This window comes from Escherichia sp. MOD1-EC5495 (genome assembly GCF_002965965.1).
GTDB classification, from domain to species: Bacteria; Pseudomonadota; Gammaproteobacteria; order Enterobacterales; family Enterobacteriaceae; genus Escherichia; species Escherichia ruysiae.
Map to the genome: position 1 here is coordinate 1 of NZ_PTRI01000018.1, position 56946 is coordinate 56946.

The 56946-nt window shown below is 53.1% G+C and carries 57 protein-coding genes and 4 tRNA genes (1 of these 61 only partly in view); 20 read left to right on the top strand and 41 right to left on the bottom strand.

The genetic code is table 11. The annotated features are described in order from the left end of the window. Nucleotides 1–161 precede the first annotated feature (161 nt). The 13 genes from luxS to pncC form a co-directional block, all read right to left on the bottom strand. Nucleotides 162–677: an S-ribosylhomocysteine lyase gene (luxS, locus tag BEG40_RS15185; protein ID WP_001130203.1), complete on the bottom strand. Its 516-nt coding sequence runs from the start codon at nucleotides 675–677 to the stop codon at nucleotides 162–164. A 149-nt stretch (nucleotides 678–826) separates the two neighbouring features. Then, the gene (gene gshA / locus BEG40_RS15190) at nucleotides 827–2383 is read right to left on the bottom strand and encodes a glutamate--cysteine ligase (protein ID WP_105285682.1); all 1557 of its coding nucleotides are present in this window, start codon (nucleotides 2381–2383) and stop codon (nucleotides 827–829) included. A 72-nt stretch (nucleotides 2384–2455) separates the two neighbouring features. Beyond that, nucleotides 2456–2884, bottom strand: coding sequence for a YqaA family protein (locus tag BEG40_RS15195; RefSeq protein WP_000004482.1), 429 nt, complete (start codon nucleotides 2882–2884; stop codon nucleotides 2456–2458). Beyond that, entirely contained in the window at nucleotides 2881–3447 is a 567-nt protein-coding gene (yqaB, locus tag BEG40_RS15200; RefSeq protein ID WP_000273322.1) for a fructose-1-phosphate/6-phosphogluconate phosphatase, read from the bottom strand. The genes BEG40_RS15195 and yqaB overlap by 4 nt, the downstream gene beginning before the upstream one ends. 278 nt (nucleotides 3448–3725) lie before the next feature. Further along, nucleotides 3726–3802, bottom strand: a tRNA-Arg gene (locus BEG40_RS15205). 64 nt (nucleotides 3803–3866) lie between these two features. Beyond that, nucleotides 3867–3943, bottom strand: a tRNA-Arg gene (locus tag BEG40_RS15210). Nucleotides 3944–4007: 64 nt separating this feature from the next. After that, nucleotides 4008–4084: transfer RNA gene (locus tag BEG40_RS15215), tRNA-Arg, on the bottom strand. 3 nt (nucleotides 4085–4087) lie between these two features. Then, nucleotides 4088–4180: transfer RNA gene (locus tag BEG40_RS15220), tRNA-Ser, on the bottom strand. A gap of 315 nt (nucleotides 4181–4495) precedes the next feature. Then, on the bottom strand, nucleotides 4496–4681 hold the full coding sequence (csrA, locus tag BEG40_RS15225) for a carbon storage regulator CsrA (protein WP_000906486.1): 186 nt from the start codon (nucleotides 4679–4681) through the stop codon (nucleotides 4496–4498). 234 nt (nucleotides 4682–4915) lie between these two features. Continuing rightward, on the bottom strand, nucleotides 4916–7546 hold the full coding sequence (gene alaS / locus BEG40_RS15230) for an alanine--tRNA ligase (protein WP_105285683.1): 2631 nt from the start codon (nucleotides 7544–7546) through the stop codon (nucleotides 4916–4918). A gap of 128 nt (nucleotides 7547–7674) precedes the next feature. After that, on the bottom strand, nucleotides 7675–8175 hold the full coding sequence (recX, locus tag BEG40_RS15235) for a recombination regulator RecX (protein ID WP_000140363.1): 501 nt from the start codon (nucleotides 8173–8175) through the stop codon (nucleotides 7675–7677). A 240-nt stretch (nucleotides 8176–8415) separates the two neighbouring features. Beyond that, a complete protein-coding gene (gene recA / locus BEG40_RS15240) occupies nucleotides 8416–9477 on the bottom strand; it encodes a recombinase RecA (RefSeq protein ID WP_000963153.1) in 1062 nt (353 codons plus the stop codon). Between the two features lie 79 nt (nucleotides 9478–9556). Beyond that, on the bottom strand, nucleotides 9557–10054 hold the full coding sequence (gene pncC / locus BEG40_RS15245) for a nicotinamide-nucleotide amidase (RefSeq protein WP_010352020.1): 498 nt from the start codon (nucleotides 10052–10054) through the stop codon (nucleotides 9557–9559). Between the two features lie 181 nt (nucleotides 10055–10235). On the opposite strand from pncC, the gene BEG40_RS15250 reads away from it, so the two are divergent. Beyond that, the gene (locus tag BEG40_RS15250) at nucleotides 10236–10484 is read left to right on the top strand and encodes a hypothetical protein (protein ID WP_000201681.1); all 249 of its coding nucleotides are present in this window, start codon (nucleotides 10236–10238) and stop codon (nucleotides 10482–10484) included. Between the two features lie 38 nt (nucleotides 10485–10522). On the opposite strand, the gene mltB is transcribed toward BEG40_RS15250, so the two are convergent. Further along, entirely contained in the window at nucleotides 10523–11608 is a 1086-nt protein-coding gene (gene mltB / locus BEG40_RS15255; protein WP_000476834.1) for a lytic murein transglycosylase B, read from the bottom strand. 255 nt (nucleotides 11609–11863) lie between these two features. Between mltB and srlA the strand changes: the two genes are divergently transcribed. The 7 genes from srlA to gutQ all read left to right on the top strand — a co-directional run bounded on the left by srlA (nucleotide 11864) and on the right by gutQ (nucleotide 16824). Further along, nucleotides 11864–12427, top strand: a complete 564-nt coding sequence (gene srlA, locus BEG40_RS15260; RefSeq protein ID WP_000573312.1) for a PTS glucitol/sorbitol transporter subunit IIC — start codon at nucleotides 11864–11866, stop codon at nucleotides 12425–12427. Continuing rightward, nucleotides 12424–13383: a PTS glucitol/sorbitol transporter subunit IIB gene (gene srlE / locus BEG40_RS15265; protein WP_000196941.1), complete on the top strand. Its 960-nt coding sequence runs from the start codon at nucleotides 12424–12426 to the stop codon at nucleotides 13381–13383. Before srlA ends, srlE begins: the two co-directional genes overlap by 4 nt. Nucleotides 13384–13393: 10 nt before the next feature. After that, on the top strand, nucleotides 13394–13765 hold the full coding sequence (gene srlB / locus BEG40_RS15270) for a PTS glucitol/sorbitol transporter subunit IIA (RefSeq protein WP_000216195.1): 372 nt from the start codon (nucleotides 13394–13396) through the stop codon (nucleotides 13763–13765). 3 nt (nucleotides 13766–13768) lie between these two features. Next, entirely contained in the window at nucleotides 13769–14548 is a 780-nt protein-coding gene (gene srlD, locus BEG40_RS15275; RefSeq protein ID WP_001077345.1) for a sorbitol-6-phosphate dehydrogenase, read from the top strand. 118 nt (nucleotides 14549–14666) lie between these two features. Next, nucleotides 14667–15026: a transcriptional regulator GutM gene (gene gutM / locus BEG40_RS15280; protein WP_000252898.1), complete on the top strand. Its 360-nt coding sequence runs from the start codon at nucleotides 14667–14669 to the stop codon at nucleotides 15024–15026. Between the two features lie 66 nt (nucleotides 15027–15092). Beyond that, on the top strand, nucleotides 15093–15866 hold the full coding sequence (gene srlR / locus BEG40_RS15285) for a glucitol operon DNA-binding transcriptional repressor SrlR (RefSeq protein ID WP_000804555.1): 774 nt from the start codon (nucleotides 15093–15095) through the stop codon (nucleotides 15864–15866). Further along, complete coding sequence (gene gutQ, locus BEG40_RS15290; RefSeq protein WP_001287396.1) at nucleotides 15859–16824, top strand: arabinose-5-phosphate isomerase GutQ; 966 nt, start codon at nucleotides 15859–15861, stop codon at nucleotides 16822–16824. The genes srlR and gutQ overlap by 8 nt, the downstream gene beginning before the upstream one ends. On the opposite strand, the gene norR is transcribed toward gutQ, so the two are convergent. Then, nucleotides 16821–18335, bottom strand: coding sequence for a nitric oxide reductase transcriptional regulator NorR (gene norR / locus BEG40_RS15295; protein WP_105285684.1), 1515 nt, complete (start codon nucleotides 18333–18335; stop codon nucleotides 16821–16823). The two genes, gutQ and norR, sit on opposite strands and share 4 nt — an antisense overlap. Before the next feature lie 185 nt (nucleotides 18336–18520). On the opposite strand from norR, the gene norV reads away from it, so the two are divergent. Next, nucleotides 18521–19960 carry an anaerobic nitric oxide reductase flavorubredoxin gene (norV, locus tag BEG40_RS15300; protein WP_000029631.1) on the top strand — a complete coding sequence of 480 codons (1440 nt, stop codon included), beginning with the start codon at nucleotides 18521–18523 and terminating at the stop codon, nucleotides 19958–19960. After that, nucleotides 19957–21090 carry an NADH:flavorubredoxin reductase NorW gene (gene norW, locus BEG40_RS15305; protein ID WP_000064714.1) on the top strand — a complete coding sequence of 378 codons (1134 nt, stop codon included), beginning with the start codon at nucleotides 19957–19959 and terminating at the stop codon, nucleotides 21088–21090. Before norV ends, norW begins: the two co-directional genes overlap by 4 nt. A gap of 127 nt (nucleotides 21091–21217) precedes the next feature. On the opposite strand, the gene hypF is transcribed toward norW, so the two are convergent. The 3 genes from hypF to ascG all read right to left on the bottom strand — a co-directional run bounded on the left by hypF (nucleotide 21218) and on the right by ascG (nucleotide 25309). Further along, complete coding sequence (hypF, locus tag BEG40_RS15310) at nucleotides 21218–23470, bottom strand: carbamoyltransferase HypF (RefSeq protein WP_105285685.1); 2253 nt, start codon at nucleotides 23468–23470, stop codon at nucleotides 21218–21220. A 152-nt stretch (nucleotides 23471–23622) separates the two neighbouring features. Further along, nucleotides 23623–24150: an electron transport protein HydN gene (hydN, locus tag BEG40_RS15315; RefSeq protein WP_001078777.1), complete on the bottom strand. Its 528-nt coding sequence runs from the start codon at nucleotides 24148–24150 to the stop codon at nucleotides 23623–23625. Nucleotides 24151–24298: 148 nt separating this feature from the next. After that, nucleotides 24299–25309 (bottom strand): DNA-binding transcriptional regulator AscG, encoded by a 1011-nt coding sequence (gene ascG / locus BEG40_RS15320; RefSeq protein WP_021551276.1) that lies wholly within the window; start codon nucleotides 25307–25309, stop codon nucleotides 24299–24301. Between the two features lie 259 nt (nucleotides 25310–25568). Here ascG and ascF point away from each other — a divergent pair, with 259 nt between their 5' ends. Both ascF and ascB read left to right on the top strand, forming a co-directional pair. Then, a complete protein-coding gene (gene ascF / locus BEG40_RS15325) occupies nucleotides 25569–27026 on the top strand; it encodes a PTS cellobiose/arbutin/salicin transporter subunit IIBC (protein WP_105285686.1) in 1458 nt (485 codons plus the stop codon). 8 nt (nucleotides 27027–27034) lie between these two features. Beyond that, nucleotides 27035–28459: a 6-phospho-beta-glucosidase AscB gene (ascB, locus tag BEG40_RS15330; protein ID WP_105285707.1), complete on the top strand. Its 1425-nt coding sequence runs from the start codon at nucleotides 27035–27037 to the stop codon at nucleotides 28457–28459. 103 nt (nucleotides 28460–28562) lie between these two features. Here the strand turns inward: ascB and BEG40_RS15335 are convergent, their stop codons facing one another. The 10 genes from BEG40_RS15335 to hycA all read right to left on the bottom strand — a co-directional run bounded on the left by BEG40_RS15335 (nucleotide 28563) and on the right by hycA (nucleotide 37223). Beyond that, nucleotides 28563–29318: a hypothetical protein gene (locus BEG40_RS15335; RefSeq protein ID WP_105285687.1), complete on the bottom strand. Its 756-nt coding sequence runs from the start codon at nucleotides 29316–29318 to the stop codon at nucleotides 28563–28565. 42 nt (nucleotides 29319–29360) lie between these two features. Next, nucleotides 29361–29831 (bottom strand): hydrogenase maturation peptidase HycI, encoded by a 471-nt coding sequence (gene hycI, locus BEG40_RS15340; RefSeq protein WP_000132961.1) that lies wholly within the window; start codon nucleotides 29829–29831, stop codon nucleotides 29361–29363. Continuing rightward, on the bottom strand, nucleotides 29824–30234 hold the full coding sequence (hycH, locus tag BEG40_RS15345) for a formate hydrogenlyase assembly protein HycH (RefSeq protein WP_001291918.1): 411 nt from the start codon (nucleotides 30232–30234) through the stop codon (nucleotides 29824–29826). Before hycH ends, hycI begins: the two co-directional genes overlap by 8 nt. Beyond that, complete coding sequence (gene hycG / locus BEG40_RS15350) at nucleotides 30231–30998, bottom strand: formate hydrogenlyase subunit HycG (RefSeq protein ID WP_000067399.1); 768 nt, start codon at nucleotides 30996–30998, stop codon at nucleotides 30231–30233. Before hycG ends, hycH begins: the two co-directional genes overlap by 4 nt. Next, nucleotides 30998–31540 (bottom strand): formate hydrogenlyase subunit HycF, encoded by a 543-nt coding sequence (gene hycF / locus BEG40_RS15355; RefSeq protein WP_000493785.1) that lies wholly within the window; start codon nucleotides 31538–31540, stop codon nucleotides 30998–31000. Before hycF ends, hycG begins: the two co-directional genes overlap by 1 nt. Nucleotides 31541–31549: 9 nt before the next feature. Then, nucleotides 31550–33259 (bottom strand): formate hydrogenlyase subunit HycE, encoded by a 1710-nt coding sequence (hycE, locus tag BEG40_RS15360; protein WP_016159605.1) that lies wholly within the window; start codon nucleotides 33257–33259, stop codon nucleotides 31550–31552. A 17-nt stretch (nucleotides 33260–33276) separates the two neighbouring features. Beyond that, nucleotides 33277–34200 carry a formate hydrogenlyase subunit HycD gene (hycD, locus tag BEG40_RS15365; RefSeq protein WP_105285688.1) on the bottom strand — a complete coding sequence of 308 codons (924 nt, stop codon included), beginning with the start codon at nucleotides 34198–34200 and terminating at the stop codon, nucleotides 33277–33279. 2 nt (nucleotides 34201–34202) lie between these two features. Continuing rightward, nucleotides 34203–36029, bottom strand: coding sequence for a formate hydrogenlyase subunit 3 (hycC, locus tag BEG40_RS15370; protein ID WP_105285689.1), 1827 nt, complete (start codon nucleotides 36027–36029; stop codon nucleotides 34203–34205). Then, nucleotides 36026–36637, bottom strand: a complete 612-nt coding sequence (gene hycB, locus BEG40_RS15375) for a formate hydrogenlyase subunit HycB (protein ID WP_105285690.1) — start codon at nucleotides 36635–36637, stop codon at nucleotides 36026–36028. The genes hycC and hycB overlap by 4 nt, the downstream gene beginning before the upstream one ends. Before the next feature lie 124 nt (nucleotides 36638–36761). Further along, nucleotides 36762–37223: a formate hydrogenlyase regulator HycA gene (gene hycA, locus BEG40_RS15380; protein ID WP_000158052.1), complete on the bottom strand. Its 462-nt coding sequence runs from the start codon at nucleotides 37221–37223 to the stop codon at nucleotides 36762–36764. A gap of 212 nt (nucleotides 37224–37435) precedes the next feature. On the opposite strand from hycA, the gene hypA reads away from it, so the two are divergent. The 6 genes from hypA (at nucleotide 37436) to flhA (ending at nucleotide 43205) form a co-directional block, all read left to right on the top strand. After that, nucleotides 37436–37786: a hydrogenase maturation nickel metallochaperone HypA gene (gene hypA, locus BEG40_RS15385; RefSeq protein ID WP_001516945.1), complete on the top strand. Its 351-nt coding sequence runs from the start codon at nucleotides 37436–37438 to the stop codon at nucleotides 37784–37786. A 3-nt stretch (nucleotides 37787–37789) separates the two neighbouring features. Beyond that, a complete protein-coding gene (gene hypB / locus BEG40_RS15390) occupies nucleotides 37790–38662 on the top strand; it encodes a hydrogenase nickel incorporation protein HypB (protein WP_000337678.1) in 873 nt (290 codons plus the stop codon). Next, nucleotides 38653–38925, top strand: a complete 273-nt coding sequence (gene hypC, locus BEG40_RS15395; protein WP_000334881.1) for a hydrogenase 3 maturation protein HypC — start codon at nucleotides 38653–38655, stop codon at nucleotides 38923–38925. Before hypB ends, hypC begins: the two co-directional genes overlap by 10 nt. After that, nucleotides 38925–40046, top strand: coding sequence for a hydrogenase formation protein HypD (gene hypD / locus BEG40_RS15400; RefSeq protein ID WP_105285691.1), 1122 nt, complete (start codon nucleotides 38925–38927; stop codon nucleotides 40044–40046). The genes hypC and hypD overlap by 1 nt, the downstream gene beginning before the upstream one ends. Further along, nucleotides 40043–41053 carry a hydrogenase maturation carbamoyl dehydratase HypE gene (gene hypE / locus BEG40_RS15405; protein ID WP_001059920.1) on the top strand — a complete coding sequence of 337 codons (1011 nt, stop codon included), beginning with the start codon at nucleotides 40043–40045 and terminating at the stop codon, nucleotides 41051–41053. Before hypD ends, hypE begins: the two co-directional genes overlap by 4 nt. Before the next feature lie 73 nt (nucleotides 41054–41126). After that, nucleotides 41127–43205: a formate hydrogenlyase transcriptional activator FlhA gene (gene flhA / locus BEG40_RS15410; protein ID WP_016159610.1), complete on the top strand. Its 2079-nt coding sequence runs from the start codon at nucleotides 41127–41129 to the stop codon at nucleotides 43203–43205. A gap of 38 nt (nucleotides 43206–43243) precedes the next feature. Here flhA and BEG40_RS15415 read toward each other — a convergent pair whose 3' ends face one another. After that, entirely contained in the window at nucleotides 43244–43597 is a 354-nt protein-coding gene (locus tag BEG40_RS15415) for a nitrous oxide-stimulated promoter family protein (RefSeq protein ID WP_105285692.1), read from the bottom strand. 285 nt (nucleotides 43598–43882) lie between these two features. On the opposite strand from BEG40_RS15415, the gene mutS reads away from it, so the two are divergent. Then, complete coding sequence (mutS, locus tag BEG40_RS15420; protein WP_000110912.1) at nucleotides 43883–46444, top strand: DNA mismatch repair protein MutS; 2562 nt, start codon at nucleotides 43883–43885, stop codon at nucleotides 46442–46444. Nucleotides 46445–46549: 105 nt separating this feature from the next. After that, nucleotides 46550–47206, top strand: a complete 657-nt coding sequence (gene pphB / locus BEG40_RS15425; protein ID WP_016159612.1) for a protein-serine/threonine phosphatase — start codon at nucleotides 46550–46552, stop codon at nucleotides 47204–47206. A gap of 202 nt (nucleotides 47207–47408) precedes the next feature. Here the strand turns inward: pphB and rpoS are convergent, their stop codons facing one another. The 12 genes from rpoS to cysD form a co-directional block, all read right to left on the bottom strand. Continuing rightward, on the bottom strand, nucleotides 47409–48401 hold the full coding sequence (rpoS, locus tag BEG40_RS15430) for an RNA polymerase sigma factor RpoS (protein WP_000081550.1): 993 nt from the start codon (nucleotides 48399–48401) through the stop codon (nucleotides 47409–47411). Between the two features lie 62 nt (nucleotides 48402–48463). After that, nucleotides 48464–49603 carry a murein hydrolase activator NlpD gene (nlpD, locus tag BEG40_RS15435; protein ID WP_001272603.1) on the bottom strand — a complete coding sequence of 380 codons (1140 nt, stop codon included), beginning with the start codon at nucleotides 49601–49603 and terminating at the stop codon, nucleotides 48464–48466. Nucleotides 49604–49742: 139 nt separating this feature from the next. After that, nucleotides 49743–50369: a protein-L-isoaspartate O-methyltransferase gene (pcm, locus tag BEG40_RS15440; RefSeq protein ID WP_000254704.1), complete on the bottom strand. Its 627-nt coding sequence runs from the start codon at nucleotides 50367–50369 to the stop codon at nucleotides 49743–49745. Continuing rightward, entirely contained in the window at nucleotides 50363–51124 is a 762-nt protein-coding gene (surE, locus tag BEG40_RS15445; protein WP_001295182.1) for a 5'/3'-nucleotidase SurE, read from the bottom strand. Before surE ends, pcm begins: the two co-directional genes overlap by 7 nt. Further along, complete coding sequence (gene truD, locus BEG40_RS15450) at nucleotides 51105–52154, bottom strand: tRNA pseudouridine(13) synthase TruD (protein ID WP_000568938.1); 1050 nt, start codon at nucleotides 52152–52154, stop codon at nucleotides 51105–51107. Before truD ends, surE begins: the two co-directional genes overlap by 20 nt. Then, entirely contained in the window at nucleotides 52151–52630 is a 480-nt protein-coding gene (gene ispF, locus BEG40_RS15455) for a 2-C-methyl-D-erythritol 2,4-cyclodiphosphate synthase (protein WP_001219242.1), read from the bottom strand. The genes truD and ispF overlap by 4 nt, the downstream gene beginning before the upstream one ends. After that, nucleotides 52630–53340 carry a 2-C-methyl-D-erythritol 4-phosphate cytidylyltransferase gene (gene ispD, locus BEG40_RS15460; protein ID WP_000246150.1) on the bottom strand — a complete coding sequence of 237 codons (711 nt, stop codon included), beginning with the start codon at nucleotides 53338–53340 and terminating at the stop codon, nucleotides 52630–52632. Before ispD ends, ispF begins: the two co-directional genes overlap by 1 nt. Nucleotides 53341–53358: 18 nt before the next feature. Then, the gene (ftsB, locus tag BEG40_RS15465) at nucleotides 53359–53670 is read right to left on the bottom strand and encodes a cell division protein FtsB (protein ID WP_000517479.1); all 312 of its coding nucleotides are present in this window, start codon (nucleotides 53668–53670) and stop codon (nucleotides 53359–53361) included. A 193-nt stretch (nucleotides 53671–53863) separates the two neighbouring features. Next, a complete protein-coding gene (locus tag BEG40_RS15470) occupies nucleotides 53864–54187 on the bottom strand; it encodes a DUF3561 family protein (protein ID WP_001246115.1) in 324 nt (107 codons plus the stop codon). Nucleotides 54188–54236: 49 nt separating this feature from the next. After that, on the bottom strand, nucleotides 54237–54842 hold the full coding sequence (gene cysC, locus BEG40_RS15475; protein ID WP_105285708.1) for an adenylyl-sulfate kinase: 606 nt from the start codon (nucleotides 54840–54842) through the stop codon (nucleotides 54237–54239). Beyond that, nucleotides 54842–56269, bottom strand: coding sequence for a sulfate adenylyltransferase subunit CysN (gene cysN, locus BEG40_RS15480; protein ID WP_105285693.1), 1428 nt, complete (start codon nucleotides 56267–56269; stop codon nucleotides 54842–54844). Before cysN ends, cysC begins: the two co-directional genes overlap by 1 nt. A gap of 1 nt (nucleotide 56270) precedes the next feature. Further along, on the bottom strand, nucleotides 56271–56946 hold the 3' portion of the coding sequence (gene cysD, locus BEG40_RS15485; RefSeq protein WP_000372392.1) for a sulfate adenylyltransferase subunit CysD. 233 nt of this gene lie beyond the right edge of the window; the window shows 676 of its 909 coding nt (coding positions 234–909); the start codon falls outside the window, past its right edge; its stop codon occupies nucleotides 56271–56273.

A 56946-nucleotide genomic window follows, 5' to 3' on the forward strand; every position in this document is an offset into this window, starting at 1 on the left:
CAGCGATACCCAGGGAATGCTGGGCATGAAATATCTCTTTTAATGCCACTTTGCCACCCGTCACGTACGGGTGGCGCGCTCCTCGCATCAACCTGATAAGCGTAGCACATCAGGCAAGCCGGACAGTGATATCACCGCCCGGCTTCTTCTGCTTAAACGGACTAGATGTGCAGTTCCTGCAACTTCTCTTTCGGCAGCGCCAGCTCCTCGTTGCTGTTGATACGCACGTCGCGTTCCAGAATGTTACGTGCAATATCCTGAGCTTCCTGCAACGAGTGCATCTGGAAAGTACCGCACTGGTAGACATTCAGTTCCGGGATCTGATTTTGATCCTTCACTTTCAGCACATCTTCCATTGCCGCCTTCCAGGCATCAGCAACACGTTGCTCATCTGGCGTACCAATCAGACTCATATAGAAACCGGTGCGGCAACCCATTGGTGAGATATCAATAATCTCAACGCCGTTGCCGTTAAGATGGTTGCGCATAAAACCAGCAAACAGATGCTCCAGGGTATGGATACCTTTTTCCGGCATTACTTCTTTGTTCGGCACGCAGAAACGCAGATCGAACACGGTGATTGCATCGCCATGCGGGGTGTTCATTGTTTTCGCCACCCGAACTGCAGGCGCTTCCATCCGGGTATGATCGACTGTGAAGCTATCTAACAACGGCATTTAGCCACCTCCGGTAATTTTTTTTAAAATATTCTGAACTCTTTGTTCCCAGGCGAGTCTGAGTATATGAAAGACGCGCATTTGTTATCATCATCCCTGAATTCAGAGATGAAATTTTGGCCACTCACGAGTGGCCTTTTTCTTTTCTGTCAGCTGTGTTTTTCCAGCCACACCTTGAACGACTCGGTATCTGCGGCTTCCATTTCCTGCTGACGACGTTTAGACGCTTCGCGCTCGGCAATAAAATCGTCTTCACGCAGAATTTCCAGCGGCTCTTCACGTAACAAATTGCGATAAGCCTCACCGAACGCTTTGCCAGTTCCGCCAATGCCAGTATCAATCATAGACCGTAAGATACGGGCGGAGAAAGTCAGATCGGGATTATCAAAGCAGGCCACCAGTTCATCACACACTTTCTGATACGCTTCGCCGCCGTTAATGCTGTCCAGCGTTTGCGCGACGCGTTTCAGATCCCGGAACAGATCTTTGCCCACCTGCGGCAACGGGAATTGCGCAGTTTCACAGCCAATTCCCAGCGTCAGCCCCGGCTTACGTCCTTCGAGGATCACCCGGTTCCAGTTGACGCGTGTACAGGCAAGTTCACTACTGCTCATTTCCGGCGCATCAGCCAGCGCACACCAGACCATAAACAGGTCGAGGAAACGCACCTGCTGCTCATCAACACCAATCGGCGAGAATGGGTTGATATCCAGCGAACGCACTTCGATATATTCAATGCCGCCGCGTAACAGCGCATCAGAAGGCGACTCGCCGCTGCGAGTAACGCGTTTCGGACGAATCGGCGCATACAGCTCGTTTTCAATCTGCAGCACGTTGCTGTTGATTTGCAGCCGCTTGCCGTCTTTCTCAAGACCAATCTTCGCGTACTCTTCCGACGGCGTTTTAATTGCCCGCTTCAGACCCGCTACATACTCGTAGAGATCATTAAAAGTAATACCAAGATTACTTTGCGATTTATTGGTATAGCCCAGATCGCTCAAGCGTAGCGATGTCGCATACGGCAGGTAATACATGCCGCATTCGGTTTTCTCAAACGGCAGCGACGTCGGTTTACCTTGCAGGAAAGAAGAACAAATTGCCGGAGAAGCACCAAACAGGTACGGGATCACCCAACCGAAGCGATAGTAGTTACGAATAGCGCGGAAGTAGCCCGCAGAGATTTTCTCTTTGGCGTCAGCGCCCGAGATATCACCACACTGCGCCTGCCAGAATGCCATTGGTAACGAGAAGTTGTAGTGTACGCCGGAGATGGTTTGCATCAGCGCGCCATAGCGATTTTTCAGCCCTTCACGGTACAGCGTTTTAAAGCGCCCTGTATTGGACGTTCCATACTGCGCCAGTTCGATATCCTGACCTTCCGCGATGTAACATGGCATACTTAACGGCCACATCCGCTCATCGCCAATATTACGCGCGGTATAGCGATGCAAATCGCGCATAAAGGTCAACATATGCTCAATATCGCCATCGACCGGCGTAATGAACTCCAGCAACGCTTCGGCAAAATCGGTGGTGATCCATTTATGCGTCAGTGCGGAACCTAATGCTTCAGGATGACCGGTTGTTGCCAGAGTGCCATCTGGGTTAACACGCAAAGTTTCGCGCTCAAGACCACGCTGTATCCCCTTTAATGCCTGAGGATGTTTTTCCAGCCAGGCCAGCGCCTGTGATACGTCCGGGATCAAATTGACCTCCCGCCTGTCAAAATCGTTTTAATTAGCATAACTGTAATGGTGGCCATGTGTGCAGGCCTACAATTAGTGCCACCACATCATGCCCTGAACGGTGGCTGCTGCAACCGCAACATAGCGCAACGCTTTACCAAGGCACAAAAAAAAGATTACTGGTCCCCACGAGATGCGCATCCATCCCGCTAACAGACACAGTAAGTCGCCAATCACTGGCATCCAGCTTAATAAGAGTGTGACTGCGCCATAGCGTTTCAGCCAGCCAATGGCTTTTTCTTGCCAGCGCGATGTTTTGCGCAATGGAAAGAAACGCCCAAGGATAACGTTAGTTAACCCTCCAAGGCTATTACCCATTGTTGCTGTTAATACTAAAACCCAGGGATGACTCACCCCAGAAAGTAACATTGCGACCAGCATAACTTCCGAATTGCCGGGTAATAGTGTAGCGCTGAGAAAACTACTGGCAAACAACGAGAAGAGCGACAGCGACTCACTCACAGCAAGCGAACATCCACGGCGTCCATGCCTGCGGCGCGAGCGGCCTGTATACCAAAATCGGCATCTTCAAAGACAACGCAATGCGTTGGTTGCACGCCCATACGCTGCGCACACAGCAAAAACGTGTCTGGTGCAGGTTTATGGTGTTTGACGTGATCGGCAGCAATGACTACATCGAAATAACGACGTAATCCGAGGTGCGTTAGCAGCGCCTCAGCGATGGCGCTTTCACTCCCCGTACCGACAGCCATTGGGCGACGACCGTGCCAGCTTTTCACCACTTCAACAAGGGGAAGCGGTTCGACGCTATCGAGCAACATGCTTCTTACGGCATCGGTTTTCTCGCGGGCTAATGCATGGGGATCGAGATCGGCCTGATTCAGCTCAATGATCGCCTGGGCTATACGCCAGGTGGGCGAGCCATTAAGCGCAATCATGGCCTGAACATCGTACTGAAGACCGTAGCGTCCTAATACTTCACGCCACGCTTTACGGTGCGTGGGTTCTGTATCCAGGATTGTGCCATCCATATCAAAAATTAAACCTGCATAACGCTCGTACATTGTCTTCTCGCAAGTCGAAAAATATGACGCTACTTTAGCGTAATTGCTTGATTTTGTCGCCGATGCGAAGGGGAAGATTATTCAGGATATGGATAAAATAGTTATTTAGAAATGAGATGTTTTTGGAGGAAATTTTTGGAGAAGATGGTGCATCCGGGAGGATGACTCACTGGCGTTCGCCCTTCGGGCCATTGCTGGCGCAACGTTATCCTCCCTGCTGCCTGCGGTTAATACCGCTATCTCTTCGATACCTTCATTGCTGAAGGTTACGGAGAATATGGTGCATCCGGGAGGATTCGAACCTCCGACCGCTCGGTTCGTAGCCGAGTACTCTATCCAGCTGAGCTACGGATGCATCGGGAAACTTACTTTACTGCAGATTTTTTGATACCGCTACTAAAGCCATATCAAGTAAGAGATGGTGCATCCGGGAGGATTCGAACCTCCGACCGCTCGGTTCGTAGCCGAGTACTCTATCCAGCTGAGCTACGGATGCATCGGGAAACTTACTTTACTGCAGATTTTTTGATACCGCTACTAAAGCCATATCAAGTAAGAGATGGTGCATCCGGGAGGATTCGAACCTCCGACCGCTCGGTTCGTAGCCGAGTACTCTATCCAGCTGAGCTACGGATGCAAATGGCGGTGAGGCGGGGATTCGAACCCCGGATGCAGCTTTTGACCGCATACTCCCTTAGCAGGGGAGCGCCTTCAGCCTCTCGGCCACCTCACCACACGCCTCTTACGAGTGCTTCGAAGAACTTGTTTATCGCTCATCGTCGCTGCGTGGCGCACATATTACTTTCTGAGACTTATAAGTCAAACAATTTTTCCCACACTTTTATCGTTTGCACACTTCACGCTCAATTAGACTGTAAAAACGTCAAAAAGAGTGTTTTATCAACAGAAAAAATGGCCTATGACAGGCAGGCGTGATGCAGAAAAATGGATGTTAACGTTGAATGAACGGGAGTAATGCGAAAAGAAAATGAAGTGAAGGAGAGATTTTGAGGGTGCGTCTCACCGTTAAAGATGAGACGCGGAAAGATTAGTAACTGGACTGCTGGGATTTTTCAGCCTGGATACGCTGGTAGATCTCTTCACGGTGAACAGAAACTTCCTTCGGGGCATTTACGCCAATACGTACCTGGTTGCCCTTTACCCCTAAAACTGTCACGGTGACCTCATCCCCAATCATGAGGGTCTCACCAACTCGACGAGTCAGAATCAGCATTCTTTGCTCCTTGAAAGATTAAAAGAGTCGGGTCTCTCTGTATCCCGGCATTATCCATCATATAACGCCAAAAAGTAAGCAATGACAAACACATTACATGTAAGCAGTCATGGCATTACATTCTGTTAAACCTAAGTTTAGCCGATATACACAACTTCAACCTGACTTTATCGTTGTCGATAGCGTTGATGCGAATGCCGTGGAGCAAGTCCACGGCATTGCCTAACGCTAATATTATTGCAATTTCGCGCTGACCCAGCCTTTCACACTGGCTAACGCTGCAGGTAAGGCCGCAGCATCCGTACCACCGGCTTGCGCCATGTCAGGACGTCCACCACCCTTGCCGCCCACCTGCTGAGCGACCATACCAATCAGTTCCCCTGCTTTCACACGATCTGTGACGTCCTTAGATACGCCTGCAATCAGAGAAACCTTACCTTCGGCTACCGTTGCCAGCACGATAATTGTCGACCCCAGCTGATTTTTTAAATCGTCAACCATGGTACGCAACATCTTCGGCTCAACACCGTTAAGCTCGCTAACCAACAGCTTAACACCATTAACATCAATTGCCTTACTGGAAAGATTTGCACTCTCCTGCGCGGCAGCCTGTTCTTTAAGCTGTTGTAGCTCTTTTTCCAACTGACGCGTACGTTCCAGTACTGAACGAACTTTATCAACCAGATTATTGCTATCGCCTTTCAGCAGATGCGCAACTTCGCTTAAGCGATCGCTGTCTGCATGAACGGTGGCAATAGCACCTTCTCCGGTTACAGCTTCGATACGACGAACGCCCGCAGCAGTACCCGATTCAGAGATAATACGGAACAGACCGATATCACCGGTGCGGCTGGCGTGAGTACCGCCACACAGCTCTGTGGAGAAATCGCCCATGCTCAGTACACGTACACGTTCATCATACTTCTCGCCAAATAGCGCCATCGCGCCTTTCGCTTTCGCAGCCTCGAGATCCATGATGTTGGTTTCAATCGGCAAGTTACGACGAATTTGTGCGTTCACCAGATCCTCAACGGCACGAATTTCCTCTGGTTTCATCGCTTCATTATGTGAGAAGTCGAAACGCAGCACTTTGTCGTTAACCAGAGAACCTTTCTGCGATACATGAGTACCCAGAATCTGGCGCAGCGCAGCATGCATCAAGTGCGTTGCGGAGTGATTCAGACGAATACGAGCACGGCGCGCTTCATCAACATCGGCCTGCACCGCGTCGCCCACTTTCAGAGAACCCGCAGCAAGTTTACCGATGTGGCCAATCGCCTGGCCGTATTTCTGCGTATCTTCTACCGCAAAGGAGAAGTTTGCGCCTTTCAGTTCGCCTTTATCACCAACCTGACCGCCAGATTCTGCATAGAATGGCGTTTGATCCAGCACGACTACCGCTTCCTGGCCTGCATTGATGGCATCAACCGCTTTACCATCAACAAACAGCGCGGTCACTTTGCCGTTCAGTTCCAGATGGTCATAGCCTTTAAATTCAGATGCACTGTCAACACGGATCATTGCGTTATAATCGGCACCAAAGCCGCTGGCTTCGCGCGCACGACGACGCTGCTCTTCCATTGCTGCTTCAAAGCCAGCTTCGTCAACTTTGATGTTGCGCTCACGACAAACGTCAGCCGTCAGGTCAACCGGGAAGCCGTAAGTGTCGTACAAACGGAAAGCGGTTTCGCCATCCAGCGTATCGCCAGAAAGTTTCGCCAGCTCTTCATCCAGCAGCGCCAGACCGCGCTCCAGAGTACGCGCAAACTGCTCTTCTTCAGTTTTCAGCACCTGCTCAACCTGAGCCTGTTGGCGTTTCAGGTCTTCACCCGCAGAGCCCATGACCTCGATCAGTGGCCCCACCAGCTTGTAGAAGAAGGTTTCTTTCGCACCCAGCATATTGCCGTGACGCACCGCGCGACGAATGATACGACGCAGTACATAACCACGGTTTTCGTTGGACGGCATTACGCCATCCGCTATCAGGAACGCACAAGAACGAATGTGGTCAGCGATTACGCGCAGCGATTTATTGCTTAGATCGATCGCGCCAGTGACTTTTGCTACCGCCTGGATCAGCGTGCGGAACAGGTCGATGTCATAGTTAGAGTTAACGTGTTGCAGCACCGCAGCAATACGCTCCAGCCCCATACCGGTATCTACAGACGGCTTCGGCAGCGGTTCCATCGTGCCATCAGCCTGACGGTTGAACTGCATGAAGACGATGTTCCAGATCTCAATATAGCGGTCGCCGTCTTCTTCCGGGCTTCCCGGAGGGCCACCCCAGATGTGGTCACCATGATCGTAGAAAATTTCAGTACACGGGCCGCACGGACCAGTGTCACCCATCTGCCAAAAGTTGTCAGACGCGTATGGCGCACCTTTGTTATCACCGATGCGAATAATACGTTCGCGCGGGATACCAACTTCTTTTTCCCAGATTTCGTAGGCTTCGTCGTCGCTTTCATAGACGGTAACCCACAGACGCTCTTTCGGCAGAGCAAACCATTTTTCGCTGGTCAGTAATTCCCATGCAAACTGAATGGCATCGTGTTTGAAATAGTCGCCGAAGCTGAAGTTGCCCAGCATCTCGAAGAAGGTATGGTGACGCGCGGTGTAACCGACGTTTTCCAGGTCGTTGTGTTTCCCCCCCGCACGCACGCAGCGTTGGGAGGTGGTAGCGCGGGAATAATTACGCTTGTCGAGCCCAAGGAACACATCCTTGAACTGGTTCATCCCGGCGTTGGTAAACAACAAAGTTGGGTCGTTATGGGGGACCAGGGAGCTGCTGGCAACTACCTGATGTCCCTTACTATGGAAAAAGTCGAGAAACGCCTGACGGATCTCAGCGGTGCTCTTGCTCATAATTATCCTGAAATCAAGCTAACGAAATATCGCCACCAGCAGCAGCAAGTTAATAACCGCTGGGCTGGTAACTGAAAAGTGGGAATAAGATAAGTTTTCTTGACTGGGAAGTAAAATACCGTATGCGTTCAGTCGGCAAAATTTCGCCAAATCTCCTGGATATCTTCCATCAGATAGCCACGATAGAGCAGAAAACGCTGGATCTTAACTTTTTCTGAAAAGACTGTTGGCAGTGGTTCGCCATATTTTCGCGTAGCCTGATCGCGCGCCAGTTCGCACCAGTCGATGTCACATTCACGCATCGCTTTTTCTGTGGCCTCTCGGGAGATACCTTTCTGGTTCAGTTCCTGACGAATACGCGCTGGTCCATAACCTTTACGGCTACGGCTGGCGATAAAGCGCCCAACAAATCGGCTGTCATCGAGATAGCCATGTTCATGGCACCAGGCAATAACACGTTCATAATCCTCTGCCGTGGCATCAATCTCTTCCGGGCCATTTTTGCCCATAATCGGTGCTGCGAGTTTACGTCGCAATTCTTGCTCGCTGTGATCGCGTACCGCCAGAATGCGTACCGCGCGATCCAACAGGCGAGCATATGCCGGACGACGGGATATTGATTCTGTCATGGCATATCCTTAAAACTTAAAAAGCAAAAGGGTCGCAAATGCGACCCCAGTTTTGCTGACAAACAGGTTTAATAGTCAATGAGTGGCAGGATTTCCCCGCAGGCCCTGCTACTCAGAGGATCGAGGTGAGAGTAATTTTTCACGCCAGTGCTGGCCTGTTCCCCTCACCCTAACCCTCTCCCCAAAGGGGCGAGGGGACCGTCCGTGCACACATTATCTATTATCATCAATAACTAACGATTAAAAATCTTCGTTAGTTTCTGCTACGCCTTCGCTGTCATCTACAGAGAAATCCGGCGTTGAGTTCGGATTGCTCAGCAGCAGCTCACGAACTTTCTTCTCGATCTCTTTCGCGGTTTCCGGGTTGTCTTTCAGCCAGGCAGTTGCATTCGCTTTACCCTGGCCGATTTTCTCGCCTTTGTAGCTGTACCATGCACCCGCTTTCTCGATCAGCTTCTCTTTCACGCCCAGGTCAACCAGCTCGCCGTAGAAGTTAATACCTTCGCCGTAGAGGATCTGGAATTCAGCCTGTTTAAATGGCGCAGCGATTTTGTTCTTCACCACTTTCACGCGGGTTTCGCTACCCACCACGTTTTCGCCCTCTTTCACCGCGCCGATACGACGGATATCAAGACGAACAGAGGCGTAGAATTTCAGCGCGTTACCACCGGTTGTGGTTTCCGGGTTACCGAACATCACACCAATTTTCATACGGATCTGGTTGATGAAGATCAGCAGCGTGTTGGACTGTTTCAGGTTACCCGCCAGCTTACGCATCGCCTGGCTCATCATACGTGCCGCAAGGCCCATATGAGAGTCGCCGATTTCGCCTTCGATTTCCGCTTTCGGCGTCAGTGCCGCAACGGAGTCAACGACGATAACGTCTACGGCGCCAGAACGCGCCAGGGCGTCACAGATTTCCAGTGCCTGCTCGCCGGTGTCCGGCTGAGAGCACAACAGGTTATCGATATCGACACCCAGTTTACGTGCGTAGACCGGGTCCAGCGCGTGTTCAGCATCGATAAACGCACAGGTTTTACCTTCGCGCTGCGCAGCGGCAATAACCTGCAGCGTCAGTGTCGTTTTACCGGAAGATTCCGGTCCGTAGATTTCGACAATACGCCCCATCGGCAGACCGCCTGCCCCGAGCGCGATATCCAGTGAAAGCGAACCGGTAGAGATGGTTTCCACATCCATAGAACGGTCTTCACCCAGGCGCATGATGGAGCCTTTACCAAATTGTTTCTCAATCTGGCCCAGTGCTGCCGCCAACGCTTTCTGTTTGTTTTCGTCGATAGCCATTTTTACTCCTGTCATGCCGGGTATTACCGGATAGTCAATATATTCTGCTGAAGCAATTATACTGTATGCTCATACAGTATCAAGTATTTTGTAGAAATTGTTGCCACAACGTCTGCAATGCATAAGCCGTCGCCTTCCGACGCACGGCATCACGGTCACCGCTGAAGCATTCCCGGCGGGTAATACCTTCGCCGCTGGCTGAAGCAAAAGCAAACCAGACAGTGCCAACTGGCTTCTCTTCGCTGCCGCCATCCGGCCCGGCGATACCGCTGATAGAAACAGCATAATCAGCACGAGCCGCTTTCAGGGCGCCAATCGCCATTTCCACCACGACGGGTTCACTCACCGCGCCATGCTGCACCAGCGTCTCATCTCGCACGCCGATCATCTGCGATTTGGCCTCGTTACTGTAGGTGACAAATCCGCGTTCAAACCAGGCGGAACTGCCAGCAATATCAGTAATAACTTTCGCTACCCAGCCACCGGTACAAGACTCAGCGGTTGTTACGATTGCGCCACGGGCTTTCAGCGCCTGCCCTACCTGTCCGCTTAATTGCATCAGTTCACTGTCAGTCATCACAACCTCTGTCAGTCAGATATTTATGCCGGACAAGATAGCACTTTCCCGTAAAAGATGGGGACGAGCGATTCATTTTACGAGTCGCATTCCGAAATAAGACTGTTACGACCAACCAGTAAAGAAAAAAGGCTACCATGCCGCGTTCGCATTGATATGTATTCACAGGGAGAGAAAAGTAATGGCAACAAAGAAAACGGATAACACCCCACAAAACGTACTCAAACAGACCACGCAAATGCGTATGTGGGTCACCATTGGCGGCGTCAGCGCCCTGGTTGCAGTGGTATGTAAGATTTTATCTTCCGGCTATCTTGAACCTTTCGATTTTGGTCAGGCTGCGTTAGGCGTTGTCTGCCTGGGATATACAGTGTCGCTGTCTAAGAAAATCAAACAATTACGTCAGCAATCTCTTTCGAATAAACAGTAAGATAGCAGAGGGAGGTTTAACCTCCCTCTTGCAAATAATTACTGTACGCGCGCCAGCGCCACGGCTTGTCCTAACTGCCAGACCGCCATTGCGTAGTGAGTGCTGTGGTTGTAACGGGTAATAGTGTAGAAGTTCGGCAAACCGTACCAGTACTGATACCCCGTCCCGACATCCAGACGCAGCAAGCTGGCCTGCTGATGATTGCCCAGTGGCTGCTGTGGCGTCAGCCCTGCCGCTGCAAGTTGTGAAATGCTGTACTTGGTTTTGAAGCCATTTGGCAACCCCGGAGCCTGACCATTTGCCATTACAGCAACCTGATCGCCTTTCACCCAGCCATGCGCTTTGAAATAGTTCGCCACGCTGCCAATGGCATCAACCGGGTCCCACAGGTTGATATGCCCGTCGCCGCTGAAATCCACGGCGTATTGTTTGTAAGACGACGGCATAAACTGACCGTAGCCCATTGCACCGGCAAAGGAACCTTTCAGATTGAGCGGATCGTCCTGCTCATCGCGCGCCATTAGCAGGAAGGTTTCCAGTTCACCAGAGAAATACTCCGCGCGGCGCGGGTAGTTAAATGACAGCGTCGCCAACGCATCGAGGATGCGAGTTTTACCCATCACGCGTCCCCAGCGGGTTTCAACGCCGATAATCCCGACGATAATTTCCGGCGGTACGCCATACACCTGCCACGCGCGATTCAGCGCATCTTCATACTGGTTCCAGAAAACCACGCCGTTCTGCACGTTATCCGGAGTAATAAATTTTTTGCGATAACGCAGCCATGCGCCGTTCGGGCCAGATGGCGGCTTCACCGATGTGGTTGGTGCCTGGTTATCCATCAGCCGCAGTACCGAATCCAGACGTTTCGCCTGGGAGAGGATTTCCTGCAACTGCTGACGATTGAAGCCGTGTTTTTTCACCATTTTGTCGATGAACTGCTGCGCATTCGGGTTGTTAGCAAAGTCACCGCCCATCTGCATCACATTGTGCTGCGGCTCAAGCAGGAAGCCGCCGGACGGCGTTCCGGTGGTCGTTTCAGTCTCAGTAGGTTTTGGCTTGCTGCTACAGGCGGCAAGCAACACAAAAAGGGGAAGCAATGTTACATAACGACGCTTGAACATGAGGAGTCCATTTAACAGATTCAACCAGGGGCAAGTATGGTAAAGCATCCCGCCCCGCACAAGGAAGCGGTAGTCACTGCCCAATACGGACTTTACATAACACAAATCACCTTCCTCACCATCCTTTCAACCAAACTTTCAAATTAAAATATTTATCTTTCATTTTGCGATCAAAATAACACTTTTAAATCTTTCAATCTGATTAGATTGTGTTGCCGTTTGGTAATAAAACAATAAATTTCAAAGGAGAGAACAATGATAGAAACCATTACTCATGGCGCAGAGTGGTTCATCGGGCTGTTCCAGAAAGGTGGAGAGGTGTTTACCGGGATGGTGACCGGCATTCTTCCGCTGTTGATAAGCCTGCTGGTAATCATGAACGCGCTGATTAATTTTATCGGGCAGCACCGCATTGAACGATTTGCTCAACGTTGCGCCGGCAATCCTGTTTCCCGTTACCTGCTATTACCGTGTATTGGCACGTTTGTTTTTTGTAACCCAATGACCTTAAGCCTGGGCCGTTTTATGCCGGAAAAGTTCAAACCCAGCTATTACGCGGCGGCTTCTTATAGCTGCCACTCAATGAACGGTCTCTTCCCTCATATCAACCCCGGCGAACTGTTTGTTTATCTGGGAATTGCCAGCGGTCTGACGACGCTGAATCTGCCACTTGGCCCACTGGCAGTGAGCTACCTGCTGGTTGGTCTGATTACGAACTTCTTCCGTGGCTGGGTGACCGACCTGACCACCGCCATTTTTGAGAAAAAAATGGGCATTCAACTTGAACAAAAAGTTCACCTGGCTGGAGCGACATCATGACGCGTATTCGGATCGAAAAAGGCACTGGTGGCTGGGGTGGCCCGCTTGAACTGGAAGCCACGCCAGGTAAAAAAATCGTCTATATCACCGCCGGAACCCGGCCTGCAATTGTCGACAAACTGGCACAGCTTACTGGCTGGCAGACTATCGACGGCTTTAAAGAAGGTGAACCTGCGGAAGCGGAAATCGGCGTTGCAGTAATCGACTGCGGCGGCACACTGCGCTGCGGCATCTATCCAAAACGGCGTATTCCCACCATTAATATCCACTCGACGGGCAAGTCCGGTCCGCTGGCGCAGTACATCGTGGAAGATATTTATGTCTCTGGCGTGAAAGAAGAAAATATTACTGTGGTCGGCGCTGAAACTCCGCAACCCTCTTCCGTTGGTCGTGACTACGACACCAGCAAGAAAATCACCGAACAAAGCGATGGTTTACTGGCGAAAGTGGGAATGGGCATGGGGTCTGCCGTTGCCGTGCTGTTTCAGTCCGGGCGCGACACTATCGACACCGTATTAAAAACCATTCTGCCGTTTATGGCGTTCGTCTCGGCGCTCATCGGCATCATTATGGCTTCCGGCCTTGGCGACTGGATTGCCCACGGTCTTGCTCCGCTGGCGAGCCATCCACTGGGGCTGGTAATGCTGGCGCTTATCTGCTCCTTCCCGCTGCTTTCGCCTTTCCTTGGGCCTGGCGCCGTTATCGCGCAGGTTATCGGCGTATTGATTGGTGTGCAGATTGGTCTCGGCAATATTCCGCCGCATCTGGCTTTACCGGCGCTGTTTGCCATCAACGCGCAGGCGGCCTGCGACTTTATCCCGGTCGGTTTATCGCTGGCGGAAGCCCGTCAGGACACGGTTCGCGTCGGGGTCCCTTCTGTACTGGTGAGCCGCTTTTTGACCGGCGCACCAACTGTACTGATCGCCTGGTTTGTCTCCGGTTTTATCTATCAATAGAGGCTGAAACATGACCGTTATTTATCAGACCACCATCACCCGTATCGGCGCGAGCGCCACTGACGCCTTCAGCGACCAGATGCTCATCACCTTTCGTGAAGGCGCACCTGCGGATCTCGAAGAGTATTGCTTCATCCATTGCCACGGCGAATTGAAAGGAGAACTCCATCCCGGTTTGCAATTTTCACTCGGGCAGCATCGCTATCCAGTGACCGCCGTTGGCAGCGTGGCGGAAGACAACCTTCGCGAACTGGGTCATGTCACCCTGCGCTTCGATGGTTTAAGCGAAGCGGAATTTCCGGGCACTGTCCATGTGGCAGGCCCTGTACCCGACGATATCGCGCCGGGATCGGTTTTGAAGTTTGAATCTGTTAAGGAGTAAAAAATGAATCAGGTTGCCGTTGTCATCGGTGGTGGGCAAACTCTGGGCGCGTTCCTGTGCCATGGTCTGGCTGCCGAGGGGTATCGTGTGGCAGTTGTCGATATTCAGAGCGACAAAGCCGCAAATGTGGCGCAAGAAATTAACGCCGAATATGGTGAGGGAACGGCGTACGGTTTTGGTGCTGACGCCACCAGCGAGCAGAGCGTTCTGGCGCTCTCTCGTGGGATAGATGAAATCTTTGGTCGCGTCGATTTACTGGTCTACAGCGCCGGAATTGCAAAAGCAGCGTTTATCAGCGATTTCCAGCTCGGCGATTTTGACCGTTCGCTACAGGTGAATCTGGTGGGCTATTTCCTGTGCGCGCGTGAATTTTCGCGTTTGATGATCCGCGACGGCATTCAGGGACGCATTATTCAGATCAACTCGAAATCCGGCAAGGTGGGCAGTAAACATAACTCTGGCTACAGCGCCGCGAAATTTGGTGGCGTAGGGCTGACTCAATCACTGGCGCTGGATCTGGCAGAGTACGGCATTACGGTGCATTCGCTGATGCTCGGTAACCTGCTGAAATCGCCGATGTTCCAGTCACTGTTGCCGCAATACGCCACCAAGCTGGGTATCAAACCGGACGAAGTCGAGCACTATTACATCGATAAAGTACCGCTCAAACGCGGCTGCGATTATCAGGATGTGCTGAATATGCTGCTGTTCTACGCCAGTCCAAAGGCGTCGTACTGCACCGGACAGTCGATCAATGTCACTGGCGGTCAGGTGATGTTCTGATCAACAGCGGAGATCCTTTTAGGATTTCAGACTGATGACAATGTTCAAAAAGGGTTCGGACGATCCCCTCGCCTCTTTGGGGTGAGGGGGAAAACCGTACCCACATTTAGGAGAAGTTATGGTATCAGCTCTCATCACCGTCGCCGTTATCGCCTGGTGTGCGCAACTGGCCTTAGGCGGCTGGCAAATTTCTCGTTTTAATCGAGCCTTCGACGCGCTCTGCCAGCAAGGGCGCGTCGGTGTAGGCCGTTCCAGTGGGCGCTTTAAGCCACGGGTCGTGGTCGCCATCGCCCTGGACGATCAGCAGCGCGTCACCGACACCTTGTTTATGAAAGGACTGACCGTTTTCGCCCGACCACAAAAAATTCCCGCAATTAAGGGTATGTATTCTGGTGATTTAAAGCCCGATGTGATCTTTCCCCATGATCCACTATCACAGAATGCTCTATCATTGGCGCTTAAACTGAAACGTAGATAATTTCGTTGTGAATGTTACTAGCTTGCGAAGTTATCATTTTGAAACCTAAATCAGGTAATCACGCCCATGAAACCTCGTCAGCGTCAGGCCGCCATTCTGGAGTATCTGCAAAAGCAGGGGAAATGCTCGGTTGAAGAATTGGCGCAATACTTTGACACCACAGGCACCACCATTCGCAAAGATCTGGTTATTCTGGAACATGCCGGAACCGTCATCCGAACCTATGGCGGCGTGGTGTTAAATAAAGAGGAATCCGATCCGCCTATCGATCATAAAACGCTCATCAACACCCATAAGAAAGAGCTGATTGCAGAAGCTGCCGTTAGTTTTATTCATGATGGCGATTCGATCATTCTCGATGCTGGCAGTACCGTGTTGCAGATGGTCCCCATGTTATCGCGCTTTAATAACATCACGGTGATGACCAACAGCCTGCATATCGTCAACGCGCTATCCGAACTGGATAACGAACAAACCATCCTGATGCCAGGCGGAACATTTCGCAAAAAATCGGCCTCATTTCACGGGCAACTGGCAGAGAATGCCTTCGAGCATTTCACCTTCGATAAATTATTTATGGGCACCGACGGCATCGATCTCAATGCGGGCGTAACCACGTTCAACGAGGTTTATACCGTCAGTAAGGCGATGTGTAATGCCGCGCGCGAAGTGATTTTGATGGCTGACTCATCGAAGTTTGGTCGTAAAAGCCCCAACGTAGTTTGCAGTCTTGAAAGCGTCGATAAACTGATTACCGACGCAGGTATCGATCCGGCGTTTCGTCAGGCGCTGGAAGAGAAAGGGATCGACGTGATCATAACCGGAGAAAGCAATGAGTGAAGCACTACTGAACGCGGGACGTCAGACGTTAATACTGGAGTTGCAGGAAGCAAGCCGTTTACCGGAACGTCTGGGCGATGATTTTGTTCGCGCCGCCAATATCATCCTGCACTGCGAAGGCAAAGTGGTGGTTTCGGGAATTGGCAAATCGGGCCACATTGGTAAGAAAATCGCCGCAACGCTTGCCAGTACCGGCACACCGGCTTTTTTTGTCCATCCCGCAGAAGCACTGCACGGCGATCTGGGGATGATTGAAAGCCGCGATGTGATGCTGTTTATCTCTTACTCCGGTGGCGCGAAGGAACTGGATCTGATTATTCCGCGTCTGGAAGACAAATCTATCGCCCTGCTGGCGATGACTGGCAAACCGACATCACCGCTGGGTCTGGCGGCGAAAGCGGTGCTGGATATTTCCGTAGAACGCGAAGCCTGCCCGATGCACCTTGCGCCGACCTCCAGCACCGTCAATACCCTGATGATGGGCGATGCGCTGGCGATGGCGGTCATGCAGGCGCGCGGATTTAATGAAGAAGATTTTGCCCGCTCCCACCCTGCCGGCGCGCTGGGCGCTCGCTTGCTGAACAAAGTGCATCATCTGATGCGCCGTGATGACGCCATCCCTCAGGTAGCGTTAACCGCCAGCGTGATGGACGCGATGCTGGAACTCAGCCGCACCGGTCTGGGGCTGGTGGCAGTATGTGACGCTCAACAACAGGTACAAGGCGTCTTTACTGACGGCGATTTACGTCGCTGGCTGGTTGGCGGCGGCGCACTCACCACGCCGGTGAATGAAGCGATGACGGCAGGCGGCACCACATTACAGGCACAAAGTCGCGCTATCGACGCCAAAGAAATCCTGATGAAGCGCAAAATCACCGCCGCACCGGTGGTGGATGAAAACGGCAAACTCACCGGCGCGATTAACCTGCAGGATTTCTATCAGGCCGGGATTATTTAATCCTTCAACCCCAGACGTTTCGCCAGCCGATGCAGGTTGGCGACGTCAGTTTCCAGCATCCGTGCGCAGGCAGCCCAGTTGTGATGATTTTGCACCAGTGCCTGGCGAATAGTTTCACGCTGGAACACTTCTGTCGCTTCACGCAGGTTTTGCTTAACAACGGGCACCGCTGCCACTTCTGGCGGCGGCACCGTCACTTCTGGAAAAGCAAAATGTTGCGCCTCGAGAATCACTTCATCGCCGCTGCGGGTCGCTCTCGCCAGCACCACCGCCCGATGAATAGCATGTTCCAGTTCACGCACGTTCCCCGGAAAACTATAGTGTTGCAATAAATTCCGTGCTCCGGCGCTTAATACCACGCGAGAAAGCCCCAGTCGCAGGCGGCACTGCTCGCAGAAATACCCCGCCAGCAGAATGACGTCATCGCCCCGCTCACGCAGCGGCGGCACCGAAAGCGGAAACACGCTCAGGCGGTGGAACAAGTCAGCGCGAAATCGCCCTGCCAGCACCTCTTCGCGTAAGTCGCGGTTAGTCGCCGCCAGCACGCGCACATCGACCCGCAAACTACGGTCATCGCCAACGCGCTGAATATCGCCATACTGCAACACCCTCAGCAGCTTGGCCTGCAATGCCAACGACAACTCGCCGATCTCATCGAGAAACAGCGTGCCGTTATCCGCCATTTCAAACTTCCCGCTGCGGTTACTGATAGCGCCAGTAAACGCTCCTTTCACATGCCCGAACAATTCACTTTCCGCCACACTTTCCGGCAGTGCGGCACAGTTGAGATAGACCAGCGGATTCACCGCACGTGGCGAGGCTTCATGAATCGCTTTCGCCACCAGCTCCTTACCGGTTCCCGTCTCACCGCTGATCAGGACGTTGAGATCGGAGGCCGCCACAATCTCAATCTCTTTTTTCAGTTGCGTCATGCCTGGGGACAAGCCAATCATCTGCATCTGTTTCACCGCTTCAAACGGCGCGGCATCGCCCGGCAGCATATTCTGGCTTTCCAGTTGTTCAATCAGTAACGCATTGCTTAACGCCCCCGCCGCCAGCGCGGCAATCAGCCGTAACTCTTCATCGCTGAAAACATCGAACTGATCGGACTGCATCCCGTCGAGCGTCAGTGCGCCGATCAGGTTTTGTCCGGCAAACAACGGCAGGCCAACGCAGGCGTGAACCTTCAGACTCTCCTGACCAGGAATCAAACCGTCATAGGGATCGGGCAATTCGCTGTCTGCGGGAAAACGCACCACATCACCCGCGCGGGCAATCGCTTCCAGCCGTGGATGCCCTTCCAGCGCAAAACGCCTGCCGAGTACATCCTTCGCCAGCCCGTCGATGGCAAGCGGAATAAACTGCCGCGAGTCGTAACGTAGCAACGCAGACGCATCGCACTCCAGCACCTGACGCAGCGTGGTGATCAGGCGCTGAAAACGATCCTGATGACCAATCCCACGCTGCAATTCGATGGCGATATTCGCCAGCACATCAACGGAAAAACTCATCTTTGCCTCACTGTCAATTTGACTATAGATATTGTCATATCGACCATTTTATTGATAGTCATTTTGACTACTCACTAATGAGCACAAATAAATTTATATGGTAAAAACAATAAGATAAAAACTGGCACGCAATCTGCAATTAACAAAACATCTTTTTAGAACACGCTGAATAAATTGAGGTTGCTATGTCTATTGTGGTGAAAAATAACATTCATTGGGTGGGTCAACGTGACTGGGAAGTGCGTGATTTTCACGGCACGGAATATAAAACGCTGCGCGGCAGCAGTTACAACAGCTACCTCATCCGCGAAGAAAAAAACGTGCTGATCGACACCGTTGACCATAAATTCAGCCGCGAATTTGTGCAGAACCTGCGTAATGAAATCGATCTGGCGGATATTGATTACATCGTGATTAACCATGCTGAAGAGGATCACGCCGGGGCGCTGACCGAACTAATGGCGCAAATTCCCGATACGCCGATCTACTGTACAGCCAACGCTATCGACTCGATAAATGGTCATCACCATCATCCGGAGTGGAATTTTAATGTGGTGAAAACTGGCGACACGCTGGATATCGGCAACGGCAAACAGCTCATTTTTGTCGAAACGCCAATGCTGCACTGGCCGGACAGCATGATGACTTACCTGACAGGCGACGCGGTGCTGTTCAGTAACGATGCTTTTGGTCAGCACTACTGCGACGAGCATCTGTTCAACGATGAAGTGGATCAGACCGAGCTTTTCGAGCAGTGCCAGCGTTACTACGCCAATATCCTGACGCCGTTCAGCCGCCTGGTAACGCCGAAAATTACCGAGATCCTGGGCTTTAACTTGCCAGTCGATATGATAGCGACCTCTCACGGCGTGGTATGGCGCGATAACCCGACGCAAATTGTCGAGCTGTACCTGAAATGGGCGGCGGATTATCAGGAAGACAGAATCACCATTTTCTACGACACCATGTCGAATAATACCCGCATGATGGCTGACGCTATCGCCCAGGGGATCGCGGAAACCGACCCGCGCGTAGCGGTGAAAATTTTCAACGTCGCCCGAAGCGATAAAAACGAAATCCTGACCAATGTCTTCCGCTCAAAAGGCGTGCTGGTCGGCACTTCGACGATGAATAACGTGATGATGCCGAAAATCGCCGGGCTGGTGGAGGAGATGACCGGATTGCGCTTTCGTAATAAACGCGCCAGTGCTTTCGGCTCTCACGGCTGGAGCGGCGGTGCGGTGGATCGTCTTTCCACTCGCCTGCAGGATGCAGGTTTCGAAATGTCGCTTAGCCTGAAAGCCAAATGGCGACCGGATCAGGACGCTCTGGAGTTATGCCGTGAACACGGTCGTGAAATTGCCCGTCAATGGGCGCTTTCGCCGCTGCCGCAGAACACGGTGAATACGGTGGTTAAAGAAGAAACCTATGCCACCACGACGGCTGACCTCGGCCCACGGATGCAGTGCAGCGTCTGCCAGTGGATTTACGATCCGGTAAAAGGCGAGCCAATGCAGGACGTTGCACCAGGAACGCCGTGGAGTGAAGTCCCGGACAACTTCCTGTGCCCGGAATGTTCCCTCGGTAAAGACGTCTTTGACGAACTGGCATCGGAGGCAAAATGAGCAACGGCATTGTGATCATTGGTTCGGGCTTCGCCGCCCGCCAACTGGTGAAAAATATTCGCAAACAGGACGCCAGTATTCCGTTAACCCTGATTGCCGCCGACAGCATGGATGAGTACAACAAACCTGACCTCAGCCATGTGATCAGTCAGGGGCAACGTGCCGACGACCTTACCCGCCAGACGGCAGGTGAATTTGCCGAGCAGTTTAATCTGCGCCTGTTTCCGCACACCTGGGTGACGGATATCGATGCCGAAGCCCATGTGGTGAAAAGCCAGAATAATCAGTGGCAATATGACAAGTTAGTGCTGGCAACCGGTGCCAGCGCCTTTGTCCCGCCAGTGCCCGGGCGTGAGTTAATGCTGACGTTAAATAGTCAGCAAGAGTATCGCGCCTGTGAAACGCAACTGCGGGATGCCCGACGCGTGTTGATTGTCGGCGGTGGTTTGATTGGTAGCGAACTGGCGATGGATTTTTGTCGTGCAGGCAAAGCGGTCACGCTAATCGACAACGCTGCCAGTATTCTGGCATCGTTAATGCCACCGGAAGTAAGCAGCCGCTTGCAGCATCGGTTGACGGAGATGGGCGTTCATCTGCTGTTGAAATCTCAGTTGCAGGGGCTGGAAAAAACGGATTCTGGCATTCGGGCAACGCTGGATCGCCAACGCAGCATCGAAGTGGATGCGGTAATTGCCGCAACCGGACTGCTCCCGGAAACCGCCCTGGCACGACGCGCCGGGCTGACGATTAATCGCGGCGTTTGCGTCGATAGTTATCTGCAAACCAGTAATGCCGATATTTATGCGCTGGGCGATTGCGCAGAAATTAACGGTCAGGTACTGCCGTTCCTCCAGCCGATTCAACTTAGCGCGATGGTGCTGGCAAAAAATCTTCTCGGCAATAACACGCCGCTGAAACTACCGGCGATGTTGGTGAAAATCAAAACGCCGGAATTACCGCTGCATCTGGCAGGCGAAACCCAGCGTCAGGATTTACGCTGGCAGATTAATACAGAAAGCCAGGGGATGGTGGCGCGCGGCGTTGATGATGCCGACCAGCTTCGCGCCTTTGTGGTCAGCGAGGATCGGATGAAAGAGGCGTTCGGATTGTTGAAAACGTTGCCGGTGTAGGTGGGCTACTGTGCCTAAAATGTCGGATGCGACGCTGGCGCGTCTTATCCGACCTACGGGGACGCATGTGTAGGCCGGATAAGGCGTTTACGCCGCATCCGGCAATGGTGTCCAAATGCAGCACGTTTTATCCGTTCTGGACTTCCCCTGCCAACCAACGCGCCGCAGCAATAACCCCCTGCCCCAGAGACAAACCGCCATCACCCGCCGGTAAACTCTGTGGAAAAAGCAATGTGCAATCAGCGAGATAATGCGCCAGACGTGCACGAAGCAAACGGTTATGAATAACCCCGCCGCTAAATACCAGCGTAGTGATACCACGCATCGTAGCCTGCTCACGCATCAACGCGGCAAAACCCTGCGCCAGCGCATCATGAAACGCCCACGCGCGTTGATTAACCGGTGCCTGCCAGTTCAGCCACTGCTGCCAGAAAGTGGCGAGATCCAGTTGATTGTCCACCAGCGGCATCATCACCGGATGCGTCACTCCGTCGCATGAGGCTGCGAGCGCCTCCAGAGCACAAGCCGCTTCACCTTCATAACTTAACGTGACTGGCGCACAGCCCAGCGCCGCCGCTACGGCATCGAACAAACGCCCACACGATGACGCCAGCGGCGCATTGATTCCACGCTCAATGGCTCGTGCCAGCACGCTCCAGTTTTGCTGTTGCACACTTGCCGTTTCGGGATAACTCTGCCACTGCGGCACAAAGCGCAGGCACTGCGCCAGCAGATTTCGCCACGGCTGCTTTGCAGCCAAATCGCCACCAGCAAGCGCCACCGCAGGCAAACCTCCAAGGTGCTCGCATTCGCGATAGTTCACCCGCAGGCACTCGCCGCCCCACAAAGCGCCGTTCTCCCCCATACCAATACCGTCGAGCGTCAAAGCAATGACATCACCGCCATCCAACGGCCAGTGGTGTTCTGCCAGGCACGCCGCCGCGTGGGCATGGTGATGCAGTACCGTTTGCGTCGGCAGATTCATCTCACGCGCCCACTGGTTGGAGACATAACCCGGATGCGCGTCATGCACAACGTATTGCGGGGTGAAATCGTAGATGTTTTGCATCAGGCGTAACGCTTCGCGCCACTGCATCTGGATGCCATCGTCACTTAAATCGCCCAGATGCTGACTCAACACCGCTTGCTCACCGCGCACCAGGCAGAAGGTATTTTTCAGATCCGCGCCGAGACACAGCACAGGCGGAACATTTTTAAAGCCCGGAGGCAAAGCCAACGCGTCCGGCACATACCCCCGCGACCGGCGCAGCATTTCGCCGCTTTCGCGCACCACCGAATCATCCATCCGCTGCACGATATCGCGGTTATGTATCAAGAATCCGTCGGCAATGCCCTGCAAATCCGCCAGCGCCTGTTCATTGCTGATAGCCGGTGGTTTACCGCTCAGGTTGCCGGAGGTCATCACCAGCGGGCATTGCAGTTCCTGTAACAGCAAATGCTGGAGCGGGTTCGCAGGCAACATTACCCCGACTTCGTTAAGGCCAGGGGCGATATCGTCACAAAGTTCGGAGATGTATTTTTTATCCACCAGCACAATCGGCGCGGCGGGCGTGGTGAGCAACTGGCGTGCAGCGTCTGGTAAGACTTCTGCTGTTGGCAACATAACCGCCAGCGGTTTCGCCGGGCGATGTTTGCGTGCCCGAAGTGTCGCCACCGCGTTACTGTTACGTGCATCGCAGGCGAGATGAAATCCGCCAATCCCTTTGATGGCGACAATGTTACCCGCTTTTAGCTGTGCGATAGCTGCCTGTAATGCCGCCTCTTGCTCGGCACGTTCGCCATGACTTACCCATTCAAGATGCGGGCCACACTCCGGGCAGGCCACCGGCTGGGCGTGGAAGCGACGATCGAGCGGGTCGCGATATTCTTTATCACAGGCCAGACACAACGGAAACGCCGCCATCACGGTAAACGGGCGGTCGTAAGGCATCGCGCGAATAATGGTGAAACGCGGGCCACAGTGAGTACAGTTGATAAACGGATAACGATAACGCCGCTCGCCTGGGGTATTCATTTCGGCAAGACAGGCAGGGCAAGTGGCGGCATCGGGAACAATTTGCGTATTCATGGCGCCACCTGCGCTCTGGCGGATAGTGAACTCAGTGGGCGGTTGTGGCCAGGTAAAAGGTTCACGCTCGACGCTATCAATACGCGCCAGCGGCGGACAATGCAGATGCAATTGCGCAAGAAACGTTTCCGGGTCTTCCAGCAGTCGGACTTCTACGCCATCGCCGTCATTACAGACATCGCCGTGAAGATTTAATTGCTGTGCCAGCTGCCAGACAAACGGACGAAAACCGACGCCCTGCACTTTGCCACGAATACGCAGTTGGACACCGCAAGATGTGTTTTTTGCCATTGAGTTATTCCCGCCATCATGAATTGCGTAACCCACCCTGCCGGACACGACAGCGTCGCATCCGGCAGTCACAGGTCGGCGATATCGCCCGCCCCGTATTCTACGAATATTTCCGGGAATTCCTTTGATGCTAGAACAGTTCTGTAAGATTTTTAGAACATCAGCGCCGTGCGGCGACGTTTTTCTGCGCTCAGTTGTTCAAGTTTATTCCGATCGACACAAATCAGCGCATGGGTCGGGCAAGCCGCCATACACGCCGGGCCGTCTTCACGATGGTTGCACAGGTCGCATTTATTGGCTTCGGCTTTGTCTGCACGTACATTCAGCCCCGCACCGCTGTTGCGAATCACCGGACGTACCACCACTTCCATCGCGCCATACGGGCAAGCCACAACGCAGGTTTTGCAACCAATGCAACGTTCCTGCATCACATGAACAAACCCTTTATCACGGCTGATAGCACCATTCGGGCAGACGTTAGCGCACGGTGCATCTTCACACTGACGGCAAACCGTAGCAGTGGAAATGTTCACACCTTTAATGACATGGATTCGCGGTAAAAAAGTTTCCGGGGTCAGCGATGCACAGTCCTGATTTTCCTGATGAGAAACCACGCACGCTACTTCACAGGTACGGCAACCAATACATTTACTCGCGTCAGCAATGATGAAACGGTTCATCAAATTCTCCAGCAATGACAGTTAATGCGCCGATACATTCACAAATCATGCCAGTTTTTAATTTGCTGTTATTTAAGGAAATTAAATTCTGTAATGCAGAAAAAACGATGTCATCGACACAAGTGACGATGACATGTGATGACAATGTTTATCGCAAAAGAGCAATGAGGGAGTCGCGGCGGATCAGTTTTCCACTGAAAGTTTTCGGCGGTGAGAAATCCCCGCCATCGAGCATAAAAATCAGCCGTCCAATAATTTCCTGAATCATCTCAGTCACCGGAATTTTTACGCTGGAGAGCGCCGGGATCGTGTACGGCGCCATGGCGATATCATCAAATCCGATAACCGACACCTGCTCCGGCACCGCTACGCCGCGCTCGTGTAACGCTTTCATCGCACCTATCGCCATATCATCATTACTGGCGACTAACGCGCTAAATTTAGCCCCACGTTCGAGCAACGTTTCTACCCCTTCGGCTCCGCTGGCGGGCGTCCATTTACCGTTAGCGATAAGTTTTTCATTGAGCGCAATACCATGCTGCGCCAGCGCGTCTTTATATCCGGCAAGACGCTCAATGCTGGTGGGGGAATCCATCGAGCCGGTAAGGAAAGCAATCTCCTGATGTCCGGCGTTTATCAACTCTGCCACGGCGTTAAAGCTGGTCTGTTTATGATCGCACCAGACGCTATGGCTGCTGTTTTTGCGCAGGCGGCGATTGAGCACCATTATCGGCTGACTGTGGGCGTCAATGATGTCATCAATCTCATCCACGCTTAAAAAACGCGGGTAAATCATAATAGCGTCGCAGCGCAGATCCAGCAGATACTGAATCGCCTGGCGCTCTTCTTCGGCGCTGTGTTTACCATCAGCCAACAACAGTTGCCGCCCTTTCTCTTCCGCCATCCGCGCGGCATGAAACAGTAATTCACTAAAATAAATGCCGTGGTAAAGCGTGTTGGTCACTACCAGCCCCAGCGTCTGAGTACTCTTCGCCGACAGATTGCGCGCCAGCAAGTTAGGGCGGTAACCGCTCTCTTCCACCGCCTGAAACACGCGATCTTTCGTCTCCTGGCTGACGTAGCCATTACCTGAAAGCACGCGGGAAACGGTCGCTTTTGAAACCCCGGCGCGCTTCGCCACTTCCAGCATTGTCGTCATTGTTTTCATCCCTTTACACGCAGTCATCGCAGTTTACTGCACCGTTGGCTGGTTGTCCTTGCGCAATCAGCGGGAAAAATATTCAGGTGACCGGTTTCACAAATATAAAAAATGAACAATCAACTCTCTTGCTTATTAAATGACAACTATTCATGATTTTGTGAAACCGGTTTCTTATTTCCGTTTCAGCATCGGCATTTTCCCGTCACGTCGACTGATAACAACTACCTCTACCCTACTGATAACAGGATAAAATCCGATGGCCAAAAATTATGCGGCGCTGGCGCGCTCGGTGATAGCGGCACTGGGCGGCGTTGATAACATCTCGGCGGTCACGCACTGTATGACGCGTTTGCGCTTTGTTATCAAAGACGACCAGCTTATCGACAGCCCGACGTTAAAAACCATCTCCGGCGTGCTCGGCGTGGTACGTAGCGACAACCAGTGCCAGGTGATTATCGGCAATACGGTTTCGCAGGCTTTTCAGGAAGTCGTCAGCTTGTTACCTGGAAATATGCAGCCCCCGCAGCCCGTGGGTAAACCAAAGCTCACGCTACGTCGCATTGGTGCCGGGATCCTCGATGCGCTGATCGGCACCATGTCACCGCTGATCCCGGCGATTATCGGCGGATCGATGGTCAAACTGCTGGCGATGATCCTCGAAATGAGCGGCGTTCTGACAAAAGGATCGCCGACCTTAACCATTCTGACGGTGATTGGTGACGGTGCTTTCTTCTTCCTGCCGCTGATGGTCGCGGCTTCTGCCGCCATCAAATTTAAAACCAATATGTCGCTGGCGATTGCCATCGCGGGTGTACTGGTACATCCGAGTTTCATTGAGCTGATGGCGAAAGCGGCTCAGGGTGAACATGTTGAATTTGCCCTGATTCCGGTCACGGCGGTGAAATACACCTACACGGTGATCCCGGCACTGGTGATGACCTGGTGCCTGTCATATATCGAACGCTGGGTGGACAGCATTACGCCGGCAGTGACGAAAAACTTCCTCAAGCCGATGCTGATTGTGTTGATTGCCGCACCGCTGGCAATCCTGCTGATTGGCCCGATTGGTATCTGGATCGGTAGCGCCATTTCGGCGCTGGTTTACACCATTCATGGTTATCTGGGCTGGCTTTCTGTCGCCATTATGGGCGCGCTGTGGCCACTGCTGGTAATGACCGGGATGCACCGCGTCTTTACACCAACCATCATTCAGACCATTGCCGAAACCGGAAAAGAAGGGATGGTCATGCCGTCAGAAATCGGCGCTAACCTGTCGCTGGGCGGTTCATCGCTGGCGGTGGCGTGGAAAACGAAAAACCCGGAACTACGCCAGACGGCGCTGGCTGCGGCGGCATCAGCCATTATGGCGGGGATTTCCGAACCGGCGTTATACGGCGTGGCGATCCGTCTGAAACGTCCGCTTATCGCCAGTCTTATCAGCGGTTTTATTTGCGGCGCGGTTGCCGGTATGGCGGGGCTTGCCAGCCACTCAATGGCAGCGCCGGGGTTATTTACCAGCGTACAGTTCTTCGATCCGGCAAATCCAATGAGCATCGTCTGGGTGTTCGCCGTCATGGCACTGGCGGTCGTGCTGTCGTTTATCCTCACACTGTTGCTCGGCTTTGAGGATATCCCTGTTGAGGAAGCGGCTGCCGAGGCGCGAAAGCATCAGGGCGTACAACCGACCGTCGCCAAAGAAGTAAGTCTTAATTGAGGATGAAAATGTCTGTATTTCCGCAAGGTTTTTTATGGGGCGGCGCGCTTGCCGCCAACCAGTCTGAAGGCGCGTACCGTGAAGGCGGCAAAGGGCTGACCACGGTCGATATGATCCCGCACGGCGAGCATCGAATGACGGTGAAACTGGGGCTGGAAAAACGTTTTCAGTTGCGCGATGACGAGTTTTATCCCAGCCATGAGGCGACGGATTTTTATCATCGGTATAAAGAAGATATCGCCCTGATGGCAGAGATGGGATTCAAGGTTTTCCGTACCTCAATAGCCTGGAGCCGTCTCTTTCCGCAGGGCGATGAGCTGACACCCAACCAGCAAGGCATTGCTTTTTATCGTTCTGTCTTTGAAGAGTGTAAAAAGTACGGAATCGAACCGCTGGTCACGTTGTGTCACTTCGATGTGCCGATGCATCTGGTGACGGAATATGGCTCCTGGCGTAACCGTAAGCTGGTGGAGTTTTTCACTCGCTACGCCCGAACCTGTTTTGAAGCATTTGATGGTCTGGTGAAATACTGGCTAACCTTCAATGAAATCAACATTATGTTGCATAGCCCGTTCTCCGGCGCGGGTCTGGTGTTTGAAGAAGGGGAAAATCAGGATCAGGTGAAATATCAGGCTGCGCACCACCAGCTGGTTGCCAGTGCGTTAGCCACCAAAATCGCCCATGAGGTTAACCCGCAAAATCAGGTGGGCTGTATGCTGGCGGGCGGTAACTTCTACCCTTATAGCTGCAAGCCAGAAGATGTCTGGGCGGCGCTGGAGAAAGATCGCGAAAACCTGTTTTTTATCGATGTGCAGGCGCGGGGCGCGTATCCGGCTTACTCTGCCCGCGTATTCCGCGAAAAAGGGGTAACCATCGACAAAGCGCCTGGCGATGATGAGATCCTGAAAAATACCGTCGATTTTGTCTCCTTCAGCTATTACGCCTCGCGCTGCGCCTCGGCGGAGATGAACACCAACAACAGCAGTGCGGCGAACGTGGTGAAATCGCTGCGTAACCCGTATCTGCAAGTGAGCGACTGGGGCTGGGGTATTGATCCACTCGGTCTGCGCATCACCATGAACATGATGTACGACCGTTATCAGAAGCCGCTGTTTCTGGTGGAAAACGGCCTCGGCGCAAAAGATGAATTTGCTGCCAATGGTGAGATTAACGATGACTATCGCATCAGCTATCTACGCGAGCACATCCGCGCAATGGGCGAAGCGATTGCAGACGGCATTCCGCTGATGGGCTACACCACCTGGGGCTGTATTGATTTGGTTTCCGCCTCAACGGGTGAAATGAGCAAACGCTACGGTTTTGTCTATGTAGACCGTGACGATGCAGGTAACGGCACACTGGCGCGCACGCGTAAGAAATCGTTCTGGTGGTATAAAAAAGTGATTGCCAGTAACGGCGAAGATTTAGAGTAAGCAACCGTGCCGGATGCGGCGTGAACGCCTTATCCGGCCTACTCGTCGCACGAACTTTGTAGGCTCGATAAGCGCAGCGCATCGGGCAATTTAGCGTTTGCCATCAGTTCTGATTCACCCCATCAAGCACATCCCCCGTTATCAAACAACGCTGCGTCAGCGCCAAATCTTCCGTTTGCGGGTCGCGTCCAGCGATGGGTTTGAGAACGAGTTTACGGTTGGGAGTATAAGTAAAACGCGTGAGTGCAGGATAGCTTAACTTGCCAAACCAGCCATGAACACGCTGCCATTTGGCCTCTTTTACCTGATACAAACTGGTTAGCCAGTAACCGGAATCAAACTGCATATCCAGCAGCTGCGTGTGACCATTGCCTTGCAAATCCAGCAAATCATCAACGCCAGTTTTGCTTGCGGTGTAGAATCCCCAGGGTTCAAAGACACAGGGACGACCTTCGCGTGTGAACGTCAACAGGATTAAATGTGCATAAGGAGCCAGACCATTACCGGCACTGGGTAACCAGATAACCAGATCCTGAATGCCGTTACGATCAAGATCGACGCGATAGAGTTGCCCTTTGCCCGCTATGTTTGCCAGCATACCCACAGGCACTGTCCAGGATTTACCGGCGCGGTCTTTTGCGGTTAATTGCCAGTCATCCTCTTCATTTGGCATCTTCTCAAGCGTTACGCCAGCAACGCCCACTTTTCTAAAATGCCAGTTTTGCTCGGTATAATAAGGCATGGTCAGGAGAGGTTTCAGCGCCCGCTTTTGTGCGTATTCGCTGTCACTCATCGGCAGATACTCGGTAAAGCTGGTGGCCTGCGCTGGCAACACTAAGCTCAATAAAAAAGCGCACATCCCTGTCCTGATTTTCAATTCCCTGAATTCCTTGCTGAAAAACTACTCTTCTTCCACCGCTAACTGCGCGAATCCGCCGTTCCCTTCCCAACCTTCCAGCCGTTGATAAACGGTTTCTACCGCATCTTTAATCGGCTGGGTCATCGGGTAGTAAAAGCCAACGATGTCCGGCTGGATACCGAGGAAAATCACCTCACCAATGTCTTCTTTCAACTGGTCGATAAGGTAGTTCAGCGGCATGTTATGGGTGGTCATCATAAACATCTCGGCGATATCATCCGGGTCGATGATGCGGATCTCGCCGGGGTTTAGCCCCATATCAGTGGCATCGACAATAAGCAGTCGTGTCGGGCGCAGTTCGCGGATAGCGACGATATCGTTTTCCGGTGCACTACCGCCGTCAATCACCACCCAGTTACCTTTCGGCGCGGCGGCGCACTTTTCCGCCAGCAGCGGACCTGCGCCATCATCGCCCATCATGCTATTGCCAACACAGAGTAAAACGTCAGTCACGCAATCTCCTCACCATCAAATAGATGGCGTTTTCCTGATGAATATCATGCAGCATACTTAACAGCATTGTACTCCATTCCTTCTGCTGCGAAGTTTGCGCTGCCCGGGCTTTATCGAATGCGTTGGCCAGCATCGGCACATGGTTAATGTCGATGACGATCTCACCATATTTCGGCACGCCTTCCATTTTGCGGCGGGCTTCGCTGCCCGCCTCCAGAGTGGCAATCCATGCCAGATATTCATCCCACGGGCAGGTGAGCGCCGCTTCCAGGCAATCGATAACCCCAAGGTGGTGACCAATCGCCAGGCTGTAATAGACCACCTGCTGCGCCTCGGCGGGCGTGGCATCGTTCTCATCAATAAATTTACGGCTCAGTTGACTGAACACCACCTTTTCACTCATCGGATACGCGCCTCTTCAACAACATGATTCAGATGGCTGACAATCTCGTTCAGACGCGGATCGTTTTCCGCTTCCAGCCAGCGTGCAACCTGCTCTTCACCCTGCCCTAATTGCGTCAGGAAATCATCGGCAATCTGGCGACCGTAACGGTAACCCGCCAGGCGGCGCGCTTCGCGATCCACTTTCACACGCAGCGGCTGCACCATATCGCCATGCAGAATTTCTGCCGGTTGTTCATCCTGCTCACCCGGCCCACGGGCGTGGATTTTCTGCTCCAGCAGGCCGAGCGCCATCGCAAAGCCGTACAGCGTGGCGGCAGGCGTTGGCGGGCAGCCAGGAATGTACACATCCACCGGGACAATTTTGTCGGTTCCGCCCCACACGCAGTAGAGATCGTGGAAGATCCCGCCGCTGTTACCACAGGCACCGTAGGAGATACAGATTTTAGGGTCCGGCGCGGACTGCCACGCACGCAGCGCAGGGGATCGCATTGCACGGGTGACCGCGCCGGTAAACAGTAAAATATCCGCATGACGCGGGGACGGAACGACTTTAATACCGAAGCGTTCTGCATCGAACAGCGGCGAAAGCGTGGCGAAAATTTCGATTTCGCAGCCGTTGCAGCCGCCGCAGTCCACGCGGTAAACGTAGGCAGAACGTTTGATTTTTTTCAGTAACGACGCCTTCATGCTGGCGATGGATTCATCCACCGTCATTGGGACCGGAATGCCGTTGGCGTCACGGGGGCCTAATAAATTGCTCATCAGATGGCCTCTTTCATATGGCGAGTCAGTTCAATACGGTCGGACGGCACCAGGCATTTCTGGCGCTTACATTCCGGGCAAGTCTCAAAGCTTTCGCGGTGGTTTTCCGCGCGGCTGTCACCGTTGTGCTTAAGCAGCGCAATGGCGTAGTCGATCTCTTTCTGGACGGCGAAAGGACGATTGCAGACGCGGCAGTTGCACAACGCGAAGCGGGACTGTTGCAGGAAGTCTTCTTTCTTCCACACCGCCAGTTCGTACTCTTGCGACAGTTTGATCGCCGCCGTCGGGCAAACTTCTTCGCAACGTCCACAGAAGATGCAGCGCCCAAGATTGAACTCCCACGCCAGCTCACCGGTGGCGAGGTCGGTTTCAACCGTTAAGGCGTTTGACGGGCAGGCATTGACGCAGGCCGCGCAGCCAATGCACTGCTGCGGGTTCTGCTCTGGCTTACCACGGAAGTTTTTATCAACCGCAATCGGCTCCAGCGGATAAGACGAGGTCGCCGTGCCGGTTTTGATGACTTTTTTGATAAAGGTAAACATGGCGATTCCTTATTTCAGCGGCGAGTTTTTACGCTCAATGCTGTAACGCTCGAGTTCTTTGTACGGCACCACTTTGCTCTTCTTCTTACGCACATCGACCACGGTCATGCGGTCGGTACAGGAGTAGCAAGGGTCGAGGCTACCGATAATCAGCGGCGCATCGGAAACAGTGTTGCCGCGCAGCATGTAGCGCAGGGTCGGCCAGTTCGCGTAGGTCGCGGCACGGCAGCGCCAGCGGTACAGCTTCTGGTTGTCGCCGGTCATGCTCCAGTGGATATCATCGCCACGCGGCGCTTCAGCAAAGCCCAACGCAAAACGGTGTGGAATGTAGGTGAATCCTTCCACCGCCAGCGGACCGCCTGGCAGGTTGTCCAGGCCGTAGTCAATCATATTGAGTGAGGTAAAGACTTCGTTAATACGCACTTTCAGGCGCGAAATAACGTCGCAGCCCTGCTCGCTGTGAACTTCCATCGGCAGCAGACCATAACCAACAAACGGGTGATCGGCACGGGTATCACGAGCGTGGCCGCTGGCGCGAACCATCGGGCCGACGTTACTGAAATCGCGGGCGATTTCCGGGTCGAGGCGACCAATGCCGACGGTGCGCTGTTCCATGTTTGGCGTACTCAGCAGCACATCCACCAGTTCCCGCACTTCACGACGCATTTGCTGCGCCAGTTGACGGGTCTGGATCATGTCATCTTTCAGCAGATCGCGACGAATCCCGCCGATCAAGTTCAGGCCGTAAGTTTTACGCGCCCCGGTGAGGATCTCCGCCATTTTCATGGAGGATTCGCGCACGCGGAAGAACTGCATAAAGCCGGAGTCAAAGCCGGTAAAGTGACAGGCGAGGCCGAGGTTGAGCAGATGCGAATGCAGGCGTTCCACCTCCAGCAGAATGGCGCGGATCATCTGCGCACGTTCTGGCACCTGAATACCCATCGCGTTTTCCACCGACGTGGTGTAGGCGGTGCTGTGAGCAAAGCCGCAGATCCCGCACACACGGTCAGAGAGGAAGGTCACTTCGTTGTAACCCATACGGGTTTCCGCCAGTTTTTCCATGCCGCGATGGACGTAGAACAGGCGGTAGTCGGCGTCGATAATGTTTTCGCCATCGACGAACAGACGGAAGTGACCCGGTTCGTCAGAAGTGACATGCAGCGGACCAATCGGCACAACGTTGTTTTTCTTGTCGCCCAGTTCGTTGATGAACTCGTAGGTTTCAGCATCGGTGGTCGGTGCCGGGCGCTGACGGTAATCCATGCTGTCTTTACGCAGCGGGTAGAGTTCATCCGGCCAGTCATCCGGCAGCACCAGACGACGCTCATCCGGCAGACCAACCGGAATCAAACCGTACATATCGCGCACTTCGCGCTCGCCCCAGACCGCCGCCGGAACGCGCGGCGTCACGGACGGATATTCCGGTTTGTTGGCGTCAACTTCGACGCGAACCGTGATCCAGCACTTCGTGCCCTTCTCCATCGACAGCACGTAGTAAACAGCGTAATGACCATTCAGTTTGCGTTCATCGTTACCAAACAGCACCGACAGCCAGCCACCCTGTTTGTAGTAGAGGAACTCCACCACTTCCGGTAGATAGTTCACCTTTACGGTAACGGTCAGCTGATCTTTGGTCTGCCAGGCGTGATCCAGCACGACGCCCGGAAATGCCTCATTCAGCGCGGCGAGATAATGTTGACCTAATTTTTCTTCAGACATGCTCATACTCTCTTTAATCACGCCGCCAGCAAGGAGACGAACGCTAAAAATGCAAAGCCAAACCCAGCCCAGGTAATGCGCGGAGTAATATCAAGACGCAGACGGGCCATACTGTTTTCGAACAGCGCGATAACCAGGACGCCGACCACCAGTTTGACGATGGCAATCACCAGCGCCAGCACCAGCCCACCGACGGTGAAGGTTTCCATTTGTCCCCACGGAATAAACACCCCGACGAACATCTGCAACACCACCAGCTGTTTCAGGCTGATACCCCATTTCATGACGCCAAAGCCGCTGCCGCTGTATTCAGAGAGCGGACCTTCCTGCAACTCCTGCTCGGCTTCCGCAAGGTCGAACGGCAGTTTGCCCATTTCGATAAAGGTGGCGAACGCACAGGCACAGAGCGCCAGCACCAGCGGGATGCTCTGGCTCAGAGGCCAGTGATAAACGGTGTCGGTGATGTTGCTGATGTTGGTGGAACCGGCAACCTGCGCCGCAACCCACAGACCAAGCAGCAGCATCGGTTCGACCAGCACGCCAAGCATCGCTTCACGACTCGCGCCGATAGCGGTAAACGGGCTACCGGTATCCAGACCGGAAATGGCAAAGAAGAAACGCGCGATGGCGAAGAGATACAGTAAGGTGATCAAATCACCCAGTTGCGGCAGCGGAGAACCGACGGTCACCACCGGCAGCGCAGTAGCGATAGTCAACATTACGCCCACCATCACATACGGCGTCAGGCGGAACACCCAGCCGGAGGCATCCGGGCCAACGCTCTGGCGACCCAGCAGTTTGATAATGTCGCGATACTCCTGCAACACGCCCGGCCCGCGACGGTTATGCAGACGGGCGCGCGCCACGCGGGTAATACCGGAGAGCAGCGGCGCAACGGCAAATAACACCAGCGCCTGAATTAACGGATATAAAACACTCATTCTCAGGCTCCTCGTGAAACAATAATCACCACCAGTACCGCCAGTTCAACCAGCGCCATCCGGCGGAACAGCAACGCACTCCCCTCGCACTGCCAGCCCGGCACCAGCGACACCGGATTCAGCACTTTGCGCAGTTTCAGCACCGGCGCAAACGCCTGTTTCACCGGCATGGCAAAACCGTGAGCGGTAATCACCATTGATTTTTCGTGGTCGTAGCCGCACACCCAGGCTGCGCCACGGGAACGTGACGGCAGACGGTCGCCTTTGCAAATCGCCATAATGATGAATGGCAGCAGCGGGCAGGCAATCAGCAGCAGGGTGATCATTGGTTGAGAAACGGTGGTGTTAGCAGGCTCCAGCGGCAGAGGTACAGCAGCAGAGAGCATCGGCAGTAGCCACGGCGCAGCAACACCGCCAATTACGCAGCAAATCGCCAGTGCCACTACGCTTACGCTCATCAGGAGCGGCGCACAGGTGGCGTTTTCGGCTTCTTTGGTACGCGGCGCGCCAAGGAACGTAACGCCATAGACTTTCGCCATACACATCACCGCCAGCGCACCAGTAATTGCCAGACCCACGGCGAGCAGCGGCCCCAGCAGACGGGCAACGAAGGTGCCGCTATTGCTCAGTTTGAAGAAGGATTGATAAATAACCCATTCCCCGGCAAACCCGTTCAGCGGCGGCAGCGCAGCCATTGCCATCAGCCCGACTAACATGGCGATGGAGATAACCGGCATTTTCTTGCCAATGCCGCCGAGTTTTTCGATATCGCGATGACCAGTACGGAACCAGACGCTACCCGCACCGAGGAACAGTACGCTTTTGAACAGGCTATGGTTAAGAAGATGGTACAGACCACCGACCAGGCCAAGAGCAATCAGCGCCGGTTGTTCGAGCGCGATACCCGTTACGCCAGCGCCCAGCCCCAGCAGGATAATGCCGATATTTTCCAGGGTGTGGTAAGCCAGCAGACGCTGGATGTTGTGTTCCATCAGCGCATACAGACCACCGACGAACGCGGTGATCATGCCGAGCACCAGCAGCGCAATTCCCCACCACAGCGGCGCATTACCGCCCAGCAGCGACAGGGTTAAAATGCCCAGCAGGCCGATTTTCATCACCACCGTAGAAAACAGCGCCGCAGCAGGAGCTGAAGCGTTAGCATGAGCCTGCGGCACCCAGCCGTGCAGCGGGATAATCCCGGCCAGCAGGCCAAAGCCAATCACACCGAGCAGCCAGATATCGGAACCGAGCGGCAGTTGTTGTACGCGCATATCCAGCAGGCGCAGATCCAGCGTGCCGTAACGCTGCCAGACCAGCCAGCAGGATATCGCCAGCAGCAAAGTACCGAGGCGCCCCAGCACAAACCACAGTTTGCCCTCTTTGCTGTTGCTGGTGAGAAACACCGCGCACAGGGCCATGATTTCAGCCATTACCACTAACATGCCCAGATTGCTGGCGATAACGGCGCACACGGCGGCAGCCATCAGCATATTGATCTGCAAACCGTTGCATTTCACCTGCGCGTGGCGATGCCAGTCAATGTTGTAGAGGCTGACAAACAGGCCGCACAGGCCGAGGGTAATCAACCAAATCGCGTTAAGCGGGGAGATTTGGATATCAAAACTCACCAGTGACAGCGTACCGCTCACGCCGACCGCCCCCGTCAGCACGGTGAAACCTGCTGCTGCCGTGTACACGCTACCAACCGCGCCGCCAATCCCGGCGACCCAGCCGCTTAGCGCCTTATGAAAAGAAAAGAGAAATGCCAGAACAGCGGCAGCGACAAACCACGCAACGCCGCTATTGATCAGGGAAATTGCGCTCATTTAGCCTCTCCACTTTGAGCCTGCTGAAACAAGGTGAGATCGCCAAAATCGGTGTTAAAAGTCAGCTCACGCTTACGTATGCTGACGCGGGCGATATCGGTGTTATCCACCAGATGCAGGGCTTTAGTTGGGCACATCCGCACGCAAGCTGGACCTTGTTCATCAAAGCTACAAAGGTCACATTTGACGGCGATCGCACGAATGCCCGGCCCCCAGTCAAGCAATGTGCTGACACGCGCCGGAGCAGGCGGTGCCGGTGGCGCTTTCGGGGTATTGGCGTTTGCCGGAATATCCAGCGGACGGCTCCCGGAAAATTCAATTGCGCCAAACGGGCAGGCGATGCCGCACAGTTTGCAGCTTACGCACAGGCTTTCATTCAACTGCACGGCACCATCAACGCGCTCGATGGCATTAACCGGACAGACCACCGCACAAGGCGCATCTTCACAGTGGTGACAGAGCTGCGGTGCAGATTCTTTTTCATTTAGCATCACTCGCAGGCGCGGCATGGATTGCAGGCCGTGCTGGCGATGCGTCTCTGAACAGGCGGCCTCACAGGTGTGGCAGCCGATACAGAGCGTGGAGTCAGCAATTACAAAACGATTCACCAGGCATTCCTCAGGTGATTGTCATTTTTGACGAAAACATGCCGATGAAATGTCATTTTCGACACTCATCGACACGCCCATCCCCAAACAGGCATGACGCCTGCAAAACGGGCAAAGCCTCAGCTCATGCTGCCGAGCTTTGTCCCTCTACCAGTTGGCTTAAATTCACCGGGGTATTGTTTTCAATGGCGGTGTATAAGCTGTCGTAAACGCCGGCGATTTTTTCGAGATAGTGTTCCAGCACTTGTTCGCGATTACGTATGTTGACCTTGCCATCAATCATGCCGTCACTGCTCAACTGAGCCAGTGCAATCCGCTGCTTATCTTCGCCGTCTTTCGTTTCAACGTAGTACTCGATGGTATGGCTGTTAAAACCATCCGCCAGGGTGACGTAAATTCGAAAATGTTCAAAAAGAACGAAACAGAGCTCTTTATCTGGCGCGCAGCTCATCGCGTGATGCAAACGCGCTTTTGATAACGTGATCCCCTGAACCAGCGAATTGCAATAGATATGCCACTGGTCCTGTAGGCGACGATGCCGCTGTGCGATGTAATCGGCTTTCTCGCTTATTTCCCAAATAGTCATTGTCAGGTTACCCGTTTAACAGAGATGCCTGCCCTTAAGCATTTTCTGTGCCAATTTTTAATTCATTGTTATTTAGGTGATTTTTATGATTTCACTGAATTTCGACGCCGTGTCGACGTGTCATTTCGACATCATCGACATTATTCACCGCAGGGATAATCAATACTGGCACAATTATTGCTTATAGCTGGCAATAGTTAATGGGAGGCGATATGCACGAAATAACCCTCTGCCAACGGGCACTGGAATTGATCGAACAACAGGCCGCAAAGCACGGCGCAAAACGCGTAACTGGGGTCTGGCTCAAAATTGGCGCATTTTCTTGTGTCGAAACCAGCTCTCTTGCCTTTTGTTTTGATCTGGTTTGCCGTGGCAGCGTGGCGGAAGGTTGTAAACTGCACCTCGAAGAACAAGAGGCCGAATGCTGGTGTGAAACATGCCAACAGTATGTGACGCTACTGACCCAGCGCGTCCGCCGCTGCCCACAGTGTCATGGCGACATGCTGCGCATTGTGGCAGACGACGGTTTACAGATTCGGCGGATAGAAATAGACCAGGAGTGAGCGATGTGTACAACATGCGGTTGCGGTGAAGGCAACCTGTATATCGAGGGTGATGAACATAACCCTCATTCCGCGTTTCGTAGCGCGCCTTTTGCCCCGGCAGCACGCCCGAAGATGAAAATCACCGGTATTAAAGCGCCTGAATTTACCCCCAGCCAGACCGAAGAAGGCGACCTGCATTACGGTCATGGTGAAGCAGGCACACACGCGCCGGGCATGAGCCAGCGCCGGATGCTGGAAGTCGAAATTGACGTACTGGACAAAAATAATCGCCTGGCTGAACGTAACCGCGCGCGTTTTGCTGCCCGTAATCAACTGGTGCTCAACCTGGTATCCAGCCCCGGTTCCGGTAAAACCACGCTGCTGACTGAAACCTTAATGCGCCTGAAAGACAGCGTTCCATGCGCGGTAATTGAAGGCGATCAGCAAACCGTAAACGATGCCGCACGTATTCGCGCTACCGGTACGCCAGCAATTCAGGTGAACACCGGTAAAGGCTGCCATCTCGATGCACAGATGATCGCCGACGCCGCGCCGCGCCTGCCACTGGACGATAACGGTATTCTGTTTATCGAAAACGTTGGCAACCTGGTGTGCCCGGCCAGCTTCGATCTGGGTGAGAAACATAAAGTGGCGGTGCTTTCCGTTACCGAAGGCGAAGACAAGCCGCTGAAATATCCGCATATGTTTGCCGCCGCCTCGCTGATGCTACTCAACAAAGTTGACCTGCTGCCGTATCTCAATTTCGACGTTGAGAAATGCATCGCCTGCGCCCGCGAAGTCAATCCAGAAATTGAAATCATCCTCATTTCTGCCACCAGCGGCGAAGGGATGGATCAGTGGCTGAACTGGCTGGAGACACAGCGATGTGCATAGGCGTTCCCGGCCAGATTCGCACCATTGACGGCAACCAGGCGAAAGTCGACGTCTGCGGCATTCAGCGCGATGTCGATTTAACGTTAGTCGGCAGCTGCGATGAAAACGGTCAGCCGCGCGTGGGTCAGTGGGTACTGGTTCACGTTGGCTTTGCCATGAGCGTAATTAATGAAGCCGAAGCGCGCGACACCCTCGACGCCTTACAAAATATGTTTGACGTTGAGCCGGATGTCGGTGCGCTGCTGTATGGCGAGGAAAAATAATGCGTTTTGTTGATGAATATCGCGCGCCGGAACAGGTGATGCAGTTAATTGAGCATCTGCGCGAACGTGCTTCACACCTCTCTTACACCGCCGAACGCCCTCTGCGTATTATGGAAGTGTGCGGCGGTCATACCCACGCCATTTTTAAATTCGGCCTCGATCAGTTACTGCCAGAAAACGTTGAGTTTATCCACGGTCCGGGCTGCCCGGTGTGCGTACTGCCGATGGGCAGAATCGACACCTGCGTGGAAATTGCCAGCCATCCGGAAGTGATTTTCTGTACCTTTGGCGACGCCATGCGCGTACCAGGAAAACAGGAGTCACTGTTGCAGGCAAAAGCACGCGGTGCCGATGTGCGCATCGTCTACTCGCCAATGGATGCGTTGAAACTGGCGCAGGAGAACCCAACCCGCAAAGTGGTGTTCTTCGGCTTAGGGTTTGAAACCACCATGCCGACCACCGCCATCACCCTGCAACAGGCGAAAGCCCGCGATGTGCAGAACTTTTACTTCTTCTGCCAGCACATTACGCTTATCCCCACGCTGCGCAGTTTGCTGGAACAACCGGACAATGGCATTGATGCGTTCCTCGCGCCGGGTCACGTCAGTATGGTTATCGGCACCGACGCCTATAATTTTATCGCCAGCGATTTTAATCGTCCGCTGGTGGTCGCTGGTTTCGAACCACTTGATCTACTACAAGGCGTGGTGATGCTGGTAGAGCAGAAAATAGCGGCCCACAGCAAAGTAGAGAATCAGTACCGTAGGGTGGTGCCTGACGCAGGTAACCTGCTGGCGCAACAGGCGATAGCCGACGTGTTCTGTGTTAACGGCGATAGCGAATGGCGTGGCCTTGGGGTGATCGAATCATCTGGCGTGCATCTGACGCCGGATTATCAGCGATTTGACGCTGAAGCGCATTTCCGCCCGGCACCGCAGCAGGTTTGCGATGATCCACGCGCGCGCTGTGGCGAAGTATTGACGGGCAAATGTAAGCCGCATCAATGCCCGCTGTTTGGTAACACCTGTAATCCTCAAACCGCATTCGGCGCGCTGATGGTCTCCTCTGAAGGAGCGTGCGCCGCGTGGTATCAGTATCGTCAGCAGGAGAGTGAAGCGTGAATAATATCCAACTCGCCCACGGCAGCGGCGGCCAGGCGATGCAGCAATTAATCAACAGCCTGTTTATGGAAGCCTTTGCGAATCCGTGGCTGGCTGAGCAGGAAGATCAAGCGCGTCTTGATCTGGCGCAACTGGTGGCGGAAGGCGACCGTCTGGCCTTTTCCACCGACAGCTACGTCATTGACCCGCTATTCTTTCCTGGTGGCAATATTGGCAAGCTGGCGATTTGCGGCACGGCGAATGACGTGGCGGTCAGCGGTGCAATTCCACGCTATCTCTCCTGTGGATTTATCCTTGAAGAAGGATTGCCGATGGAGACGCTGAAAGCAGTGGTCACCAGCATGGCTGAAACTGCCCGTGCGGCTGGCATCGCCATCGTTACTGGCGATACAAAAGTGGTGCAGCGTGGAGCGGCAGATAAACTGTTTATCAACACCGCAGGCATGGGCGCGATCCCGACAAATATTCACTGGGGCGCACAAACCCTGACCGCAGGCGATGTATTGCTGGTTAGCGGTACACTCGGCGACCACGGTGCGACTATCCTTAACTTGCGCGAACAACTGGGGCTGGATGGCGAACTGATCAGCGACTGCGCGGTGCTGACGCCGCTGATTCAGACGCTGCGAGACATTCCCGGCGTGAAGGCGCTGCGCGATGCCACGCGCGGTGGGGTGAACGCGGTGGTTCATGAGTTCGCGGCAGCCTGCGGTTGCGGTATTGAGCTTTCAGAAGCTGCGCTACCGGTTAAACCTGCTGTGCGCGGCGTTTGTGAGCTGCTGGGGCTGGACGCCCTCAACTTTGCCAATGAAGGTAAGCTGGTGATTGCCGTAGAGCGTAATGCGGCTGAGCAAGTGTTGGCGGCGCTGCATTCCCATCCACTAGGACAGGATGCAGCGTTAATTGGCGAAGTGGTGGAGCGTAAAGGTGTTCGTCTCGCAGGGCTTTATGGCGTGAAACGAACTCTCGATCTACCTCACGCCGAACCGCTGCCTCGTATATGCTAATAAAAATCTAAAGCTCCTATAATTTGTCATTTACCTTTTGCACCGCTTAGCGGTGCTTTCCTGGAAGAACAACATGTCGTATACACCGATGAGTGATCTCGGGCAACAAGGGTTGTTCGACATCACTCGGACACTATTGCAGCAGCCCGATCTGGCCTCGCTGTGTGAGGCTCTTTCGCAACTGGTAAAGCGTTCTGCGCTCGCCGACAACGCGGCGATTGTGTTGTGGCAAGCGCAGACTCAACGTGCGACTTATTACGCGTCGCGTGACAAAGATACCCCCATAAAATATGAAGACGAAACCGTTCTGGCGCATGGGCCGGTGCGTAGCATTTTGTCGCGTCCTGATACGCTGCATTGCAGCTACGAAGAATTTTGTGAAACCTGGCCGCAACTGGCCACAAGCGGGCTATACCCTAAATTTGGTCACTATTGCCTGATGCCACAGGCAGCGGAAGGACATATTTTTGGCGGCTGTGAATTTATTCGTTATGACGATCGCCCGTGGAGCGAAAAAGAGTTCAATCGCCTGCAAACCTTTACGCAGATTGTTTCTGTTGTCACCGAGCAAATTCAGAGCCGCATCATCAACAATGTCGACTACGAACTGTTATGTCGGGAACGGGATAACTTCCGCATTCTGGTCGCCATCACCAATGCGGTACTCTCCCGCCTGGATATGGACGAACTGGTCAGCGAAGTGGCGAAAGAGATCCACTACTACTTCGATATCGACGATATCAGTATCGTTTTACGTAGTCACCGCAAAAACAAACTCAACGTCTACTCCACTCACTATCTCGATAAACAGCATCCCACTCACGAACAGAGTGAAGTTGATGAGGCCGGAACCCTCACCGAGCGCGTATTTAAAAGCAAAGAGATGCTGCTGATTAATCTCCACGAGCGGGATGATTTAGCCCCCTACGAACGCATGTTGTTTGATACCTGGGGCAACCAGATCCAGACGCTGTGCCTGCTGCCGTTGATGTCTGGCAATACCATGCTGGGCGTGCTGAAACTGGCACAGTGCGAAGAGAAAACGTTTACCACCACCAACCTGAGTTTGCTGCGCCAGATTGCCGAACGAGTGGCAATCGCCGTCGATAATGCCCTCGCCTACCAGGAAATCCACCGTCTGAAAGAGCGGCTGGTTGATGAAAACCTCGCCCTGACTGAACAACTCAACAATGTGGATAGTGAGTTTGGCGAGATTATTGGTCGCAGCGAAAGCATGTACAGCGTGCTCAAACAGGTTGAGATGGTGGCGCAAAGCGACAGTACCGTACTCATTCTTGGTGAAACTGGCACAGGAAAAGAGCTAATCGCCCGCGCAATTCACAATCTGAGTGGGCGGAACAATCGTCGCATGGTGAAAATGAACTGCGCGGCGATGCCTGCAGGATTACTGGAAAGCGATCTGTTTGGTCATGAACGTGGTGCCTTTACTGGTGCCAGCGCACAGCGCATCGGTCGTTTTGAACTGGCGGATAAAAGCTCGCTGTTCCTCGATGAAGTGGGTGATATGCCACTGGAGTTACAGCCGAAGTTGCTGCGCGTATTGCAGGAGCAGGAGTTTGAACGCCTCGGCAGCAACAAAATCATTCAGACAGACGTGCGTTTAATCGCCGCAACTAATCGCGATCTGAAAAAAATGGTCGCCGACCGCGAGTTCCGTAGCGATCTCTATTACCGCCTGAACGTCTTCCCGATCCACCTGCCGCCGTTACGCGAGCGCCCGGAAGATATTCCGCTGCTGGCGAAAGCCTTTACCTTCAAAATTGCCCGCCGACTGGGGCGCAATATCGACAGCATTCCTGCCGAGACGCTGCGCATATTGAGCAACATGGAATGGCCGGGTAACGTGCGCGAACTGGAAAATGTTATTGAGCGTGCGGTACTGCTAACTCGCGGTAATGTTCTACAACTCTCTTTACCCGATATCTCACTGCCAGAACCTGAAACGCCGCCTGCTGCAACGGTCGTCGCTCAGGAAGGCGAAGATGAATATCAACTGATTGTTCGCGTATTAAAAGAGACGAACGGCGTAGTCGCGGGTCCGAAAGGCGCTGCGCAACGTCTGGGGCTAAAACGCACGACCCTGCTGTCACGGATGAAACGGCTGGGAATTGATAAAGCGGCGTTGGTTTAATTGTCTGGAGTGCCGGACAGGAAGATCTATCCGGCACGCTATTCACGTGGTTTCTTCGGGCGATATTTTTCCGGCAATTCCGGCACTGGACGCTTATCATCAATCAGATGACGCACGGTTAAGCTCGGATGACGCCACAGCATTCGCGGCCCTGCCCAACGCATAATTTGCTTCATCTCTTCACGCTTCGCAGGCTGATAACAGTGAACCGGACACTGCTTACAGGCCGGTTTCTCTTCGCCAAACACACATTTATCCAACCGCTTTTGCGCGTAAGCAAACAGCGCATCGTAATGCCCCGGCTCCGCTGACGCCTGCGGGCATTGCGCTTGATAAAGATCGATCATTCTTTTAATCGTCAGTTTTTCACGAGAGATACGCTTGCCGGACATGCTGCCTCCATACTCTTAAGGTGCATTTATATTACAACTTAAATTTAAAGGGGACTATGGCTCTGAAGGAGGAGATTTCTTCAATCAGGCAATGTTGCGCCCCTTCTTCACAGTCAACAAGCAAACGCTGCAAAACAGCATTTTTACCGGAACCGACATCAAGAACTCACCTTTCGCGTCTTCCCCTGAAATGATTAACTCCGGTATCATGTGCGCCTTATGTGATTACAACGAAAATAAAAACCATCACACTACATTTAACATCAGGGAACCGGATCTAACTCCATGAGTGTAATAGAAAATTTCGACGCCCATACTCCGATGATGCAGCAGTACCTCAAGCTGAAAGCCCAGCATCCTGAGATCCTGCTGTTCTACCGGATGGGTGACTTTTACGAGCTGTTTTATGACGACGCAAAACGAGCGTCGCAGCTGCTGGATATTTCACTGACTAAACGCGGCGCATCTGCGGGCGAGCCGATCCCGATGGCGGGTATTCCCTACCATGCAGTGGAAAACTATCTCGCCAAACTGGTGAATCAAGGTGAGTCGGTTGCGATTTGTGAACAAATCGGCGATCCGGCTACCAGCAAAGGGCCGGTTGAGCGCAAAGTTGTCCGTATCGTCACGCCGGGCACGATCAGCGATGAAGCCCTGCTACAGGAGCGTCAGGACAATCTGCTGGCGGCTATCTGGCAGGACAGCAAAGGTTTCGGTTACGCGACGCTGGATATCAGCTCCGGCCGTTTTCGTCTGAGCGAACCGGCTGACCGCGAAACGATGGCGGCAGAACTGCAACGCACCAATCCGGCGGAACTGCTTTATGCAGAAGATTTCGCCGAGATGTCGTTAATTGAAGGTCGTCGCGGCCTGCGCCGTCGTCCGCTGTGGGAGTTTGAAATCGACACCGCGCGCCAGCAGTTGAACCTGCAATTTGGCACCCGCGATCTTGTCGGTTTTGGCGTCGAGAACGCGCCTCGCGGGCTTTGTGCTGCCGGTTGCCTGTTACAGTATGCGAAAGATACCCAACGCACGACCCTGCCGCATATTCGTTCTATCACTATGGAACGTGAGCAGGACAGCATCATTATGGATGCTGCGACACGTCGTAACCTGGAAATTACCCAGAATCTGGCGGGCGGTGCGGAAAATACATTGGCTTCCGTGCTCGATTGCACCGTCACACCGATGGGTAGCCGTATGCTGAAACGCTGGCTGCATATGCCGGTGCGCGACACCCGTGTGTTGCTTGAGCGTCAGCAAACTATTGGCGCATTGCAGGATTTCACCGCCGAGTTACAGCCGGTACTACGGCAGGTCGGCGATCTGGAGCGTATTCTGGCACGCCTGGCGTTACGCACTGCTCGCCCGCGCGATCTGGCTCGTATGCGCCATGCCTTCCAGCAACTGCCGGAACTGCGCGCACAGTTAGAAAATATCGATAGTGCACCAGTACAGGCACTGCGTGAGAAAATGGGCGAGTTTGCCGAGCTGCGTGACCTGCTGGAGCGGGCAATTATCGAGACACCGCCAGTGCTGGTACGCGACGGTGGCGTCATCGCTCCAGGCTATAACGAAGAACTGGATGAGTGGCGTGCGCTGGCTGACGGTGCGACCGATTATCTGGAGCGTCTGGAAATCCGCGAGCGTGAACGTACCGGTCTGGACACGCTGAAAGTCGGCTTTAATGCGGTGCACGGCTACTACATTCAAATCAGCCGTGGGCAAAGCCATCTGGCGCCAATCAACTATATGCGCCGCCAGACGCTGAAAAACGCCGAACGTTACATTATTCCGGAGCTGAAAGAGTACGAAGACAAAGTACTGACTTCAAAAGGTAAAGCACTGACGCTGGAAAAACAGCTTTATGAAGAGCTGTTCGACCTGCTGTTGCCGCATCTGGAAGCGTTACAACAGAGTGCGAGCGCGCTGGCAGAACTGGACGTACTGGTAAATCTGGCGGAACGCGCATATACCCTGAACTACACCTGCCCGACCTTTATCGATAAACCCGGCATTCGCATTACCGAAGGTCGCCATCCGGTGGTTGAACAGGTGCTGAATGAGCCGTTTATCGCTAACCCGCTAAATCTGTCGCCTCAGCGTCGCATGTTGATCATCACCGGTCCGAACATGGGTGGTAAAAGTACCTATATGCGCCAGACCGCGTTGATTGCGCTGATGGCGTATATTGGCAGTTACGTACCGGCACAAAAAGTCGAGATTGGACCGATCGATCGCATCTTCACCCGTGTTGGCGCAGCGGATGATCTGGCTTCCGGACGTTCAACCTTTATGGTGGAGATGACCGAAACCGCTAATATTCTGCATAACGCCACCGAGTACAGTCTGGTGTTGATGGATGAGATTGGGCGCGGGACGTCCACTTACGATGGCCTGTCGCTGGCGTGGGCATGTGCGGAAAATCTGGCGAATAAAATTAAAGCGTTGACGCTGTTTGCTACCCATTACTTCGAGCTGACTCAACTGCCGGAGAAAATGGAAGGCGTCGCCAACGTGCATCTCGATGCGCTGGAGCACGGAGACACTATCGCCTTTATGCACAGCGTACAGGACGGCGCGGCGAGTAAGAGTTACGGTCTGGCGGTTGCTGCGCTGGCAGGTGTACCGAAAGAGGTGATCAAACGTGCGCGACAGAAACTGCGTGAGCTGGAAAGCATTTCGCCGAATGCTGCCGCTACACAGGTAGATGGTACGCAAATGTCGCTACTTTCTGTGCCGGAAGAAACCTCGCCAGCGGTCGAAGCACTGGAAAATCTCGATCCAGATTCTCTGACTCCGCGTCAGGCGCTGGAGTGGATTTATCGGTTGAAGAGTCTGGTGTAAAAATAATTCCCGATAGCCTTTTACTATCGGGAATATTAACGACAACTGACGAATCTAATAAAAATACCCTGTATAATAGTAGAGATTATTTTACAGGGTAAAATCATGCCATCAACACGCTATCAAAAAATTGATGCTCATCACTACCGCCATATATGGGCTGTTGGTGATATTCATGGTGACTATCAATTATTACAATCCCGTTTGCATGAATTATCTTTTTGTCACGAAACAGACTTACTTATTTCCACAGGCGATAATATTGATCGTGGGTCGGAGAGTCTTAACGTGCTACGCCTGTTAAACCAACCCTGGTTTACCTCCGTGAAAGGCAACCACGAAGCGATGGCGCTTGATGCATTCGCGACTGGTGATGGCAATATGTGGTTAGCCAGCGGCGGCGACTGGTTTTTTGATTTAAATGATTCAGAGCAAAAAGAAGCAATAGATCTGTTGCTGAGATTTCATCATCTCCCGCATATTATCGAATTGAGTAACGATATTATAAAATATGTCATCGCACATGCAGATTATCCGGGTAATGAATATCAATTTGGCAAAGAAATCGCGGAAAGCGAATTACTCTGGCCTGTTGATCGCGTGCAGAAGTCGCTTAATGGCGAGTTACAAAAAATAAACGGTGCTGATTATTTTATATTTGGACATATGATGTTTGATAACATTCAGACATTCGCTAACCAGATTTATATTGATACCGGATCGCCGAAAAGCGGACGGTTATCGTTTTATAAAATTAAATAGTTAATCCCGTCAGGATAAGGATCAGCTCTGGTTCAGATCCGCTATTACCAATATCGGTCATGAATTTCTTCATAAAGACATCGGGTTTCGCACACCAGTTTACTGTCAGAAGTCGGCGTCACCATCAACGCTATTCAGGACGGATCATACAAAAGAAAAAGGCCAGCCTCACTTGAGACTGGCCTTTCTGACAGATGCTTGCTTATTCGCGGAACAGCGCCTCGATATTCAGCCCCTGAGTCTGCAAAATCTCACGCAGACGGCGCAGGCCTTCAACCTGAATCTGGCGAACACGTTCACGAGTGAGGCCAATTTCACGACCTACATCTTCCAGTGTTGCCGCTTCGTACCCCAGCAAACCGAATCGACGTGCCAGCACTTCACGCTGTTTGGCGTTCAGCTCGAACAGCCATTTGACGATGCTCTGTTTCATATCGTCATCTTGCGTGGTGTCTTCCGGACCGTTCTCTTTTTCATCGGCCAGAATGTCCAGCAACGCTTTTTCGGAATCACCGCCCAGAGGGGTGTCTACCGAGGTAATGCGCTCGTTAAGACGAAGCATACGGCTGACGTCATCAACTGGCTTATCCAGTTGCTCTGCGATCTCTTCCGCACTCGGTTCGTGATCCAGCTTATGGGACAACTCACGTGCGGTTCGCAGGTAAACGTTCAGCTCCTTTACGATGTGAATCGGCAAACGAATAGTACGGGTTTGGTTCATAATCGCCCGTTCGATCGTCTGACGAATCCACCATGTTGCGTATGTTGAGAAGCGGAAACCACGTTCCGGGTCAAACTTCTCAACCGCGCGGATCAGCCCCAGGTTGCCCTCTTCGATAAGATCCAGCAAAGCCAGACCACGATTGCCATAACGGCGGGCAATTTTTACCACCAGACGTAAGTTACTCTCAATCATCCGGCGGCGGGAGGCAACATCTCCACGCAGTGCGCGACGCGCAAAATAAACTTCTTCTTCGGCCGTTAACAGTGGCGAATAACCAATCTCACCAAGGTAAAGCTGAGTCGCGTCCAACACACGCTGTGTGGCACCCTGCGATAACAGTTCCTCTTCGGCCAAATCGTTATCACTGGGTTCCTCTTCTACTAAGGCCTTTTCGTCAAAAACCTCAACTCCGTTCTCATCAAATTCCGCATCTTCATTTAAATCATGAACTTTCAGCGTATTCTGACTCATAAGGTGGCTCCTACCCGTGATCCCTTGACGGAACGCTCAAGCAACAGCCTGGTTCCGCCGAATTATCGCTGCGGTAAATAACGCAGCGGGTTTACGGATTTCCCCTTGTAACGAATTTCAAAATGCAATCGTGTTGAACTGGTTCCGGTGCTACCCATGGTTGCTATTTTTTGCCCCGCCTTCACTTCTTGTTGTTCCCGGACCAGCATTGTGTCGTTATGGGCGTAGGCACTCAGGTAATCATCATTATGTTTGATGATAATCAGATTACCGTAACCGCGCAGCGCATTACCGGCATAAACAACGCGGCCATCTGCGGTCGCGGTAATTGCCTGTCCTTTGCTACCTGCGATATCAATCCCCTTGTTGCCCCCCTCAGAAGCGCCAAAGGTTTCAATCACTTTGCCCTCAGTTGGCCAGCGCCAGGTGGAGATAGGCGTACTGGTCGATGTACTGCTGACAGTCGGCTCGGTTGTGCTTGCTGTTGGCACTGTTACAGGCGCTGTGACCGTGGTCGCAGTTGGCTTGTTGTTCGGCAACATTTTGTTAGCACTCTGTTCACCCGAAGACTCAGAATACGTAATTGTCGGTTTCGACGCAACAGCAACGGTGGAATTTTGTGCAGGCTTGATCACAACTCCTTGCTCTGCTGCATCCGCCTGGGTAATAGCATTTCCGCCAGTAATTGGCGTACCGGAGGCGTTGCCAACCTGTAAGGTCTGACCGACGTTCAACGCGTATGGTGCCTGAATATTATTGCGTTGGGCGAGATCGCGGAAATCGTTGCCAGTGATCCAGGCAATATAGAAAAGTGTGTCGCCTTTTTTCACGGTATAGGTACTACCGCTATAACTGCCTTTCGGAATATTCCCGTACTGACGGTTGTAGACGATACGCCCATTTTCCATTTGCACCGGTTGCTGAGCGACAGGCTGTACCGGCTGGATTTGTGGTTGTTGCGTAGATTGAATTTGTGGCTGCTGTACCGGCTGAATTTGCGGTTGCTGCGCTGTAGATGTCGTTCCCATTTTCGGCGGCGGCGTAATCAGCATACCTGAATTGGTATTTGCCGGCGCATTGCCATTAACGGAACTAACTGGTGCCGGTGGATTCGATGTGTCAGAACAGCCAGCCAGCCATAGCGAAACCAGTGACAAAGCCGCAATACGGCGAACGGTGAATTTTGGGCTTCCCGCGCTCATTTATCCCCCAGGAAAAATTGATTAATAACCAGTGACATAATTACCGTGCAAGGCACCCTACTGAACACTGGAAAAGATGTTCACGATACGCTGACTTGCTGCAGAATAACCAGGAAAATTCCAGGTATTCTCTCGCACTTTAAGCCAGCTCCCCCTTCACTAGGGGGACAAAGCGCACGGCCTCTACGGTATCGATAATAAATTCGCCCCCACGGCGACGCACCCGTTTCAAATACTGGTGCTCTTCCCCGACCGGCAAGACGAGAATCCCGCCTTCATCCAGTTGCGTCATTAGCGCAGTAGGAATTTCGGGCGGTGCTGCCGTTACAATGATAGCGTCAAACGGCGCACGTGCTTGCCAACCTTGCCATCCATCGCCGTGACGGGTTGAAACATTATGTAAATCAAGATTTTTCAGGCGACGACGCGCCTGCCACTGCAAGCTTTTAATCCGTTCGACCGAACATACATGCTGGACAAGATGCGCCAGGATTGCCGTTTGATATCCCGAACCGGTGCCGATTTCCAGCACCCGCGACTGCGGCGTCAGTTCAAGTAATTCGGTCATTCGCGCCACCATATACGGCTGCGAAATTGTCTGCCCCTGACCTATCGGCAACGCGATATTGTCCCAGGCCTTTTGTTCAAACGCTTCATCAATGAATTTTTCACGCGGCACGGCGGCGAGTGCATTCAGCACCTGCTCATCCTGAATACCTTGCGCACGTAACTGATCCAGAAGTGCTTGTACGCGTCTGCTTACCATTGCGTGCCAACTCCCACGCTGTTTAACCAGTCTGAAACCACATCTTGCGCGCTATGCGCCGTTAAATCCACATGCAGCGGCGTGATGGAGACATATCCCTCATCTACCGCAGCAAAATCGGTTCCCGGACCAGCATCGCACTTACCGCCCGGTGGGCCAATCCAGTACAGCGTATTGCCGCGTGGATCTTGCTGCGGGATCACCTGATCTGCCGGATGTCGCGTACCGCAGCGCGTCACGCGAATACCTTTGATTTGATCCAGTGGTAAATCTGGAACATTAATATTGAGAATGCGCCCGGTGCGCAGCGGCTCTTTACACAGTGCGCGCAAAATGGAACAAGTTACCGCCGCAGCAGTGTCATAATGTTTATGACCGTCAAGCGAAACAGCCAGCGCCGGAAAACCTAAATGACGGCCTTCCATCGCAGCGGCTACCGTACCGGAATAGATAACATCATCCCCCAGATTGGGCCCGGCGTTAATGCCCGAAACTACAATATCCGGACGTGGACGCATCAGTGCGTTCACGCCAAGATAGACGCAGTCAGTCGGGGTTCCCATTTGCACAGCGATATCACCATTTTCAAAGGTAAACGTACGCAGGGAGGATTCCAGCGTCAGGGAATTTGAAGCGCCGCTGCGGTTACGATCCGGGGCGACCACCTGAACATCAGCAAACTCACGCAAGGCTTTCGCCAGCGTTTGTATACCGGGTGCATGTACCCCGTCATCATTACTCAGCAATATGCGCATAATCACCTGTTGTGTTGATAAGTTCCCTGACAACGCTGGTCGCAAAACTTCCCGCCGGAAGCCAGAAACGGATTTCTACGGTGACGTCATCCCACCAGTTCCAGCTTAATTGTTGCGGATATAACAGCATCGCTCTGCGCGCGGCTTCAACTTTTTCGCGCAGCAGTAAAGCTTGTAATTCAGTTTCTTCGGCCACGGCTGCTTGTTCGAATGCCAGCGCCTCACGTTGGGTTCCCCACTCGCCGCTACCGGGCAAAGCTGCGGTAATCATCAGCTCTTTATCGTTGACGCGACGCTGTAATTCCGCCAGTTCTTCGTTAGTTGCAACAAACCAACTGCCGCGCCCGGCTAATTGTAGCGCATCGCCGTCAACAACTTGATTAACTTCTGCTTTTTTGAGGCGCTCAGCAACAATCTGATTAAACAACGCACTACGTGCTGCCGACAACCAAAAACTGCGTTTATTGCGATCGCGTACCGGAGTATTGGTTTGCGCCCAGCGCAGCGCGCCCTGCAGGTTACTACCGCCAATACCGAAACGCTGCGCGCCAAAGTAGTTCGGTACACCTTTCACGCAAATATCGATCAGTCGCTGTTCAACGTCATCGCGATTGCTCACTTCTCGCAGCACCAGGGTAAAGGCGTTGCCTTTCAGCGCCCCTAAACGCAGTTTACGCTTGTGGCGCGCATACTCCAGCACCTGGCAACCTTCCAGTTGAAAGGCGCTCAGATCGGGCATCTCTTTGCCCGGAACGCGAGCGCATAACCACTGTTCCGTCACTGCATGTTTGTCTTTCTGCCCGGCGAAGCTGACTTCACGCGCATGGATTTTCAGGAATTTCGCCAGCGCGTCAGCCACAAAACGGGTATTGCAGCCGTTTTTAAGAATGCGCACCAGAATATGCTCACCTTCACCATCAGGCTCAAAGCCTAAATCTTCCACCACCACAAAATCTTCCGGGTTGGCTTTCAGCAGCCCGGTGCCTTGCGGTTTACCGTGGAGGTAAGTGAGATTATCAAACTCAATCATTTTGTTGCCTTAATGAGTAGCGCCACCGCTTCACAGGCAATCCCTTCCCCACGGCCGGTAAATCCGAGTTTTTCCGTAGTAGTGGCTTTCACGTTAACATCATCCATATGGCAGCCGAGATCTTCAGCAATAAACACGCGCATTTGTGGAATGTGCGGCAGCATTTTCGGTGCCTGAGCGATGATAGTGACATCGACGTTTCCGAGGGTATACCCCTTCGCCTGAATGCGTCGCCAGGCTTCACGCAGCAGCTCGCGGCTGTCTGCTCCTTTAAATGCCGGATCGGTATCCGGGAACAGTTTGCCGATATCCCCCAGCGCCGCTGCACCAAGCAATGCATCGGTAAGCGCATGGAGCGCCACGTCGCCATCAGAATGCGCCAGCAGCCCTTTTTCGTAAGGGATGCGCACACCACCAATGATAATTGGGCCTTCGCCGCCAAAGGCATGTACGTCAAAACCGTGTCCAATTCGCATTATGTATTCTCCTGATGGATGGTTCGGGTGAGGTAAAATTCGGCAAGCGCCAAATCTTCCGGGCGCGTGACTTTAATGTTATCCGCACGGCCTTCGACCAGCTGTGGATGAAAACCGCAGTATTCCAGCGCCGAGGCTTCATCGGTAATGGTAGCGCCTTCATTTAAAGCACGCGTCAGGCAGTCATGTAACAGCTCACGAGGGAAAAATTGCGGCGTCAGCGCGTGCCATAAACCGTTGCGATCAACGGTATGAGCAATCGCATGTTTGCCCGGTTCGGCGCGTTTCATGGTATCGCGCACCGGCGCAGCGAGAATCCCCCCCGTGCGGCTGGTTTCGCTCAGAGTTAACAGACGCGCAAGGTCATCCTGATGCAGACAAGGGCGTGCGGCGTCATGCACCAACACCCACTGCGCGTCACCTGCGGCTTTCAGACCCGCCAGCACGGAATTAGCACGCTCTTCGCCACCGTCAACAACGGTGATTTGCGGATGATTTGCCAGAGGAAGTTGTGCAAAACGACTATCGCCAGGGCTTATAGCAATGACGACACGCGACACCCGGGGATGCGCCAGCAGCGCATGTACCGAGTGTTCAAGAATGGTTTGATTACCGATAGAGAGATATTGCTTAGGACATTCCGTTTGCATTCGGCGGCCAAATCCGGCCGCCGGAACCACGGCGCAAACATCCAAATGAGTGGTTGCCATGTTAATTCCTGGGCTGATTTATCGATTGTTTTGCCCCGCAGACTGTGCGCGTTTCGACGCGTCAGGCACCAGACGATAAAAAGTTTCGCCCGGCCTGGTCATGCTGAGTTCATTACGCGCTCGCTCTTCGAGCGCCTCCTGACCGCCATTGAGATCGTCAATTTCGGCAAAAAGCTGATCGTTTCGCGCTTTAAGTTTTGCGTTTGTAGCTTGCTGTGCCGCCACATCATTATTGACGCGGGTATAGTCATGTATACCGTTCTTACCGAACCACAGCGAATACTGTAGCCAGACCAGAATAGCCAGCAACAGCAGCGTTAGTTTACCCATCCTGCCCCCTGAAAAACGGCATCTTCATCCCATGCATCCGAAGACGACTCTACATCCTCTGTTGGGGATACCGCGACAACGCGGGCAAATGTACCACATTTGTCCATTGTTACGTATACCCAGGGCGTGCAGAACATAATCTCATTATTGGTTACGGTTTGAATTATGAACAGAGTAGACGGGAAAGAACAAATTAGCCCAGCAACCACATAAACAGAGCACCAAACATAATGCCGACAGTCACCAGGGTGAAAACAATACTGTAGCGTAGCTTTCCGTCCATCAATGAATGCAGCGCAATACCCACCACCACCGCGACGGGCATCAGCGCCAGAAAGAAAGGCCAGGTATAGATAAAGAAGAACAGCGTGTTAGAGCCATAAATCAACATCGGTATCGCCAGCGCACACAGCCAGGAGACAAAACCGACCACAGCACCTGGCAGCGACCATGTGGTTTCTTCATCCTCAGTAAGGCTTTCACTATTTGTTAGTGTAATGTTATGGCTATTACGCATATCTGATCCTGTTACTTTGACGAACCGGGCATGGAAACCCGGTGGTGTCTCAGGATCTGATAATATCGTTCTGTCTCAGTAGATCTAATAATTGCTGAACCAAATTTGTTACTAATTGTTCACCATTGAGATGAATTTCTGCCGATTCAGGCGCTTCGTAAACGGAGTCTATTCCGGTAAAGTTACGCAGTTCACCAGTGCGCGCTTTTTTATACAAGCCTTTTGGATCGCGAGCTTCGCAAATCGCCAGCGGAGTATCGACAAACACTTCGATAAATCGACCTGCTCCTACACGTTCACGAACCATCTGGCGCTCAGTGCGATGTGGGGAAATAAACGCAGTCAGCACCACCAGTCCGGCTTCAACCATTAAATTTGCTACTTCACCGACGCGGCGGATATTTTCTTTACGATCGGCATCGCTAAAACCGAGATCGCTGCATAAACCGTGGCGAACGTTGTCGCCGTCCAGCAAATACGTACTGACACCAAGTTTATGTAACGCCTCCTCCAGCGCCCCGGCAACTGTCGATTTCCCTGAACCGGAGAGGCCGGTAAACCACAGCACAACACCACGATGACCGTGGTGTTGCTCGCGTTGTTGCACAGTTACTGGATGGCTATGCCAGACGACATTTTCGTCATGCAGCGCCATCATTTACCTCCCAGTAAATCGCGCGCACCCCAGTGTGGGAAGTGGCGGCGTACTAACGCATTCAGTTCCAGCTCGAACGTGCTAAATTCCGACGGCGCAACGGCAGCCTCGTTTTTCGGCTCATGCACCATACCGGCGCCCACAGTCACGTTGCTCAGGCGATCGATAAAAATCAGCCCGCCGGTAACCGGGTTTTGCTGATAACGATCTAACACCAACGGCTCATCGAAGGTGAGCTCCACCAGGCCGATGCCGTTCAGCGGCAGGTTTTCAACTTCGCGTTGGGTAAGGTTATTAATATCAACCTGATAGCGAATGCCATCAACACGAGCGCGCGTCTTCTTACCGGCAATTTTGATGTCGTAACTCTGGCCCGGGGAAAGCGGCTGTTCCGCCATCCATACCACATCCACCGACGCGCTCTGCACTGCCGGTAACGCTTCGTCTGCCGCCAGCAGCAGATCGCCACGGCTGATGTCGATCTCATCCGTCAGCACCAGAGTGATCGCTTCTCCGGCAAAGGCATCTTCGCGATCGCCATCAAAAGTAACGATCCGCGCAATGTTTGACTCCACGCCAGAGGGGAGCACTTTGACACGTTGCCCGACTTTCACGCTGCCAGAGGCCAGCGTTCCGGCGTAGCCACGAAAATCAAGATTCGGGCGGTTAACGTACTGCACCGGGAAGCGCATTGGCTGGGCATCCACCACTCGTTGGATCTCTACGGTTTCCAGCATTTCGAGCAGTGTCGGACCGCTGTACCACGGCATACTTTCACTTTGCGAAGCCACGTTATCGCCTTCCAGCGCGGAGAGTGGCACAAAGCGGATATCCAGATTGCCCGGTAATTGTTCCGCGAAAGTCAGGTAGTCTTCACGAATGCGGGTGAACGTCTCTTCGCGGTAATCCACCAGATCCATTTTGTTGATCGCCACGACCAGATGTTTGATCCCCAACAGCGTAGAGATAAAACTGTGCCGGCGGGTTTGATCGAGTACGCCTTTACGGGCGTCGATCAGCAAGATCGCCAGCTCACATGTTGACGCGCCGGTCGCCATATTGCGGGTGTACTGTTCGTGCCCAGGAGTGTCGGCGATAATAAATTTACGCTTCTCGGTGGAGAAATAGCGGTAAGCCACGTCAATGGTGATGCCCTGCTCGCGCTCAGCTTGCAGACCATCCACCAGCAATGCCAGATCCAGTTTTTCGCCCTGGGTGCCGTGACGCTTACTGTCGTTATGCAGTGATGAAAGCTGATCTTCATAGATTTGGCGAGTATCGTGCAGCAGGCGACCAATCAGGGTACTTTTGCCATCATCGACGCTGCCGCAGGTCAGAAAACGCAGCAGGCTTTTATGTTGTTGCGCGATCATCCAGGCTTCGACGCCACCTTCATTGGCGATTTGTTGTGCAAGTGCGGTGTTCATCTTAAAAATACCCCTGACGTTTTTTCAGCTCCATAGACCCTGCCTGGTCGCGGTCAATCACGCGGCCCTGACGTTCACTGGTGGTGGAAACCAGCATCTCTTCGATGATCTCCGGCAGTGTTTGCGCATTTGACTCCACCGCGCCGGTCAGCGGCCAGCAGCCCAGCGTGCGGAAACGCACCATCCGTTTTTTAATCACTTCGCCGGGTTGCAGGTCGATACGGTTGTCATCAATCATCATCAACATACCGTCGCGTTCCAGAACCGGACGTTCAGCGGCGAGATACAGCGGAACAATGTCGATATTTTCCAGCCAGATGTACTGCCAGATATCCTGTTCGGTCCAGTTGGAAAGCGGGAAGACGCGGATACTTTCGCCTTTGTTAATCTGCCCGTTGTAGTTGTGCCACAGCTCCGGGCGCTGATTTTTTGGATCCCAACGATGAAAGCGGTCACGGAAAGAGTAGATACGCTCTTTAGCGCGGGATTTTTCTTCGTCACGGCGTGCCCCACCGAAGGCGGCATCAAAACCGTATTTGTTCAGTGCCTGCTTCAGACCTTCAGTTTTCATGATGTCGGTATGTTTGGCGCTGCCGTGCACGAATGGATTAATCCCCATTGCCACGCCTTCCGGATTTTTATGCACCAGCAACTCGCAGCCGTAGGCTTTAGCCGTG

What these genes read in the sequence shown, in the direction of transcription:
- yqaB (WP_000273322.1), bottom strand. Translation starts at nt 3,447, where the DNA reads ATGTACGAGCGTTATGCAGGTTTAATTTTTGATATGGATGGCACAATC.
- gutQ (WP_001287396.1), top strand. Translation starts at nt 15,859, where the DNA reads ATGAGTGAAGCACTACTGAACGCGGGACGTCAGACGTTAATACTGGAG.
- csrA (WP_000906486.1), bottom strand. Translation starts at nt 4,681, where the DNA reads ATGCTGATTCTGACTCGTCGAGTTGGTGAGACCCTCATGATTGGGGAT.
- mltB (WP_000476834.1), bottom strand. Translation starts at nt 11,608, where the DNA reads ATGTTCAAGCGTCGTTATGTAACATTGCTTCCCCTTTTTGTGTTGCTT.
- srlD (WP_001077345.1), top strand. Translation starts at nt 13,769, where the DNA reads ATGAATCAGGTTGCCGTTGTCATCGGTGGTGGGCAAACTCTGGGCGCG.
- ascB (WP_105285707.1), top strand. Translation starts at nt 27,035, where the DNA reads ATGTCTGTATTTCCGCAAGGTTTTTTATGGGGCGGCGCGCTTGCCGCC.
- hycF (WP_000493785.1), bottom strand. Translation starts at nt 31,540, where the DNA reads ATGTTTACCTTTATCAAAAAAGTCATCAAAACCGGCACGGCGACCTCG.
- pcm (WP_000254704.1), bottom strand. Translation starts at nt 50,369, where the DNA reads ATGGTAAGCAGACGCGTACAAGCACTTCTGGATCAGTTACGTGCGCAA.
- nlpD (WP_001272603.1), bottom strand. Translation starts at nt 49,603, where the DNA reads ATGAGCGCGGGAAGCCCAAAATTCACCGTTCGCCGTATTGCGGCTTTG.
- norR (WP_105285684.1), bottom strand. Translation starts at nt 18,335, where the DNA reads ATGAGTTTTTCCGTTGATGTGCTGGCGAATATCGCCATCGAATTGCAG.
- alaS (WP_105285683.1), bottom strand. Translation starts at nt 7,546, where the DNA reads ATGAGCAAGAGCACCGCTGAGATCCGTCAGGCGTTTCTCGACTTTTTC.
- hycE (WP_016159605.1), bottom strand. Translation starts at nt 33,259, where the DNA reads ATGTCTGAAGAAAAATTAGGTCAACATTATCTCGCCGCGCTGAATGAG.
- hypC (WP_000334881.1), top strand. Translation starts at nt 38,653, where the DNA reads ATGTGCATAGGCGTTCCCGGCCAGATTCGCACCATTGACGGCAACCAG.
- hypD (WP_105285691.1), top strand. Translation starts at nt 38,925, where the DNA reads ATGCGTTTTGTTGATGAATATCGCGCGCCGGAACAGGTGATGCAGTTA.
- hycD (WP_105285688.1), bottom strand. Translation starts at nt 34,200, where the DNA reads ATGAGTGTTTTATATCCGTTAATTCAGGCGCTGGTGTTATTTGCCGTT.
- ispD (WP_000246150.1), bottom strand. Translation starts at nt 53,340, where the DNA reads ATGGCAACCACTCATTTGGATGTTTGCGCCGTGGTTCCGGCGGCCGGA.
- ispF (WP_001219242.1), bottom strand. Translation starts at nt 52,630, where the DNA reads ATGCGAATTGGACACGGTTTTGACGTACATGCCTTTGGCGGCGAAGGC.
- truD (WP_000568938.1), bottom strand. Translation starts at nt 52,154, where the DNA reads ATGATTGAGTTTGATAATCTCACTTACCTCCACGGTAAACCGCAAGGC.
- flhA (WP_016159610.1), top strand. Translation starts at nt 41,127, where the DNA reads ATGTCGTATACACCGATGAGTGATCTCGGGCAACAAGGGTTGTTCGAC.
- hycH (WP_001291918.1), bottom strand. Translation starts at nt 30,234, where the DNA reads ATGAGTGAAAAGGTGGTGTTCAGTCAACTGAGCCGTAAATTTATTGAT.
- hycA (WP_000158052.1), bottom strand. Translation starts at nt 37,223, where the DNA reads ATGACTATTTGGGAAATAAGCGAGAAAGCCGATTACATCGCACAGCGG.
- cysN (WP_105285693.1), bottom strand. Translation starts at nt 56,269, where the DNA reads ATGAACACCGCACTTGCACAACAAATCGCCAATGAAGGTGGCGTCGAA.
- hycG (WP_000067399.1), bottom strand. Translation starts at nt 30,998, where the DNA reads ATGAGCAATTTATTAGGCCCCCGTGACGCCAACGGCATTCCGGTCCCA.
- hycC (WP_105285689.1), bottom strand. Translation starts at nt 36,029, where the DNA reads ATGAGCGCAATTTCCCTGATCAATAGCGGCGTTGCGTGGTTTGTCGCT.
- srlB (WP_000216195.1), top strand. Translation starts at nt 13,394, where the DNA reads ATGACCGTTATTTATCAGACCACCATCACCCGTATCGGCGCGAGCGCC.
- BEG40_RS15415 (WP_105285692.1), bottom strand. Translation starts at nt 43,597, where the DNA reads ATGTCCGGCAAGCGTATCTCTCGTGAAAAACTGACGATTAAAAGAATG.
- luxS (WP_001130203.1), bottom strand. Translation starts at nt 677, where the DNA reads ATGCCGTTGTTAGATAGCTTCACAGTCGATCATACCCGGATGGAAGCG.
- norV (WP_000029631.1), top strand. Translation starts at nt 18,521, where the DNA reads ATGTCTATTGTGGTGAAAAATAACATTCATTGGGTGGGTCAACGTGAC.
- recA (WP_000963153.1), bottom strand. Translation starts at nt 9,477, where the DNA reads ATGGCTATCGACGAAAACAAACAGAAAGCGTTGGCGGCAGCACTGGGC.
- ascG (WP_021551276.1), bottom strand. Translation starts at nt 25,309, where the DNA reads ATGACGACAATGCTGGAAGTGGCGAAGCGCGCCGGGGTTTCAAAAGCG.
- srlE (WP_000196941.1), top strand. Translation starts at nt 12,424, where the DNA reads ATGACGCGTATTCGGATCGAAAAAGGCACTGGTGGCTGGGGTGGCCCG.
- hydN (WP_001078777.1), bottom strand. Translation starts at nt 24,150, where the DNA reads ATGAACCGTTTCATCATTGCTGACGCGAGTAAATGTATTGGTTGCCGT.
- hypB (WP_000337678.1), top strand. Translation starts at nt 37,790, where the DNA reads ATGTGTACAACATGCGGTTGCGGTGAAGGCAACCTGTATATCGAGGGT.
- pncC (WP_010352020.1), bottom strand. Translation starts at nt 10,054, where the DNA reads ATGACTGACAGTGAACTGATGCAATTAAGCGGACAGGTAGGGCAGGCG.
- BEG40_RS15470 (WP_001246115.1), bottom strand. Translation starts at nt 54,187, where the DNA reads ATGCGTAATAGCCATAACATTACACTAACAAATAGTGAAAGCCTTACT.
- mutS (WP_000110912.1), top strand. Translation starts at nt 43,883, where the DNA reads ATGAGTGTAATAGAAAATTTCGACGCCCATACTCCGATGATGCAGCAG.
- ftsB (WP_000517479.1), bottom strand. Translation starts at nt 53,670, where the DNA reads ATGGGTAAACTAACGCTGCTGTTGCTGGCTATTCTGGTCTGGCTACAG.
- srlR (WP_000804555.1), top strand. Translation starts at nt 15,093, where the DNA reads ATGAAACCTCGTCAGCGTCAGGCCGCCATTCTGGAGTATCTGCAAAAG.
- hypF (WP_105285685.1), bottom strand. Translation starts at nt 23,470, where the DNA reads ATGGCAAAAAACACATCTTGCGGTGTCCAACTGCGTATTCGTGGCAAA.
- BEG40_RS15250 (WP_000201681.1), top strand. Translation starts at nt 10,236, where the DNA reads ATGGCAACAAAGAAAACGGATAACACCCCACAAAACGTACTCAAACAG.
- hypA (WP_001516945.1), top strand. Translation starts at nt 37,436, where the DNA reads ATGCACGAAATAACCCTCTGCCAACGGGCACTGGAATTGATCGAACAA.
- BEG40_RS15335 (WP_105285687.1), bottom strand. Translation starts at nt 29,318, where the DNA reads ATGTGCGCTTTTTTATTGAGCTTAGTGTTGCCAGCGCAGGCCACCAGC.
- surE (WP_001295182.1), bottom strand. Translation starts at nt 51,124, where the DNA reads ATGCGCATATTGCTGAGTAATGATGACGGGGTACATGCACCCGGTATA.
- srlA (WP_000573312.1), top strand. Translation starts at nt 11,864, where the DNA reads ATGATAGAAACCATTACTCATGGCGCAGAGTGGTTCATCGGGCTGTTC.
- gutM (WP_000252898.1), top strand. Translation starts at nt 14,667, where the DNA reads ATGGTATCAGCTCTCATCACCGTCGCCGTTATCGCCTGGTGTGCGCAA.
- recX (WP_000140363.1), bottom strand. Translation starts at nt 8,175, where the DNA reads ATGACAGAATCAATATCCCGTCGTCCGGCATATGCTCGCCTGTTGGAT.
- ascF (WP_105285686.1), top strand. Translation starts at nt 25,569, where the DNA reads ATGGCCAAAAATTATGCGGCGCTGGCGCGCTCGGTGATAGCGGCACTG.
- pphB (WP_016159612.1), top strand. Translation starts at nt 46,550, where the DNA reads ATGCCATCAACACGCTATCAAAAAATTGATGCTCATCACTACCGCCAT.
- cysC (WP_105285708.1), bottom strand. Translation starts at nt 54,842, where the DNA reads ATGGCGCTGCATGACGAAAATGTCGTCTGGCATAGCCATCCAGTAACT.
- norW (WP_000064714.1), top strand. Translation starts at nt 19,957, where the DNA reads ATGAGCAACGGCATTGTGATCATTGGTTCGGGCTTCGCCGCCCGCCAA.
- rpoS (WP_000081550.1), bottom strand. Translation starts at nt 48,401, where the DNA reads ATGAGTCAGAATACGCTGAAAGTTCATGATTTAAATGAAGATGCGGAA.